Genomic DNA, 56,959 nt, shown 5'->3' on the forward strand with positions numbered 1-56,959 from the left:
ACAGGGCGAGCCGGTCCTGCTCGACGTGACCGCACTCGTCCAGGACACGGTTCAGCGCCAGGGCGAGGGCGGTGTCGTCGGTCCAGTTCCAGACGGGCTCGCCCGGGGTACGCCGGGCACGGATCTCGTCGAACGCCTGCTGGGGGTCACGGAAGAGCGGGAACCAGCGCTCGCCGAACGCGTCGCCGAGAGCCAGCCCTTCGAGGCTGCGGTGGGCGGCGGCGACCGCCGCCGTGGGGCCGGCTGCTGAGGGAGGCGTCATGCGGGCATCCTCCCGGCCCGCGGCCGGGCGCGTCCATCGATTACGGGGCCGTCAGTCCGCGCTCCCCTGCGTGATCGCGTCCGCGACCTCCGTCACCCGGGCCTGCTCCTCGGCCTCGAAGCGCTCGCGGTCCAGTTGCTCGGCGATCTCCTCGTCCTGGGCCATCAGCAGGTCCAGGCTGGAGTCGCCGAGCTCGAAGACGCCCATGTCGACGTACGCCTTCTGGAGGCGCTCGCCCCACAGGCCGATGTCCTTGACACACGGGACGATCCGGCTGAAGAGGAGCTTGCGGAAGAGCTGGAGGTACTCCGAGTGCTCGGAGAGCTCCTTGGCCTCCCGCGTGCCGATGCCGAAGTTCTCCAGCACCTCCACCCCGCTGAGCCGGTCGCGCATGAGGTAGCAGCCCTCGATGACGAACTCCTCGCGCTCACGCCGTTCCGCGTCGCTCAGCTGCTTGTAGTAGTCGCGCAGCGCCATCCGGCCGAAGGCCACGTGCCGGGCCTCGTCCTGCATGACGTACGCCAGGATCTGCTTGGGCAGCGGTTCGGTCGTGGTGTCGCGGATCATGCCGAAGGCCGCGAGGGCCAGACCCTCGATCAGGACCTGCATACCGAGGTAGGGCATGTCCCAGCGGGAGTCGCGCAGGGTGTCGCCCAGCAGCCCCTGGAGGTTGTCGTTGATCGGGTAGAGCATCCCGACCTTCTCGTGCAGGAACCTCGCGTAGATCTCCGCGTGCCGGGCCTCGTCCATCGTCTGGGTCGCGGAGTAGAACTTCGCGTCCAGGTCGGGCACCGACTCCACGATGCGCGCCGCACAGACCATCGCGCCCTGTTCACCGTGCAGGAACTGGCTGAACTGCCAGGAGGTGTAGTGCTTGCGCAGCTCGCCGCGGTCGCGCTCGGTCATCTTCGCCCAGTGCGGGGTGCCGTACAGCGTGAGGGCCTCGTCAGGGGTTCCGAGCGGGTCCGCGGGGTCGACCTCCAGGCTCCAGTCGATGCGCTTGTTGCCGTCCCACTGCTTGTCCTTGCCCTTCTGGTAGAGGGCGAGCAGACGCTCCCGGCCGTCGTCGTAGTCCCAGCTGAAGCGGGCCGCCCCGGAGGCCGGCACCTGCCAGACCGGCTCGTCGGGCCTGGTGGTGTAGAGATCGTGTGTCGACACGGACGGCTCCTTCGCCTTGTACGGGTCGCGTCGCCGACTTCCCAGCAACCGGCGCCAGTTGGCAGGTTCACACGGTGGTAGACACCGGGTCAACAAGTCGTGCGGAAGGGATTGACGGGCTTGCTGACAAGCAGTCTCATAAGAAGTGACCGCAGGTAACCCATGTGTGAGGTGCCCTCAGCCATGTCGACAGCGACCGAACGCGACGTCCAGCTGCTCCGTGACGCACTCGGGCCCTTGCGGGACCGCGAACAGACCGCCGCGCGTCTTCTCGAATCCTCGGCCAAGCACTCCTTCGACCCGGACACCGAGCTCGACTGGGTCTCCCCCGTCGAGGACGGCAAGTGGTTCTGGCCGCCCGAGCTGATCTCCCTCTACGACACCCCGCTCTGGCGGAAGATGTCGGAGGAACAGCGGATGGAGCTGGCCAGGCACGAGGCGGCGTCCCTCGCCTCGCTCGGCATCTGGTTCGAGATCATCCTGATCCAGCTGCTCGTCCGGCACATCTACGACAAGCCGGTGACCAGCAACCACGTCCGTTACGCGCTCACCGAGATCGCGGACGAGTGCCGGCACTCGCTGATGTTCGGCCGCATGATCACCTGGGGCGGCGCACCCAACTACCCCGTACCGCGCATCTATCACAACCTGGCACGGGTCCTGAAGACCGTCTCCACCACGCCCGGATCGTTCGCCGCGACACTGCTCGGCGAGGAGATCCTGGACTGGATGCAGCGGCTGACCTTCCCGGACGAGCGCGTACAGACCCTCGTACGCGGCGTGACCCGCATCCACGTGGTGGAGGAGGCACGGCACGTCCGGTACGCCCGCGAGGAGCTGCGCCGCCAGATGGTCACCGCACCCCGCTGGGAGCGGGAACTCACGCGGCTCAGCTGCGGGGAGGCGGCCCGCGTCTTCTCCGTCTGCTTCGTCAACCCGCAGGTGTACGACCACGTCGGCCTCGACCGCCGGGAGGCCGTCGCCCAGGTCAGGGCGAGCGGCCACCGTGCCGAGGTCATGCAGTCGGGCGCCAGGCGCCTGACGGACTTCCTCGACGACATCGGCGTGCTGAACGGGGTGGGACGCAGGCTGTGGAAGAGCTCGGGCCTGCTTGCCTGAGCGGGGTCCCGGCGGGCGGCATCGGCCCGCCGGGAGCGGCAGCCCATAGTCTTCCTCGCATGACCTCCGCCGCTGAAACCCCGACGACCCCCGCCTACCGACGGCTCGGCGTCGAGGTGCGGCGCGCCCAGATCATCGGCGCGGCCCTCGGTCTCTTCGCGCACCGGGCACCCGACGAGGTCTCGCTCGACGAGGTGGCGGCGGTCGCCGGTGTCTCGCGACCGCTGGTCTACCGGTACTTTCCCGGTGGCCGTCAGCAGCTGTACGAGGCGGCGCTGGGTTCGGCCGCCGCCGAACTCACGCTGTGCTTCACGGAACCCGCCGTCGGACCCCCCACGGAGCGGCTCTCGCGGGTCCTGGACCGGTATCTCGCCTTCGTGGACGAGCACGACGCCGGCTTCAGTGCCCTGCTCCAGGGCGGCAGCGTCGCCGAGACCTCACGTACGAGCGCGATCGTGGACGGGGTCAGGCGGGCGGCGGCCGAACAGATCCTGCTGCACCTCGGCAGGGGCAGCGGCCCCGGGCGGCGGCCGGCGGGACCGAGGCTGCGGATGATGGTGCGCACCTGGATCGCGGCCGTCGAGGCGGCGTCCCTGATCTGGCTGGACGAGGAGAAGCAGCCCCCGGCTGACGGACTGCGCGGCTGGCTCGTGGACCATCTCATCGCGCTGCTCGCGGCGACGGCGGCGACGGACCCCGAGACCGCCGCCGCCGTGGCGGACCTGCTGCCGCTGGAAACAGCCACAGGACCCGCCGGGCGACTGGCGGATCTGGTGCTCCCGGTGATGGCCGGTGCGGCCCACCTGCTGCCCGCTGCGTCAGACTGACCCCGTGAGAAGCGAGAAGACCCTCTTCAGAGGCGGTCCCCTGGACGGCCGGGTGCTGCCCGTCCTCGTCGGGGCGACCGGCCATCCCCCCAAGTGGTACGAGGTCCCGGTACCGGACGCCGACGGCGGCCCTCCCACCGTGTACGCGTACCAGCGGGTCTCGGCCGGACACACCAGGCGGCTGGGGCTGCCGCGCGGCTGGGTGTACGAGTACGCACCCGGGGGGCGCGAGCGGCGGACCGTCAAGTGGCCCTGGACGAAGCCCGGCAGCGGGCACTGACTCCTCGCGCCCGTCGGCGCGGAGCGGGGTGTCCGGGCCGGGCAACGGGGGCCGGACCCTCTAAGATCGACGCTCTGGTGCCGAGGCACGGTAACAAGGGGGGTGCGCCATGGAGGCGCTGCGTCAGGACGATCCACGTCACTTCGGCCCGTACACCGTGCTGGCGCGCTTCCGCGAGACGGCGAGCGCCGTGCAGTACGTGGCCAGGGACGGCGGCACCGCCGAACTCGCCGTCGTCAGCGCGGCGCGGCCCGCGCTCGCCGCGGTCCCGGCGTTCCGGCGCCGCTTCCAGGCTGAGGCCCGCACGGCGGAGCGGCTGGCCGGCGGATGGGTACAGGCTCCGCTGGCCGCTCCCGGTGCCGGTGAGCTGTGGACGGCGTGGCCGTTCGTGCCCGCCCTGACGCTCGCTCAGGCCATCGACCTGACCGGGCCGCTCCCCGAGCGCGCCGTGCGGATACTGGGCGCCGGCATCGCGGAGACCCTGTCCCGGGTGCACGCCACCGGTGCCGTCCTCCAGGGGCTGGCCCCTGGCACGGTCCTGCTGGCCGCGGACGGCCCCCGGCTCACCGCGTTCGGCCCGCTGGGCGCGGCGGCGGCAGCGGAGGCGCGGCCCGGCGGGCAGCTCTCCGTACGGCTGGGCTATCTGACCCCTGAGCAGGTCGGGGGCGAGGAGGCCGGACCGGCGTCCGACCTGTTCGTCCTGGGACTGCTGCTCGCCTACGCGGCGACGGGCACGACCCCGCTCGCGGACGGTCCCGCCGACGAGGCGGCCGAACGGATCGCGCACAGCAGCGCCGAACTGGACTCCGTACCGGACGCGTTGCGCGAACTGATCGCCCGCTGCCTGGCGAAGGACCCGTCCGAGCGGCCTTCGGCGGGCTCGGTGGCCGCCGATCTGGCACTGGAGGGCGCGGCGGCGCTGGCCAAGGACGGCTGGCTGCCTGAGCCGCTGGCGGCGGCGGTGGCCGCGCAGGAGAGCTGGGCCCGTGGGCTGGAGCCGCCGGCCGACGAGGCGCCTGCGGACGAGCCCGCTGTGGACGAATCCCTGGACGAGCCGCAGGACGCCGTGGTGCGGGACGCGGTGGTGCGTGAGGCCCCCGTGCAGGACGCGGTGGTGCGGGACGCGGTGGTGCGGGACGCCCCCGTGCAGGACGCGGTGGTGCGGGACGCCGCCGTGGCGCCGGTCGCCGCTCCCGTGGTCACGGAGCAGCCCCGTGAGAGCGGCCAGGGCACCGTCGAGGACAGCAGGACCACCCGGTTCAAGGCCATCGGAAGCCGGCCGCACACCGACCTGCCGACCACGCAACTGGCCCTTCCCCGCGAACAGACGGCGCTCCCGCCCGCCCCGGCTCCGTACCCCTACGGACAGGCCGCCGCACCGCAGGCCCCGGCGCCGCAGGCCGCCGGGCCCGCACCCTTCGCCCCGGCCCCGCAGGCGCCTCTCCCGCTGCCCTCCCAGGCACCCGCGCCGGCCCCTGCCGCCTCCCCCGGCCCCTCCCGTCCGTCAGGCCCCTCCGGCCTCGCGCGCGACCGCCGGGCCCTGCTCACCGTCCTCGCCGCCGGGGCCGCCGGACTCTTCGTGGGCGCGGGCGCCGTGTTCGCCCTCGGTTCCGATGACTCCGCGCCCCCGGCCGACGACAAGCCGGAGCCGAAGCCTCGCCGCGCGGTGCCGGGACTGCCTCCCGAGCCGCGCTGGATGTACACGCATCCGGCGTCCGAGCCCGCGCCCCTCACGTCCGCGATCTGGCAGGACGAGCTGCTGGTGCTGAACGGCGAGAACGGGGCGACCGGCGTCAGTCTGCGCACCGGGCGCAAGGTCTGGCAGCAGCCGGACGCCACCGGCGGCCAGGAGGTGCTGGCCGCCGGCAAGGGCCTCTGCTTCCTCGCGGGCCCGGCCGAATTCCTCTGGCTCTCCGCCGAGGACGGCAGGATCGTCCACCGGGTGGCGTACGCGACCGCGTTCACCGACGCACCGGGCCTCAAGGCCGGTCCGCTCACCGGCCACTTCGGCCCCGTCGTCTGGTTCACCGGCTCCCACACGGTCACCGTGAAGGCCAAGAAACCGAAGAAGGGCAAGAAGCCGGGCAAGGACACCCAGGTCGTCCGCGCCCACCTCTTCGCGTACGACATCGTGCGGCGCAAGGAACTGTGGCGGGCGGCCGTGCCCGCCGGGCGCTCCCCCGGCACACCGGACTACCGGCTGACCGCCGTCAGGGCCGCCGACATCGTCGTACGCCAGACCGCCGCGACGCTCACCCCCGGCGAGGTCAAGGCCGCGAAGGGCAAGGGCTCCTTCCGCTGCTTCGACCGGAACACCGGAAAGCTGCTGTGGACCCGGCAGTTCGGCACGGTGACGCCGGACGGGGCCGTGTCGGGTGACGAGGAGGGGCAGCTGTACGGCGCCGTCGGCGACGATCTCCAGGCCTTCGACACGGCCACGGGCAAGCCGCTGTGGCGGGTGAACGGCACCGAGGCATCCGTCTTCGGCACAGCCGTCCCGGCCGGGGAACTCCTCCACATCACGAACCGGAACCAGGAGGTCGGCGTCGTCGAGCGGGAGACCGGACGGCTGCGCTGGCGCCGCTCGACCGAGGTGCCCCTCGGCGGCAACGCCCCTTCCCTCGCGCTCAGCAGGAGCGGAAAGACGCTGCTCGCGGCGGATGTCACCCAGGTCACCGCGTTCTCCGCCACCGACGGGCGGCGGCTGTGGAAGTTCCAGGACATCGGGGTGCAGGACCCGGAGAAGGACCCGAAGGGCGCGACGGCCCTTGCTCCGTACCGGGTCAGGACGTCCGGCGGGACCGCGGTCGTGCAGCGGGGCAGGGCGTTCTACGCCTTCCCGGTGACCTGACCGGCGCCACGCCGCACGGTGCTTGCGTCACCTGACGCCACCTGACCGGATGGAGAGGATCCGCCCATTTGTGGGGTTATCCCACAAATGGGCCCCCGCTCCGTCGTCGGAGGTGATGTCGTGCCCGGGAGAGTCCTGCGTGCGCTCTGCACAGCGGTGATCGCGGCGGTCGTCTCGGCCGCACCCGCCACCGCCGAACCCGTCGGCCCGAGCCCTGGCCCCTCGGTGGGCGGGGAGGACGCCACGGCCGGCGATGACGAAGCGGCGGTCGGCGCGGAGGGGACGGCGGTCGGCCCGGAGGAACCGGTCGACGCGGAGGGGACGACCGTCGACGCGGACGAGGCGTTCGCCCCGCAGGCCGGCAGCGGGGCCGAGAGCGTCGCCGGGCTGCTGAAGCGGCTCCAGACGCTCTACCGGCAGGCCGAGGCGGCCGGCGAGGCGTACAACGGCACGGCCGTGGAGCTGAGGAAGCGGACCGCCGAGGCGAAGAAGCTGGCAGCCGATCTTGCCCGGGCCCGGGTCGCGCTCGACCGGGGCCGGGGGGACGCGGGCCGGCTGGCCCGCGAGCAGTACCAGGGCCGGTCCGACTTCTCCGCGTACATGCGGCTGCTGCTGGCCCGCGACCCCGCGAGCGCCCTGGACCAGAGCCACATCCTCCAGCGGATGGCGGCGGGCCGGGCGGCGACGGTGGACCGGCTCGCGGGTGCCGAGAAGCGCGCGGATCTGCTGGCGACCGCTTCCCGCAAGGCACTCGACAAGCAGCAGGCCCTCGCCGCGCGGCAGAAGAAGCAGCGCGACGTCGTGCAGTCCCGTCTGAAGGACATCGAGGCCATGCTGGCCTCGCTCACCCCCCAACAGCTCGACGCCGTCTCCCTGCTGGAGAAGGAGGGCACGAACGCGGCCCAGCGCGAGCTGGTGGCCTCCGGAGCCCTCAGCTCCACGAGGCCGCCGTCCCGGCAGGGCGGTGACGCCGTGCGGTACGCGGTCGCGCAGCTCGGCAAACCGTATGTGTGGGGCGCCGAGGGTCCCTCGTCGTTCGACTGCTCCGGACTCACCTCGCAGGCGTGGGCGGCGGCCGGACGGCCCGTTCCCCGGACCTCGCAGGAACAGTGGCGGCAACTGCCGAAGGTGCCGGTCAGGTCCCTGCGCCCCGGCGACCTGGTGGTCTACTTCCCGGAGGCGACCCATGTGGCGCTCTACATCGGCAACGGCCTGGTCGTGCAGGCACCGCGCCCAGGGGCCGAGGTGAAGGTCTCACCCCTCGCGTCGAATCCGCTGCTGGGCGCGGTGCGCCCGGACCCGGACGCCGAGCCGCTGAGCACGTACACGCCTCCGGAGCTCCCGGAGAACGCCACGGACGGCGACGACACGGGGTACAGCGCGGCCACCGCCCCGGTCGAGTAGCGCACATGCCGACGGGGCTGTCACGTCGGCCCGAACGACGTGACAGCCCCGTCGGCGTCGGCCGTCAGCCGGCTACGGCACCCGTGACCTCGGCGAGGTAGGCGTTCGTACGGTCCGGCTCGAAGAAGAAGTTGTCGAAGTCCGCCGGGTCGTCGAAGCCGTTGGCGAAGCGGTCCGCGACCGGCTGGAGCTGGCCGGCGGCACCGATCAGGTTCAGCACGTGCTCCGGCGGGACGCCGAGCATCGCGTTGGTCCACTTCACGACGTGCTGCGCGGTGTCCCAGTAGCGGTCGAACGTGGACTGCATCCAGTCCGCGTCGAACTCCCGGTCGCCGTGCTCGATGATCGACTGCAGGTAGGCGTTCGCGCACTTGGAAGCCGAGTTGGAGCCCTGGCCGGTGATCGGGTCGTTGGCCACGACCACGTCCGCGACACCGAGGACCAGACCGCCGCCGGGCAGCCGGCCGACCGGCTTGCGGACCGTCGGCGCGTAACGGCCCGCCAGGGTGCCGTTGGCGTCCGTCAGTTCGACCTTCGTGGCACGGGCGTACTCCCACGGAGTGAACTTCTCCATCAGCTCCAGCGTCTTGGCCAGGTGCTCGGAGGGGTCCTTGATGCCCTGGAAGGCGTCGAGCGGTCCGCCCGGGATGCCTTCCCAGAACAGGATGTCCGCGCGGCCGGACGTGGTCAGGGTCGGCATGACGAACAGCTCGCCGACGCCCGGGACCAGGTTGCAGCGGACCGCGTCGAAGTCGGGGTGCTCGGGACGCGGGCCCATGCCGTGCACGTAGGCCACGGCCAGGGCGCGCTGCGGGGCGTCGAACGGCGAACGCGAGGCGTCCCGGCCGAACATGGAGACCAGCTCGCCCTTGCCCGCGGAGACCATCACGAGGTCGTAGGTGCGGGAGAAGTAGTCCAGGTCGGAGACGGCCGCGCCGTGTATGACGAGCTGACCGCCGCGCTGGGCGAAGGTCTCCATCCAGCCGGCCATCTTCACGCGCTGGTCGACGGACTGCGCGAAGCCGTCCAGCTTGCCGACCCAGTCGATGGCACGCGAGGAGTCAGGCGCGGCGACGGACACACCGAGACCCTCGATGCGAGGGGCCTGCGACTCCCAGAAGTTGAGCTGGAGGTCGCGCTCGTGCTGCAGCGCGGTGTGGAACATGCACTGCGTCGACATGACCCGGCCGGTCCGGATCTCGTCGGCCGTGCGGTTGGACATGAGGGTGACTTCGTAACCGCTCGACTGCAGTCCGAGGGCGAGCTGGAGCCCGGACTGACCGGCTCCGACTATGAGTATCTTCCGCATCGCGGTTCTCCGTTACGTGTTCGTACGCGTGTGTCGGCTGTTCAGGGCCGGACGGACCCTAGGCCGGGGTGGCATCAAGAGCGTGACCCACCAGGGCCAGCAGCGACTCGACGACAGTGATCCTGTTACGCGCGTCCATGATCACAACAGGCACGTGCGGGGGTACGGTCAGGGCCTCCCTGACATCCACGGCCTCGTAACCGGGCGTCCCCTCGAAGTGGTTGACCGCCACGATGTAGGGAAGACCGCAGCTCTCGAAGTAGTCGAGGGCCGGGAAGCAGTCGGCGAGGCGCCGGGTGTCGGCGAGCACGACCGCACCGATCGCGCCGCGCACCAGGTCGTCCCACATGAACCAGAAACGCTGCTGACCGGGCGTGCCGAACACGTACAGGACGAGATCGTCGTCGAGCGTGAGACGGCCGAAGTCCATCGCCACGGTCGTGGTGATCTTGTCCGGCGTGGCGGTGAGGTCGTCGGTCTCCTCGCTGGCCCGGGTCATCAGCGCTTCGGTCTTCAGCGGGGTGATCTCGGAGACCGAGCCCACGAACGTCGTCTTGCCGACGCCGAAGCCTCCCGCGACCACGATCTTGGTCGCGATGGGGGCCCGGGTGTGGTCCAGCTGCCACGGCTGGAGCGTTTCCTCGGCCTGGTCCGCCGGCCCCGGCTGACGCGGGGCGAAAAGCGTCGCCTCAGAGACGGCGGAGTCCATTGAGCACCCTTTCGAGCAGTGCGCGGTCGGGCTGACCGGTTCCGTGACCGGTTCCGTACACGCGGATCTTTCCCTGGTCGGCCAAGTCGCTGAGCAGCACGCGGACCACGCCGAGCGGCATCTTCAGCAGGGCCGAGATCTCCGCGACCGTACGCATACGGCGGCAGAGTTCGACGATGGCCCTGAGCTCCGGCATGACGCGTGAGGCGAGGTTGCCGTTGGTGAGCTCGCGGCGCTCGTCGGGGGCTTCGAGGGCGGCGACGAACGTCTCGACGAGGAGGACGTGGCCGAAGCGGGTGCGTCCGCCCGTGAGGGAGTACGGACGGACCCGGGCGGGCCGCTTGTCGGCGCCGCGCACGGGGAGCCTGCGGGCGGGTTCGGCAGCTGAGGTCACTGGGCGCTCTCCATCGATTTGCGCAGCTCACTGCGGAGTTCGGGGGTGAGTACGTGTCCGGCACGGCCGACGAAGAGCGCCATGTGGTAGGCGACGACGCTCATGTCGCAGTCGGGGGTGGCGTGCACGCCGAGCAGCGAGCCGTCGCTGATGGACATGACGAAGACACTGCCCTCGTCCATCGCGACCATCGTCTGCTTGACGCCGCCGCCGTCCATCAGCTTGGCGGCTCCCGTGGTGAGGGAGCCGATGCCGGAGACGATGGTGGCCAGGTCGGCGCTTGAACCGCGGGGGCCGGACCTCTTCTCGGCCGCGGGGGCGTTCACCAGGTGGCCCGGGTCCGAGGAGAGCAGCATGAGTCCGTCGGACGAGACGACGGTGACCGAGTGGACCCCTGGCACCTCCTCCACGAGATTGCTCAGCAACCAGTGAAGATTCCGGGCCTCGGTGCTCAGCCCGAATGTGCTGGGCGCAGTCAACTGCGTGCCTCCTCGACTGTGTCCCCCATCTCATCGGATCGACCGTCGGTACGGTCGGCCAGCTCAGTGTGGTCGGTGTGCGCGGCGGCGACCGCGACGCCGCCGACCGGCGTGTCCTCGGCGATCTCCGCCTCGACGTCGCGTCGGCCGTCCTTCGCGCCCTGGTGGAAGCCGCCGAGCCTGCGGCGCAGGGCGTCCTTGTCCAGGCTGCCCTTGCGCTCGGCGGCGGGGGCGCCCGCGGGCTTCACGATCCTGGGGGTGCGCTTGGGCAGCCCCTTGTCCGTGACGACGCCCTCGTCCTCGCCGCGGACCTCGCCCTGCGGCTGCCGGGGGCCGGGAACCGTCTCGGCGGCGGGGGCCGGTGCCGTGAGCGGCTCCGGGGCGGTGGCCTGTCCGGGCCTCGCGTGGGGTTCCGGGGCCTGCGCGGAATCGTCGTCCGCGGCGCGCTCGTGCCGGTCGGGTCCGATGGCGTACGGGTCGACGGCCACCGGGCCGGCCGTCTCCGGCGGCACCGGAAGCCTGACCTGCATCGTGGTCTCCGCCTCGGTCTCGACGGCGACCGGGCGGGGGCCGGGCATCGCGGGCTCGGCGGGGATGACGCCGGCTTCGCGGATCGTCTGCTCGGCTGCCGCGATCAGCGGATCGACGGTCGCCTCGGCAGGCTCGACCGCCTCAGGCGACTCTCTCGTCTCCGCCTTCTCCGCCGTCTCGGCCGTCTCCGCCGACTCGGAAGCCTGCGTTGCCTCTGCTGCCTCGGGCTCCGGAACGTGCGCGACCCCGGCCGCCTCCGGCGCCCCGGTCTTCGCGGTGCCCGGCAGTTCGCCCGTCCGGCCCGGCAGGGCGTTGGAGTTGGCCTCGGCGACCGAGCCCGGCAGATTCAGCGTGGGCGCGTCACCCGCCTTGTGCACGGGCGGGGGCGAGGCGGCGGGAGGCGCCTTCGGCAGCAGGGCCTGGGGCAGGACGACGACCGCCGTCACCCCGTTGCCCTTCTGCTCGCGCAACTGCACCCGTACGCCGTGGCGCGCGGCCAGCAGCGAGGTCACCTGGAGGCCGAGCCCGGCGCCGTCGGCGCTCTGCTCGCCCGCCTCGAACGAGGCCGGGTCTGCCAGCCTGGCGTTGAGCTCGCCCATCCGGACGGCCGACATGCCGATGCCCTCGTCCTGCACGGAGAGCATCACCTCGCCGGTCTCCAGGAGCCAGCCGGACAGCTCGACATGGGAGTCGGGCGGCGAGAAGGAGGTCGCGTTCTCCAGGAGTTCGGCGACCAGGTGGCTGAGGTCGTCGGCGGCGAAACCGGCGATCTGTGCGTGCGGCGGCAGGGACTGGATCGTCACCCGCTCGTACCGCTCGATCTCGCTGACCGCGGCGCGCAGGACGTCGACCAGGGGAATGGGCCCGGCGTGGCCGTGGCCGTGCTCGGCGCCCGCGAGTACCAGCATGTTCTCGCTGTGGCGGCGCATGACGGTGGCCATGTGGTCGAGCTTGAAGAGCGTGCCGAGACGCTCCGGGTCCTGCTCGCGCTCCTCCAGGCTCTCGATGACGCCGAGCTGGCGCTCGACGAGGCCGAGGGTGCGCAGCGAGAGGTTGACGAAGGTGTGGTGGACCGTGTTCTTCAGCCGCTCCAGCTGGGCGGTGAGATCGGCCGCGTGGACCTGGAGTTCGGCGCGCTGGACGGTGAGCGCCTCGCGGCCCGCGACCAGTCCCCCGCGCTCGCCGCGGAGGGTCTCCAGCTCCTTGCCGAACGTGTCGTGCAGCCCGTACAGCTTGCCGTGCAGCGCGTTGATGGACCGGACGACCTGGGCGAACTCGTCGTTGCGGCCCGTGTAGCGGATCGCCTCGGCGGTCTCCGGCTCGCCCGCGAGCCTCGCGGCGCCGATCCGCAGGACGGCGAGCGGCTGGGTCAGGGTGCGGGCGACCGCGGTGGAGACGCCCACGACGATCAGGAAGCAGCCGCCGAGCAGCGCGAGCCGCAGTTCGAGTGCGGTGACGTCGTCGTCGCGGAGCTGTTCGAGGCGCTGGACCTGGGCGGTGCCGAGTGCCGACTCGACGCCGCGCATCCGGTCGATGCGGGCGGAGAGGGCGGCAGCGACCTTCTTGCGGTCGGCCTTCTGGTCCGCGTCCGACAGTTCGGGCCGGTCGGTGAGCCTGGAGAGGTACTTCTCCGCGCTGTTGACCTCGGGGCCCGTGACGGTCGAGGAGAGCTTGTCCCGGGCGACCGGGTTCGCGGCCTGGTCGAAGTCGGCGAGCGAGGCGAGCTCGCGGACCCGCGCCTGCTGCGCGGCGGCGCTCAGCTCGTCGCGGTTGCGGCTGTCCTCGGCGGAACTCTCGCCCTGGATCCGGACCGGAAGCCCGGTGAACGGATCGGTCTGCGTGACGGTCTCGCCGCGCGGTACGGCGAGAGCGGCCAGGAGCAGGCCCCGGGTCGCCGATGCCTGCTCGACGGCCCCGCCGAGAGCGAGCGGTGCGCGGGTGGAGTCGGAGGCGCGCGGCGGGGTCTTGGCCGCGAGCTCCTCGGCGAGGCCGTGGAGCTTGGAGATGACCTCGGAGTACGCCCGGTGGGCCTCCATGGCCGAGCCCTTGCCTGAGAGCGCCTCGCGGCGCAGCGAGGGGATCGTGGAGATGTCCCTGCGCAGACCTGCTGGGGCCTCGGCGCGGATCTCGTCCACCTGCTGGTCCACGCGGGCGGCGGAGCCACCCTCCGCGCCTTCCGGCGACTCATCGCGGCCGGCCGCGATGAACGCGGTGACCTCGTCGCGCTCATCGGCGAGCGAGTGCGCGAGGGTGATGGCCTGCTGGTTCAGCTCGGAGAGGGTGACCAGCTGCTGGGACTCGTTGAGGTCGGACGAGGCGCTCAGCGCGGCGGGGGCGCCCGCGGCGATGACGGTGATGCCGACGACCGCGACACCCGCGACCAGTCGGCTGCGCACCCGCACGGTCCGTTTGGCGGCGCCCGGCACCGGAGGGGTCGCCCCGGAACCGTCGCGCGTGCTGCCCTTGCTCCGAGGCCTCTTCTTCTGCACCGGTGCTCGCAATCTTGACTCGTCCACCCATGAAGCAGAGGTGACGTACGGTCACGTGAAAAGGCGCCCCACCCCTGGTACGGCTTCTGACCATTCCAGTGCTTTTGAGAGGGGCGCACGCATCAACCGCTCCGCCACTCGAAGGAGTGAACATCACTCCGGAGTTGGCGAACAAGTCTCCCCACGGGCGCCATCGGCCATGCACGGGCCACCGGGTGGAAGTTCCGCCCAGGCTTTGGCAGGATGCCCGCCCGCACCCGCCACGGAGCGATTCCCTCCGCCCGCACCGGCCTGGCTGACCTGCTGGTACGGGCCAACCGCCGGTTCGTGCAGGGCTCGTGAAGGCGTCGTGCAGACTGACCTCATGCGCATGGAACTCGCGACCGAATCCGGCATCCGGGAACGCCCCAACGAGGACTGGGCGTCCGCCGCACTCCCCGCGTCCGGCCAGGGTGGGGCGCTGGTCCTGCTCGACGGCGTGACGCCACCGGAGGGTGACGACGGTTGTGTGCACTCGGTCCCCTGGTTCACGGCACGCCTGGGCGGGGCGCTGGCCGAACTGTCCTGTTCGCGCCGAGATCTGACGCTGACGGAGATCCTCGCCGAGTCCATCCGGCGCACCGCCGACACGCACCGTTCCTCATGTGACCTTTCTCACGTGAGGACTCCGCAGGCGACGGTGGTGCTCGCACGCTGGGACGAACAGGCGGTCGAGTACCTGGTCCTCTCCGACTCCGTGCTCCTCCTGGAGTCGCCCGAAGGGGAGGTGCGCGCGGTCCTCGACGACCGGCTCGACCGGCTGCCGCCCGGTTCGCTCGCCTCCGTGGCCATCGCCGACGCCCGCGCCCGGAACAAGGAGGGCGGCTTCTTCACCGCCGCCGCCGACCCCCAGGTGGCGTCCCGGGCGGTGACCGGCCGGGTGCCGCGACCGGAGGTCCGGTCCCTGGCCGCGCTGACGGACGGGGCGAGCCGCTGGACGGAGATGTTCCGGGAAGGCGACTGGGCGGCCACCCTGGAGCTCCTGCGCAAGACCGGGCCCCAGGGGCTCATCGACCGGGTGCGGGAGCTGGAGCGGGCGGACACGGAGCGCCGGTACCTGCGCCGGAGCAAGACCCATGACGACGCGACGGCCGTCTTCGTCGAGTTCTAGGCCGCACTGTCCGGAACCGGAGCGAACCGGCCGGCGGCCCCGCCGCACGGAGCGGCCGGGGACCGTACGGGTTCAGTCCTCTGCGCGGGCGTTCAACTGGTGCAGCAGCCGGGCCAGTTCCGCGACCTCCGCCCGGTCCCAGTCGGCGAGCTTGCGTACGTAGCGGTCGCGGCGGGCGTCGCGCACGCTCCGGAAGCGGGCGAGCCCCTCGCCGGTGAGGCGGACGAGCCAGGCGCGGCCGTCGGCCGGATCCGGTTCGCGGGCCACCAGACCGAGCGCCTCCAGGGCGCGCAGCTGACGGCTCATGGTCGCCTTGCCCACGCCGATGTAGCCGGCGAGGTCCGTGGCCCGCTGGGGACCCGCCGACTCCAGCCGTACGAGCAGGCCGTACGCGGCGGACTCCAGGTCCGGGTGCACCTCGCGGGCCATCTCCCCGGAGCTGGCCCGCGCCCGGCGCAGAAACACGGCCAACTCCCGCTCCAGGGAGAGGAACTCCTGGTCCACGCCGCTCCCGCCGACTGCGCCGGGTTCACTCCCGCGGTCACTCCCGTGCACGTCAGCACCCCTCGTACGCTTTCCCGCCGATGAAAGTTTCCCTCGCTGCCGGTCATCGCCGCAGCTGGGCCAGTATTTCGCAGGAGTAGACCAACGGCAGCTCCCAGGCCCTCTTATTCCGCGCGGGTCCACGTGCGTAGCTTCGTGACTGCTACGACCGGCATGGCCACACCATGACAGGCGGTACAGGCCAACTACTCCGTGGACAACGGGGGCGGCTGGTCGAGGGACGGCAGGACGCTGCCGGGCGTGCTGGACATCGAGTGGAATCCGTACGGGGCTCAGTGCTTCGGCAAGACCCAGGCCGGGACGGTCGCCTGGATCCGCGACTTCGTGAACACCTGCAAGGCGCGCACCGGACGCGACGCGGTGATCTACACCGCGACCAGCGGGTGGCAGACCCGCACGGGGAACAACGCCGGTTTCGGCGCCACCAACCCGCTCCGGGTGGCCCGCTACAACACCACCGTCGGTGAACTCCCGGCCGGCTGGGGCTACTACACGATGTGGCAGTACACCTCGTCCGGCCCGACGGTCGGCGACCACAACCGCTTCAACGGCGCCCTCGACCGCGTACAGGCGCTCGCGTACGGCTGATCCGGCCACCGCCTCCACCCTGCGGCCCCGGCGACGAGCACCCCGTCGCCGGGGCCTTCGTCGCGCCACAGACCTCTATACACCGTGTGTATACGCACTATGTATAGTCCTCGGCGTGCCGCACGGCCCGTGTGCGGTCGGCCCTGAGGAGTGACCTGCTGTGCCCAGAAAGATGACGTCGGCCGGCGCCGGGTTGGCTGCCGCACTGGTGACCGCGCTCACATTCGCGCTCAGCGGCTGCTCGATGGAGACCACGGCGCCCGGTTCCGCGCGCCGGGACGCCGCGTCCGACGCCAAGGGATCGTTCGGACAGGTGGACTGCCGCAAGGCGAAGTGCATAGCGCTGACCTTCGACGCGGGTCCTGGCGAGGACACCCCGCGGCTCCTGGACACCCTCAAGGAGAAGAAGGTGCCCGCCACCTTCTTCCTGCTGGGCAGTAAGCACGTGACCAGGTACCCGGACACCGTGCGGCGGATCGAGGCCGAGGGGCACGAGGTGGCCAACCACACCTGGTCCCACGAGATCCTGACCGACCGCGGGCCGGCCGAGATACGGGCCGAGCTGGAGAAGACGCAGGACGCCATCGCGGCGATCACCGGAAGGAAGCCGCGGCTGATGCGCCCGCCGCAGGGCCGCACCGACGACACGGTCTCCGGCATCTGCGAGGAGCTGGGACTCTCGCAGGTCCTGTGGAGCGCGACCGCGAAGGACTACTCCACGAACGACTCCGCGCTGATCAGGAAGCGGATCCTCGACCAGGCGGGCAAGGACGGCGTCATCCTGCTGCACGACATATACAAGGGCACCGTGCCCGCGGTGCCGGGCATCATCGACACGCTGAAGCGGCGCGGCTACACCTTCGTGACGGTCCCCCAGCTGATGGCCCCGGCGGAACCGGTGCCGGGCACCGTCTACCGCCCGTAGCTCCGGGCCTTCCCGTCCGGTCGTCCCGGACGGACCCGTACGAGCGGAACGGCCCGCCCTCCCTCACGGGGAGAACGGGCCGTCCGTACCGGCCGTGCACGTCATGCCGCGCCCGTCACTGCGTGACACTCACGCCGCGGCCGGGACCCTCTGCTCGCGGAGCCCGGCCGAGGCCGGGGCGAGGGCGATCTCCAGCACCTGGCGGACGTCCGTCACCGGGTGGACCTCCAGACCGTCGAGGACCTCGGCGGGTACGTCGTCCAGGTCGGCCTCGTTCCGCTTGGGGATCACCACGGTGGTGATCCCGGCGCGGTGCGCGGCCAGCAGCTTCTGCTTCAGGCCGCCGATCGGCAGCACCCGTCCGGTCAGCGACACCTCTCCGGTCATCGCCACATCCGTGCGGACCAGCCGGCCCGACAGCAGTGAGGCCAGCGCCGTCGTCATGGTGATGCCGGCACTCGGACCGTCCTTCGGCACGGCGCCCGCCGGGAAGTGGATGTGCACCCCCCGGTCCTTGAGGTCCGCGACCGGCAGTTCCAGTTCGGCGCCGTGCGACCGCAGGAAGCTCAGCGCGATCTGCGCGGACTCCTTCATGACGTCGCCGAGCTGGCCGGTCAGGGTCAGTCCGGACGCCCCGGTCTCCGGGTCGGCCAGCGAGGCCTCGACGAACAGCACGTCACCGCCCGCGCCGGTCACGGCGAGCCCGGTGGCCACGCCCGGCACCGCGGTGCGGCGCTCGGCCGGGTCCTGTGCGGACTCGGGCACGTGGTGCGGGCGCCCGATCAGGCCCCGCAGATCCTCGTCGGTGACGGTGAACGGCAGCTCGCGGTCGCCCAGTTCGTGCTGGGCCGCGATCTTGCGGAGCAGCCTGGCGACGGCCCGCTCCAGGTTACGGACGCCTGCCTCGCGGGTGTACTCGCCGGCCAGCCTGCGCAGCGCGGACTCGTCGAGCGTGACCTCTTCCTTCTCCAGGCCGGCCCGCTCCAGCTGGCGCGGCAGCAGGTGGTCGCGGGCGATGACGACCTTCTCGTCCTCGGTGTAGCCGTCCAGCCTGACCAGCTCCATGCGGTCGAGCAGGGCCTCCGGGATGGCGTCGAGCACGTTGGCGGTCGCCAGGAAGACGACGTCGCTCAGGTCGAGTTCGACCTCCAGGTAGTGGTCACGGAACGTGTGGTTCTGCGCCGGGTCGAGGACTTCCAGGAGCGCGGCGGCCGGGTCGCCCCGGAAGTCCGAGCCCACCTTGTCGATCTCGTCGAGCAGGACGACCGGGTTCATCGAACCGGCCTCCTTGACGGCACGGACGATGCGTCCGGGCAGGGCGCCCACGTACGTACGCCGGTGGCCCCTGATCTCCGCCTCGTCCCGGACACCGCCGAGCGCGACCCGGACGAACTTGCGGCCCATGGCGTGCGCGACGGATTCGCCGAGCGAGGTCTTCCCGACCCCGGGCGGGCCCACCAGCGCCAGTACCGCGCCGCCGCGCCGGCCGCCCACGACGCCGAGCCCCCGGTCGGCACGGCGCTTGCGCACCGCCAGGTACTCGGTGATCCGCTCCTTCACGTCCTGCAGGCCCGCGTGCTCGGCGTCGAGGACGCGCTGGGCACCGGGGATGTCGTACGCGTCCTCGGTGCGTTCGTTCCACGGCAGTTCCAGGACGGTGTCGAGCCAGGTCCTGATCCAGGAGCCCTCGGGGCTCTGGTCGGAGGACCGCTCCAGCTTGTCGACCTCCTTGAGCGCGGCCTCACGCACGTGCTGGGGAAGGTCGGCGGCCTCGACGCGGGCCCGGTAGTCGTCGGACTCGTCCTCCGGGTCCCCGTTGAGCTCCGAGAGCTCCTTGCGCACGGCGTCGAGCTGGCGCCGCAGCAGGAACTCGCGCTGCTGCTTGTCGACGCCTTCCTGGACGTCCTTGGCGATGGACTCCGCGACGTCCTGCTCGGCGAGGTGTTCGCCCAGCCACTGGATGGCGAGCTTCAGCCGGGCGACCGCGTCGGCGGTCTCCAGGAGCTGCACCTTCTGGGCGGTGGTCAGGAAGGGCGAGTATCCGGAGTTGTCGGCGAGAGCGGAGATGTCGTCGATCTGCTGCACCCGGTCCACGACCTGCCAGGCGCCGCGCTTCTTGAGCCAGCTGGTGGCGAGCGCCTTGTACTCCGTGACCAGTTCCAGGGCGGAGCCGGGCAGGGGGTCGGGGACGAGCACGTCGACCTTGGTCCCCTCCACCCAGAGCGCTCCGCCGGGCCCACTGGTCCCGGCGCCGATCCGCACCCGGTCACGGGCCCGGATGAGCGCACCCGGGTCCCCGTCCGAGAGGCGGCCGACCTGCTCGACGGTGCCGAGGACGCCGGTCCCCGTGTAGGTCCCGTCGATACGCGGGACGAGCAGCACCTCGGGCTTGCCGCCACCGGCACGCGCGGCGGCCTGCGCGGCCTCCACGGCGGCCCGTACCTCCGTGTCCGACAGATCCAGCGGCACCACCATCCCGGGCAGCACCACCTCGTCGTCGAGCGGCAGCACGGGCAGATCGATCGGTGTGAACGCCTTGGACTCCGTAGCCATGATCTCCCCTTCGGCAGTCAAGTTGAGCTATGTGGACTCAATGGTCCTGAGCCGCCGAATGTTCCCCGGAGGCTGTTCGCTCTCAGCGATCACTCGTCCGGGGCCGTATCGCGATGATGGCGCCATGACACTCAACGGCTTTCCCCCGCAGGCCCTTCTCGTGGTGGACGTGCAGTCCGCCTCCGTCACCGGGGCGGGCGCGGTGCCCGGAGCGGCCCTGCTCCTGGACCGGACGGCGGACCTGCTCGCACGGGCCCGTACGAGCGGAGCGCTCGTCGTCCACATACAGAACGACGGGCCCGCCGGAGCGGGCGACGAGCCCCACACCCCCGGCTGGGAGCTCCACTTCCCGGCCGGGACCGGCGCGGACGAGCCGGTGGTCCGCAAGACGCGGGACGACGGCTTCGAAGGGACCTCCCTGGGGGACCTGCTGGCCGGCCACGGAGTGCGGGGACTGGTCGTCTGCGGGCTGATGTCCGAGATGTGCGTCCAGGCCACGGCCCGTGGGGCCCTGGCGCGCGGTTATCGAGTTGTCCTCCCGTACGACGCCCACGCGACCCACAACATTCCGGCCGCCCCGGGAATCAGCGAGGAGATCCCGGCGGCCACGGCGTCACGGGTCGCCGCCTGGGCCATCAGCAACGAGGCCGAGGTCACCTCGCGCGCCGCCGACGTCACTTTCGCGGCCTGCCTCCGCGGTCCCGCCGAATCCCTCACCCGGTGAACCGGACGCGGCCCGGCCGTCGATAGAGGGAGTGTGAGGCTGCTGCGCCCTTCGGGGGCCGATGGGGCCGGAACCGCAGCCCGCCGCGTGGGCCGTGGCTCTGGCGGTGTACGTGGCGGGGGCGGCGCTCCTCGTGGTGCGCGGCGCGCGGCCGGAGTCCGGCTGAGCGTGTCCGCGCTCCCGTGCCCCTGCCCGCGGCTCTCCTCAAATCGCTGGCACCGGACCGCCGGGCGCGCCAGGATGGTTCGTCGAACCGACCGTCACCACCCCGTCACCGCCGGAGACCGGAGAGCCACCTCATGTCCGCCAGCACCGCCCCCGTCACGCTCGACCGCCGCGAAGGGCCGTTCGGCGAGGTCGTCCTGCGCGAGCGCGGGGACGACTTCGAGATCATCGCCAACGGGTGCTTCCTCATGGACACCTCCGACGGGCGGTCCGAACGGCTGCTGATCGACGCGGCGCTCGCGGCACTGCCGGCGGAGCGCCGCGCCCCCGCCGTACTCATCGGCGGTCTCGGTGTCGGCTTCTCGCTCGTCCGGGCCGCGGAAGAGGAGCGCTGGGGGCGGATCGTCGTCGTCGAGCGGGAGCAGGCGATCGTGGACTGGCACCGGCAGGGGCCGCTGGACCGGATCTCAGGACCCGCGCTGGCCGACGCGCGGACGGAGATCGTGCACACGGACCTCGTCGCCCACCTCCGGACGACCACGGAGCGTTACGACGCGCTGTGTCTGGACATCGACAACGGCCCGGACTGGACCGTCACCGAAGACAACGGAAGCCTCTATTCCGCCGCCGGTCTCGCGGCCTGCAAGGAGCGCCTCACACCGGGCGGAGTCCTCGCCGTCTGGTCCGCCCAGCCCTCCGCCGCGTTCGAGCGAGCGATGCGGAATGCCGGATTCAACGCGGTACGCACTGAAGAAGTAGCCGTTGCCCGAGGTGTGCCGGACGTCGTCCATCTCGCACTGCGGGCCGGCTGAGCCCCCACCCGGTACGCACATCGCCCGTAAGCCACGGGCAAGCCGCACAAGGCCGACGATCCACCCCCGCAGGGTCGCAAACTCCTCACGAAGTCCTCACGCGGTGCAACACCCTGCGTAGCCGTGGAGCGTCAGCTGCCTTTACGCTTCTGACCGGCACATGGGATCTCCCAAGACATTCACAAGCGAAGACCGTGCCTCCGGGGGAATGGCTCCCGCGAGAACGGGCAGGGGCGGGGCGATGGAACAGACACACACCACCCACAGCGGCGTCGCGGCCACCCCGGGTGCTCAGCGCCGGGTCCTGGTGGTCGAGGACGACTCCACGATCGTGGACGCCATTGCCGCGAGACTCCGGGCCGAGGGCTTCCTGGTGCAGACCGCGCTCGACGGCCCTGCGGCCGTCGACGCGGCCGAGGCCTGGCAGCCCGACCTCATGGTGCTCGACATCATGCTCCCCGGCTTCGACGGCCTGGAGGTCTGCCGCCGTGTGCAGGCCCAGCGCCCGGTGCCGGTGCTGATGCTGACGGCACGCGACGACGAGACCGACATGCTGGTCGGGCTCGGCGTCGGCGCCGACGACTACATGACCAAGCCCTTCTCCATGCGCGAGCTGGCGGCCCGGGTGCACGTGCTGCTGCGCAGGGTGGAGCGTGCGGCCCTCGCCGCCGTGACGCCGCGCAGCGGCATCCTGCGCCTCGGTGAGCTGGAGATCGACCACGCGCAGCGCCGGGTCCGGGTGCGGGCGGACGACGTCCACCTCACGCCGACCGAGTTCGACCTGCTGGTGTGCCTGGCGAACACCCCCCGCGCGGTGCTCTCCCGTGAGCAGTTGCTCGCCGAGGTCTGGGACTGGGCGGACGCCTCCGGCACCCGCACCGTCGACAGCCACATCAAGGCCCTGCGCCGGAAGATCGGCGCCGAGCGCATCCGTACCGTCCACGGCGTCGGCTACGCGCTGGAGACCCCCGCGCCATGAACGGGCCCGGCCGCCGGCTGAGACCTTTCTCCATCAAGGCCAAACTGGGCACGCTCGTCGTGATCTCGGTGTTCATCACCACCGGCCTGCTGATCGTGGCACTGCGGACCAGGACCGAGTTCCGGTTCATCACGGTGTTCTCGGTCATCGCGACCCTGCTGATCACCCAGTTCGTGGCGCACGGTCTCACCGCGCCGCTGGACGAGATGAGAGCCGTGGCCCGGTCCATCTCGCACGGCGACTACACGACGCGGGTGAGCGGGGCCGGCCGCCGTGACGAACTGGGCGACCTGGCGCAGACGATCAACCGCATGGCGGACGACCTGGAGGCCGAGGACCGGCACCGCAAGGAGCTGGTGGCCAACGTCTCGCACGAACTGCGCACACCCATCGCGGCGCTGAGAGCCGTGCTGGAGAACGTCGTCGACGGGGTGTCGGCCGCCGATCCGGAGACGATGCGCACGGCCCTCCAGCAGACCGAGCGGCTGGGCAGGCTGGTGGAGACCCTGCTGGACCTCTCCCGCCTCGACAACGGGGTGGTGGCGCTCAAGGCCCGCCGCTTCGAGGTCTGGCCGTATCTCTCGGGCATCCTGAAGGAGGCCAACCTCGCGGCCTCACGGCGCGGGCTCTCCTCCGGCTCCGGCAACCACTCCCGCCTCGACGTCCATCTGCATCTCGACGTGTCGCCGCCCGAACTGACGGCGCACGCCGACGCCGAGCGGCTGCACCAGGTGGTGGCCAATCTCATCGACAACGCGGTCAAGCACAGCCCGCCGCACGGCCGGGTCACCGTACTGGCACGGCGCGGGGAGCACCCGGAGTCGCTGGAGCTGGAAGTCGTCGACGAGGGCCCCGGTATCCCGGAGGCCGAACGCCACCGGGTCTTCGAGCGGTTCAACCGCGGTCAGGTCCCGTCCCCGCACGGCCCCGGCAGCGACGGGGGTACGGGACTGGGCCTGGCGATCGCGCGCTGGGCGGTGGAAATGCACGGTGGCCGCATCCGCGTGGCCGAATCCGTACGCGGCTGCCGCATCCAGGTCACTCTTCCGGGAGCGATCCGGCCGCGAGGTTGACATAGAGTTCGAACCGGAAGGGCACGTTCTGCGTGCAGTTCCCTGTGTGGTTGCGGTCGAGTGGCCGTCACCGCGCTGTCGCGTACCCGAAGTGCGGCGGAACCCCGCTTGTTTCCCGCCATTTCCTGCGCCGAAACCCGGCTTCCGATGTGATGTACGCGACGAAGACAGGCCCGGTCTGCACGTAACGGCCGGGGAGGCGTAGCCTTGATTTCCGCTGTCCATCACCTTGTGAAGCGGAAGAGGGCGGTTGCCGCCGTGTCGTCTCAGTCCCCCAGTAACTCGAGCATCTCGACCGACCAATCGGAGCAGGGGAAGAACCCTGCCGCCGCATTCGGCCCCAATGAGTGGCTCGTCGACGAGATCTACCAGCAGTACCTCCAGGACCCCAATTCGGTCGATCGCGCCTGGTGGGACTTCTTCGCCGACTACAAGCCGGGCACGTCCGGCACGGCGGAAAAGCCCGACGCCGCAGCCGCGGGGGCTGCGGTGACGCCGGCCCCGGCCGGGCCCGCGCCGACCCAGACCACCACCGCTGCTCCGGCCGCGCCCGCGCAGGCCCCGGCTCCGGCCGCTGCGCCCGTCGCCCCGGCACAGCCCGCGGCAGCCGCACCCGCGGCCGCCGCACCTGCCGCGCCCGCGCCTGCCGCGCCCGCTGCTCCGGCAGCACCGGCGAAGGCGGCTGCCGCCCCGGCGAAGGCCGCTCCGGCGGCCGAGGCCACGGCGGGACCGGAGTACGTGACGCTGCGCGGCCCCTCGGCCGCCGTCGCGAAGAACATGAACGCCTCGCTGGAGCTGCCGACGGCCACGTCCGTCCGCGCCGTCCCGGTGAAGCTGCTCTTCGACAACCGCATCGTCATCAACAACCATCTGAAGCGCGCCCGGGGCGGGAAGATCTCCTTCACCCACCTCATCGGGTACGCGATGGTGCAGGCCCTCAAGGCCATGCCGTCGATGAACTACTCCTTCGCGGTCAAGGACGGCAAGCCGACCCTGGTCAAGCCGGAGCACGTGAACCTCGGTCTGGCCATCGACCTGGTCAAGCCGAACGGTGACCGCCAGCTCGTCGTCGCGGCCATCAAGAAGGCCGAGACGCTCAACTTCTTCGAGTTCTGGCAGGCGTACGAGGACATCGTCCGCCGTGCCCGCGTCGGCAAGCTCGGCATGGACGACTTCTCCGGAGTCACCGCCTCGCTGACCAACCCCGGCGGCATCGGCACCGTTCACTCGGTGCCGCGCCTGATGCCCGGACAGGGCCTCATCATGGGCGTCGGCGCGATGGACTACCCGGCCGAGTTCCAGGGCACGTCGCAGGACACCCTGAACAAGCTGGGCATCTCGAAGGTCATGACGCTGACCTCGACGTACGACCACCGGGTCATCCAGGGCGCCGCCTCGGGCGAGTTCCTGCGCGTCCTGAGCCAGCTCCTGCTCGGCGAGAACGACTTCTACGACGAGATCTTCAAGGCGCTGCGCATCCCCTACGAGCCGGTCCGCTGGCTCCGGGACATCGACGCCTCGCACGACGACGACGTCACCAAGGCCGCACGGGTCTTCGAGCTGATCCACTCCTACCGGGTCCGCGGCCACGTCATGGCCGACACCGACCCGCTGGAGTACCGCCAGCGCAAGCACCCCGACCTCGACATCACCGAGCACGGCCTCACCCTGTGGGACCTGGAGCGGGACTTCGCGGTCGGCGGTTTCGCCGGCAAGACGATGATGAAGCTCCGTGACATCCTCGGTGTCCTGCGCGAGTCGTACTGCCGCACCACCGGCATCGAGTTCATGCACATCCAGGAGCCCAAGGAGCGCAAGTGGCTCCAGGACCGGGTGGAGCGTCCGCGCCCCGCACCGGAGCGCGAGGAGCAGCTGCGCATCCTGCGCCGCCTCAACGCCGCCGAGGCGTTCGAGACGTTCCTGCAGACCAAGTACGTCGGCCAGAAGCGGTTCTCGCTCGAGGGCGGCGAGTCCGTCATCCCGCTGCTCGACGCGGTCATCGACTCCGCCGCCGAGGCCCGCCTCGACGAGGTCGTCATCGGCATGGCCCACCGCGGCCGGCTGAACGTCCTGGCGAACATCGTCGGCAAGTCGTACGCGCAGATCTTCCGGGAGTTCGAGGGCAACCTCGACCCGCGGTCGATGCACGGCTCCGGCGACGTCAAGTACCACCTGGGCGCCGAGGGCACCTTCACGGGTCTGGACGGTGAGCAGATCAAGGTCTCGCTGGCCGCCAACCCCTCGCACCTGGAGGCCGTCGACCCGGTCCTCGAAGGCATCGCACGCGCCAAGCAGGACATCATCAACAAGGGCGGCACGGACTTCACGGTCCTGCCCGTCGCCCTCCACGGCGACGCGGCCTTCGCGGGCCAGGGCGTCGTCGCCGAGACGCTCAACATGTCGCAGCTGCGCGGCTACCGCACCGGCGGCACCGTGCACGTGGTGATCAACAACCAGGTCGGCTTCACCGCCGCCCCGGAGTCCTCGCGCTCCTCGATGTACGCCACCGACGTGGCGCGCATGATCGAGGCGCCGATCATCCACGTCAACGGCGACGACCCGGAGGCCGTGGTCCGCGTCGCGCGGCTCGCCTTCGAGTACCGGCAGACGTTCAACAAGGACGTCGTCATCGACCTCATCTGCTACCGCCGCCGCGGTCACAACGAGGGCGACAACCCGGAGTTCACCAACCCGCAGATGTACACCCTGATCGACAAGAAGCGCTCGGTGCGCAAGCTCTACACCGAGTCCCTCATCGGTCGCGGCGACATCACGCTGGAGGAGGCCGAGCAGGCGCTCCAGGACTTCCAGGGCCAGCTGGAGAAGGTCTTCGCGGAGGTCCGCGAGGCCACCTCGGCGCCGTCCCAGCCGCACGTCCCGGACGTCCAGGCCGAGTTCCCGGTGGCCGTGAACACGGCGGTCTCCACGGAGGTCGTCAAGGCGATCGCCGAGTCGCAGGTGAACATCCCCGACGAGATCACCGTCCACCCGCGCCTGATGCCGCAGATGCAGCGTCGTGCCGCGTCCGTGGACAACGGCACGATCGACTGGGGCATGGGCGAGACCCTGGCCATCGGCTCGCTGCTGATGGAGGGCACCCCGGTCCGGCTCGCCGGCCAGGACACCCGCCGCGGCACGTTCGGCCAGCGCCACGCGGTACTCGTTGACCAGAAGACCGGCGAGGACTACACCCCGCTGCTCTACCTCACCGAGGACCAGGCCCGTTACAACGTCTACGACTCGCTGCTCAGCGAGTACGCGGCGATGGGCTTCGAGTACGGCTACTCGCTGGCCCGCCCGGAGTCGCTGGTCATCTGGGAAGCCCAGTTCGGTGACTTCGTCAACGGCGCGCAGACCGTCGTGGACGAGTTCATCTCCTCGGCCGAGCAGAAGTGGGGCCAGACCTCCGGCGTCACGCTGCTGCTGCCGCACGGCTACGAGGGCCAGGGCCCGGACCACTCGTCCGCCCGCCCGGAGCGCTTCCTCCAGATGTGCGCCCAGGACAACATGACGGTGGCCATGCCCACGCTGCCGTCGAACTACTTCCACCTCCTGCGGTGGCAGGTGCACAACCCGCACCACAAGCCGCTGATCGTCTTCACCCCGAAGTCGATGCTCCGCCTCAAGGCGGCGGCGTCGAAGGTGGAGGAGTTCACCACGGGCGGCTTCCGCCCGGTGATCGGCGACGAGACGGTCACCCCGGAGAACGTCCGCAAGGTCGTCTTCTGCACCGGCAAGGTCTACTACGACCTGGACGCCGAGCGCGAGAAGCGTGGTGTCACGGACACGGCGATCATCCGTCTGGAGCGTCTGTACCCGCTGCCGGGTGCGGAGATCCAGGCAGAGATCGCCAAGTACCCGAACGCCGAGAAGTACCTCTGGGCCCAGGAGGAGCCGGCCAACCAGGGTGCGTGGCCGTTCATCGCGCTCAACCTGATCGACCACCTGGACCTGGCCGTCGGCGCCGACGTCCCGCACGGTGAGCGTCTGCGCCGCATCTCGCGGCCGCGCGGCTCCTCGCCCGCGGTCGGCTCGGCCAAGCGCCACCAGGCCGAGCAGGCTCAGCTGCTCGCCGAGGTGTTCGAGGCCTGATCAGCCGCAGTACGAACCGGAGGCCCGGTTCCGTGAGTCGCCTCACGGAACCGGGCCTCCGGTCTGTCCGGGTGCACGCGACGGTCAGATCATCTGGGGCTCGAAGTCCCAGAACGGCCGGTTCCGCGAGCGGGCCGACACGGTGTGCACGTGCTGGGCTCCCAGGGTCGAACCCAGGTCTCCCAGTGCCTCGTTCTCGACCTTCTCCGCCCGCTGGCGGTCCCGCAGCCCGCGCAGGTCGGCCGCGTGCGCGACCCTGGCGGACAGGGTCAGCGGGTGGGTCCTGCCGAGCACCTCGGTCGCCCGGGTGACCGTCAGCTCGGTGAGGGCAGCGGCCGATTCCGGGTCGCCCACCAGATTGCGCAGCGCCGAGGCGTTGATCGCGCAGCCCAGCGTCCAGGGGTGGTTCTCTCCGACGGACCTCGTCATGTCGGTGAGGGCCTGCTCCATGAGCTGGTGGGCCTGGTCCCGCTCGCCGACGTTGCGCAGGATCAGGGCGTGGTTGGAGCGGGTTCCCGCGACGTACGGATGGTTCTCGCCGAGCATCATCAGATACCCGTTCACCACGTAATCGCTTATGGTCCTGGCCTGGTCGATGTCGGCGTGCTCGCGGGCGAAGCAGCTCTGGCCTGCCGCGAACATCAGGGTCAGCGGGCCCTGTTCGCCCAGGACCCGCTCGCCCCGTTCGAGGACCCGGGTGAACGCCGTGGCCGCCTTGCCGCGTTCGCCGGAGCGGTAGCGGCAGAGCGCCAGGTTGAACTCGGCGAGCAGGGTCTGCGGGTTGTCCTCGCCCAGGGCGATCCGGTGCACCCGGGCGCTCTGTGCCTGGAGCGACTCCGCCTCGTTGTAGCGGCCGAGGAGCCGCAGGTCGGTGGCGTAGTTGATCTCGGAGAAGAGCGTCCAGCCGTGCCGCGCCTTGAGCAGCTGGCGGCGGGACTCCAGCGTGCGCCGGTTGAGCTCCAGGGACTCCTCGTACCGGCCGAGCAGGCGCAGCGACACGGCCAGGTTGTTCTGGGCGTTGATGGTGCGGGCGTCCTGGTCGCCGAGCAGGTCGCGGTAGGAGCCGAGGAGCCACCTGGAGAGCTCCAGCGCCTCGTCGTAGCGGCCGAGCCCCCGCAGGTCCGCTGCGAGACCGTTGGCGGCGCGCAGGTGCTCCAGGTCCTCCGCGCCGCGTTCGGTGCGCAGATGGTCGACGACGGCCCGTTCCATGGCCTCCGTCTCCGCGTAGTCGCCGACGGCCCTCAGAAGGTTGGCGTAGTTGTAGCTGAGGTCCCACACCCGTGGGTGCGTCTCGCCGAGCAGTTCCCGCCAGGCGGTCATGGCGCGTTCGCCGAGCTTGATGCCCGCCCGGTACTCGCCTGAGAAGTACATGTAGCGCAGGCAGTTGAGGACCAGGCTCTGCACGGCGGGATCCCTGCTCAGCAGGACCTCGGCCCACTTGAGGTGCGGGGCGATCTCCGCGTACGCCGGCCAGTACAGGGCGTCGATGGGGCGGCCGGGGTCGGCGGCGGCGAGGGCCTTGCGGACGACGTCGATGAACTCCTCGCGGTCCCGGGCCGGCATGTCGGTCCCGACGATCTTGTGGACCATGCGGTGCAGGTAGATCGACTCGCCGGAGGAGGCGGCCTCCTCCACGGACGACTCGTGGGACTCCAGCCGGACGACGGAGTACTGCCGGAGCTGCCCGATCGCGCGGTTCCACAGGAGCGGATCGTTCATCAGGCCGGAGAGCTGCTCGGGCAGGTCGCCCGGCGGCATCTCCTTCAGGAGCCGCACGGGGATGGACCCGGGGGCGAAGAAGCTGCACAGCCGCAGCAGGTCCACGGACTCGGGAACCGTCTCCCTGAGCTTGTTCAGCAGTATCGACCAGGCGGTCTGGAAGGCCAGCGGGAAGTCCGCCGACACCTTGACCACGTCCTGGTCGATTCCGCCTTCGAGGAGTTCGATGTACTCCGCGACCGACATGTCGGAGTCGTTGAGCCAGCCGGCCGTCTGGTCCAGGAGCAGCGGGAGGTCCTCCAGCGCGTTCGCCAGCTGGTCGGCCTCGGTGTGCGTCAGCCGGGGGGCACGGCGGCGGATGAAGGAGACCGACTCGTCGCGGGCGTAGACCGGCACCTCCACCAGGTGGCTGTTGTGCTCGCGCCATTCCGGGTTGCGGGAGGTGATCAGCACATGTCCGGGGCCGGTCGGTACGAGGTCCCAGATCTGGTCGGGTTCGTCGGCGCCGTCCAGGACGAGGAGCCAGTGGGAGTGCGGCTGGCCGCGCCGCAGCGAGTCGCGGACGGCGCGCAGCCGCTCCCCGTACTCGGCGCCGGTGACCAGGCCCAGTTCCGGAGCGAGTTCGGCGAGGCGCTGGCGGTAGAGGGCGCGGCGGTCGGCGGGCACCCACCAGACCACGTCGTAGTCGGAGCCGAAGCGGTAGACGTACTCCGCGGCCAGCTGTGTCTTGCCCACGCCCGACATGCCGTGCAGCGTGACGACGCCCGCCCCGGGACCCGCGCCCTGGAGCGCGTGGTACGCCTCGCTGAGCAGGGCCTCACGGCCGGTGAACCGGGTGTTGCGACGGGGCACACCGCCCCACACCTCGGGGGTGTCGGCCGGGAAGCGCGCCCCGGGCCGCCCGCTGTCCGTGTGGGGCAGCGGATCGGTGGGCAGGCCGAGGTGGGCGAGCATGCGCCGCTCCGCCTCCACCTCGCCGACGTTGGTCAGTTCGGCGGCTCCGAAGACCGAAGTGGCGCCGGGCAGCGCGGAGGTGGTGACGGAGACGGCGGCGAAGCGCTCGGAGTCCGGGGCGACCACCGTGCGCAGCGCGCGGTTCCACTCGTCGTGGCTGCGTGGCCCGAGCTGGAAGTACCAGTCGCTGAGGATGATCAGGATGCGGCCGGGGGCGAGCATCACATTGCGGAGTTCGTCCTCCAGCGTGGCCCCCGCCTGGGGGTCCCAGCGCTGATGGACGACCCGTACACCACGCCGTTCGAGACGGTCGCCGATCCAGACCGCCCAGGCCCGGTTGAAGCCGGCGAAACTAATGGTGACGGATTGCGTCCCCGTTGCTCCAACTTGCTTACGCGCTACGGGCATTCAACCGTCTCCCTGCATCGTTATAAGCCTAATCAACATACACCGACGACCGGACAGGTCAGCATGTTCCCGCAGTACGGAAGCGCTGTTCACCGACGATTCGAGTCGTTCCTCTGCTGCCATATCACCCGGGCCGTCCGGACGTACGCCCGCGCCCGCGCCTGATGCCCCGTTGGGGCCCGAGATTCCGCCAGACGGTGGTAGAGCGTGATCAACTCGTTGACGATCACCCGTCCCTCGGGTGTCAGGGCCCCGGAACCGGCCAGGACGGGCAGTACGGCGCCCACCTGTTCGCGCCTGCGGGCGTGCTCCGACCATGCCTGGTCCCGCTGCTCGGCTCGCTCCGCGCCGAGCGCGCACCGCTGCCAGAAGTCGGCGAGTGCCGCGTGGGAGACGGCACCCTGGAGGAGCCCGTCGAAGGGACGCGGGTCCGGTCGCCAGGGCGCGAAGTACCGTGCGTCGGGGCCCTCGTGGTGCAGCGGCGTCATCGCGCCGAGTGCGGCGATCTTCGTGTGCTGCAGCTCGTGCACGAGAGTGGAGGCGAAGAGCGCGACCGTGCCAGGCCGGCTGCTGAGAACGGCGCCGAACGCCTCACGACGGGTCCCGCTGCAGTGCGCCGCGCCGGCGCCCGCCGGTCCGGAGCCGGGTGGCGGGGCGAGGGGCACCAGGCAGCGCAGCAGGACGGCGGCCTCGGTCAGACGCTGGTCGCCGCCGGCCCGCAGCCCGGCCGCCACGTCCGCCCAGGACTCCACCCAGCTCGCGCCCTCCGGCGCTCCGACGCGGACGGCGGCGCTCAGCCCGTGGGGTTCGGGGCTGTCGGCGGCCGTCCGGTACGGGTCGAGGTCGTCCATGAGGACGGGGGCGGCGCCGGGCAGCAACGGCGCCAGCGAGCGGGTGGCCCGCCAGCGCGGGTCCAGGGACCGTGCGGTCCCGGCTCCGAACAGCACCACCACTTCCTCCGCGCCGGACTGACGCACCGTCACCTCGCCCTTCCGCACGCTGACGCGCACCTCTCCCGGCCGGACGTCCAGCGCCCCGACGGTGGGGAGCGTGAGCACCGTGCCCCCCACGGTGAGCCGCGTGCTGAAGGCCAGCCCAGCCCGTATCGCGGCGGCCACCGCGATCGCACCGAAGTGGGCCAGGTCGGCGAGGAGTTCAGGGCCCGGCGCGGCTCCGGTGAGACCGTGCAGACAGCGCTGCGCCCACGGGCCGACGAGCGGATAGAGCAGTACGGAGCGGGCGGCGGCGCGGTCGGCACGGTCGGCCGCTTCCAGGAGGGCCCAGTCGGCGGCGGCCCGGTGACGCAGCTCCGGCGGGCAGACCGCGTCCGGTGCCTGGGCCACCGCGTCGAGCAGGGCGCGCAGGAGGACGAAGCGGCGGGTGTCCTGGTCGCGCACCAGCAGCCCGAGGGTGACCGCGTCGCCTTCCGTGCGGCCGATGGCGCGCAGGGCGCCCTCCGGCAGCCCGCCATTCATGGCGGGTCCCCCGCGGTCGCGTCGGCCAGCCGTCCGGCGATGTGGCGGATCAGCCGGTCGAGGTCTGCGCAGTAGACGGAAGGATGGGTGAAGCCGTGGCCCGCGCGGTAGCGGTGGGCGTAGTGACCGCCGCCGCAGACCGTGAGCAGCGGGCAGCCGCGGCAGACGGGCCCGAGCGCGGCGGCGCCCGCCTGGCGGGCCGCGACGCCGGGATGGCGCAGCGCCTCGTCGAAGGTGTGCCGGAAGACGTCGAGCCCGGTCGCGGCGGCCGTGTCGTAGGCGGACTTGAGGGAGTCGACCTGCTCGATGGCTCCGTCCGTCTCCACCACGACGGCGTTGAGCGGGTCGAGCCCGAGGGACTCGGTGGCGGCGGGCAGCCCCAGCAGCAGGGCGAGGCACTCCTCGAAGAGGCGGATCCTGGTCTCGCGGTGCCCGGCGGGCCACCAGCGGTCGAAGACGGCGCACAGCCAGTCGCCGTACGGGGTGGGCCGGCCGGAACCGGCGGGCGAGGCCAGGGGTTCGGCGCCTGCGGGCAGGCCGGGCGGCGGTGCGGTCCAGTTTCCGTGCGGCAGGAGCAGGTCCAGGGCCGGAGGCCGCAGCGCGAGGAGCGACTCGTACATCCCGACCGGGTCGGTGCGCGGGTCGACCACGGTGAGGATGCCCGCGTACGCCTGCGGATACCGCTCGGCGAGGAGCCGGGCCCCGCGTGAGGCGGCGGGCCAGGAGGGGCGGCCCGCGTGGTCGACACGCTGGGTGTTGTGCGCGGCCAGACCGCCGTCGAGGCTGATGCCGACGCGTATGCCGTGCCGTGCGAGGGTCGCGACACGGGCGTCGGTGAGCAGGGTGGCGTTGGTCTGCACGGTGACACGGACGGTGCAGGTGCCGGGGACCCGTGCGCGTACCAGCCCGGCGAATCCGGCGAGCCGGTCCGCGCCCGCGAGCAGGGGCTCGCCGCCGTGCAGCACGAGGGCGGCCTCCCGGAGGCCGTGGGTGGCCGCGTGCTCGCCGATGCGGGCGGCGGTCCGCTCCAGGACGGCGGGTGAGGCGGCGGCGGGCCGGTCGCGCCAGGTGTGGTCGGGCCCCTCGTAGAGGTAGCAGTACCGGCAGGCCAGGTTGCAGCGCCCGTGCACCTTGACGATGAACTGTCCGAAGGGGACCGGACTCACGGAGCCGGTGCGCGGCGTCGTACGAGAGGTCGCCTTCCGGGACACTCCGGCACCCCCATGCTGTCCGGGTCCGCGTACGGCCCTTCGTACGGCCCCCGCCACCGGCCCGAAGCGAGTATCCCTGGCCTGATATGAGCGCAAACCCGGGTGCGCGAGCACGGCCTGTTCCCTGGGACTCTCCGGCCGAAACCGACCGGGTCGTGCCCCGGAACGGCTGCTCGCTCCCCGTTCAGAAGGCGCTGTTGAAGCCCCACAGCGTCTCCCGCGGCTGCTCGGACCGGCCCCGCAGATCCGCGAGGACAGCGGAGAGCACGGGGTGTTCGAGTGTCCGCAGGGTCGCCAGGTCGAGCCCGAGCAGGTCCGGCAGCGCGTCCGGAGCGCCGTCCGTCTCCGCGTGCGACGTCACGTCCGGCGCGGCGTTCTCACGTATCAACTGGTCCATGGTGTCTCCCCGTCGGTGTCATGCCGGCTGTTCTCGTACCCGGTCGCTCTCGTCCTCGGTCGCTCTCGTCCTCGGCCGTCGGCGCGCCCGGCTGCTGGCGCACGTGTTCGCTCGCACTCCGCTGCCGGCGCACTCGGCCCGGAAGCTTCATTGCCCCAGTGCGAGCAGCCGCCCCTCGGTCGACCCGCCCGCCGCGCCACCGCCGTCCGGCAGTTTGCGCCACTCCTGTCGGGCGGCCCTGTACGCGTCACGCGCGGCTCTGGGACGTCCCGCCTCCTCATAGGTCATACCCCGCCAGTGGTTGGCTGTAGCACCCAGTTCCACCGCCTGTGCGCGCTCTTGCGGACCGTCCAGCTCCGCTTCCGCGGTCCTGGCGGACTCGGCCGCGTCACGGAACGCCTCAGCCGCCTCGTCGAGCCGCGCCGGACGCTGCAGTACGCGCGAGGCGTCGAGATGGGACCGGCCCAGCTCCAGCCAGCACCGCGCCGCCATCAGCGGTTCACGGGCCTCCTGCGCCGCCAGCCCGAAGAGGTGCTCCGCCTCCCGGAGGTCCACCCGGTCCTCCGTGGCTCGGTGGCGCAGCATCACGGCCCGCCCGAGGGCCAGCAGCCGGCCCGCCTGGCGCGGGCTGCCCGCCGCCGTCTCCGTGCGGCAGTCGCGCAGCACCCGCACGGCCGAGCCGATGTACGGGCGTCCGTCGGGGAGTTCGGCCCGGCGCAGCAGGGCGTTCCCCCATTCGGCGAGCAGGTCGGCGTGGTCCTGGGAGTCACGGGGAACACCGCGTGCCGCCCGGGTGAACCAGTCGGCGGCCGTGACCAGTTCCGCCGGGTCACCGCTCCGCTCGTACCGTGCGACGTGGACGCGGCCCGCGCGGGTCTGGAGCTGGGCGCGCATCCGCTGCTCGCGCACGGTCTCCAGCGCCTGTTCGACCAGGGTGGCCGCCTCGTCGGGTGCGTCCCCGCAGCTCAGCAGGGCGTCCACGAGGTCGAGCAGGACCCGCAGCTGGGTACCGGTCGTGTGCTGGGCGCCGCTGGGGGCGAAGGCCTTGCGCAGGGAGCGGGCGGCCTGGCGGGCGTACACCCTGGACTGCTCGATGTCGTTCGTCGCGCCGGTCAGCCGCAGCAGGACGCGCCCGTGGCTCAGCACCAGACCGGTCGGGCGGTTCTCCTGGTCGGGCCAGACATCGGCGAACGCCTCCAGCATCCCCACGGCCGCCTGGAGCAGGGCGGTGTCGCCGCCGAGCCGCCACTGCGCCTCCAGCGCCCGCACCCGTTCCAGTGTGAGCCGCAGGGCCTCCGCCGGGTCCAGTCCGGGTGCCGCGCAGGCCACCGTGTACTCGCGGTCGGCGCGGCGCAGCAGGTCGAGGGCGCCGCGCCGGTCGCCGCGCCGCCGCCGTTCGTCGGCGGCGGCGTGCAGCACCTTGGCCAGGACGGCCCGCTCGCGTACGGCCCCGGGCTGGGCGGCGGCGCGCTCGGCGGCTTCCTCGGACTCCCGCAGCAGGTCGTCGCCGCCCTGCACCTCCCAGAGCCGCAGCAGGGCCCGCGCGTACTCCGCCCACAGCTCGGGGTCGGAGACCGCCACCTGGTCGCGGCGGGTGGCGCCGCGCAGCAGCTGCACGGCGTCGATCAGGTACTGCACCATGCTGTCCGACTCGAACTGCCGCAGCAGTGCGCGGGCCCGGACCACCGCCGTGGCGGTGGCCGGGTCGGGGTCGTGGCGCCCGCGCCGCTCGCCGTAGTACGCGAACTGCTCGGGCAGCGGCATGAAGCGCTCCAGGACGCGGGCGGCGACCTCCGCGAAGGGGTGCGGGGCCCTGGAACCGCCGCTGTCGCCGTCTCCGTCCAGGTCCGTGTCACCGGCGACACCGCCGCCGATGGACTGCTCGCCGTCGGCCGGACGTCCCATGCTGGAGGCGGAGGCTGGCCGCGCCTCGTCCAGCTGGGCGAGGGCCAGCGCCGGGAAGTTCGGTCCGGCCTTGCCGAACCGCTGCTCGATGTACTCCGAGCAGTGTTTGAGTACGAGCAGGGCCTCGTCCCGGCCGAGCGGTCCGAGCAGCGCCTCCTGGACGCCGGGCGTGAACTCGTACCACTGCCCGCCCTGCGCGCCGTCGTTCCCGCCGCGCGTCAGGAGTCCGCTGAGGAGCACCTCGGCCAGCTCGGAGGGGCCGGAGTCGGGCAGCATGGTCCGCTGCACCAGTTGCATCACCGGCAGGTAGAGCGGCGCGGCGGCGAGGTAGACGGCCAGCTGTCCGGCGGCCGGGGACGCCGCGGAGCGGAAGCGGCTGACCAGCCGGAGCGAGGAGGGGCGGCTCCCGGTGCGCGCCGGTGGTGCCGCGGGCTGGTCCGCGCGGACCCATCCGACGGCTCCGGAGATGCGTCCCCCTCCGGTTCCGGCGAGCAGTCCCGCCCAGGCGGCGAGGGCGCCGGCCACCGGCGGCAGCACCGGGACGGCCAGGGCGCCGTCGTGCGCCGAGGGGTGTGCTCCGGCGTCCCCTGCGACCTTGATCAGCCCGCCGGCGCTGCCCTCGCCCCGGGACAGGGTGCCGTAGGTGACGGGGAGTCCGGTGCGGTTCCACATGCGCTGCGGCAGCGGTTGCAGGACGGCGGTGGGGGCCTGCCGGACCAGCTGGTGCAGCAGCCGGTGGGCCTGCCCGCTGTGCCAGACCGGACCGGCGCAGTCGCTGACCAGGACGGTGACGCGGCGGCCCGTGGGGTCGCTGAGCCGCTCGGCGGAGTGCAGGGGCGCGGCGCCCGGGTCGGGGCTGCGGCTCACGGCGGGTGCCCCGTCGGGGCCCTGGTGCAGATAGCGCACCTGGACGTCCCTGAAGGCGCCCAACTGGCTGAAGATCTGCTGGAACTCGGTGAACATCCGCTCCCAGACCCGCATGGAGGACGAGGCGTCCATGACGAACTGGAGGAGGGCGTCCGCTCGTGCCACTCCACGGAACACCGGAATGATCAGCCCCCCGGCGCGAGCGCTGAGCTCCGCGGTCGCCACCTCGTCGAGCGTCGTGCGCAGGGGCGGTGCGGCCGGCCGGTAGCGCTGCAACGGTCGCAGGGCGCGCTGGAGTTCGAGCAGGCCGGGCAGCGCGGGAGCCGCCGGGACGCCGAGCGGGAGGGCGGACGCGCCGCCCCCGCCAACCGTCCGGGCGGCGCCGCCGGGGCGGTTCCGGCCGCCGGCGGGCGGCCCGTCGGGCACGGGGTAGAGCCCGATGCGACGGTCGGGCCCGGTGGGTTCCGGCCGCCCCGGCGCCTCGCCCTGCGGCGGTACGGTCTGCGCACCGGCGAGGCCCGCGGTGGGCACGGCGGGTCCTTCGGCCGCCGCCTCGCCCGGCGGCGGGACGGGCGGAACCGGATCTCCCTCGGCGCCGTCCGGTAACGCCCCGGGGACCCGGGTCCAGCGGGCCAGCCAGAGGGCGTCGCAGAGCTGCTCGGCGTCCGGGTCGAGCCCGCCTTCGCGGAGGCGGGCGACGAGCGCGGTCAGCAGGTGCCCGTCGGAACGCTCCGGACCCCCGTCCGGTCCGTGCCGTGCCGTGACGTCGGGCATCAGCGCATCACCTCGGCCGGTCGAGTCGCTGGATGAGCAGGTCGGCGAGGCGGTCACGGCCGGCCGGGGCGGCGGCGTCCGTGAGGTAGATCGCGTTCAGCAGCTGGTCGGTGGCGAGGAGTTCGCCGCGTGAGCGCTCCAGGAAGTGCGTGATGAGGTCGTCCCCGGAGCGGGCCGCCTCGTCGCCGAGGTGCGCGCGAACGAACGTGGCCAGCCGCTGGTGGTCGGGGCGGCCGAGCTCCAGGTGGATGCAGCGCCGCATGAGCGGGGCGGGGAAGTCTCGTTCGCCGTTGCTCGTGAGGACGATGAAGGGGAAGGCCGAGCACTGCACCCGGCCGCCCTTTACCGCGACCTTGTTGCCGTCGTTGTCGAGGACCACCGCCTCGCCGTCGGGCAGCCGGTCGGCGATCCGCTCCAGCTCCGGAATGGCGAACTCGCCCTCCTCCAGCACGTTGAGGAGGTCGTTCGGCAGGTCGATGTCGCTCTTGTCCAGCTCGTCGATGAGCAGTACGCGCGGCCGGTCGGAGGGCAGCAGGGCCGTGCCGAGCGGGCCGAGCCTGATGTAGCTGCCGATGCTGTCCGCCGGACCGGCCCCGGGCGCCACGGCCCCGCCGTGGGCGGCGATCTGGACGTCCTGGAGCCGGGCGATGGCGTCGTAGTGGTACAGCCCGTCGAGCAGGGTGGAGCGGCTGACGACGGGCCATCGCAGGACCCGGCCCAGGCCCAGTTCGTGGGCGACGGAGTGGGCCAGGGTGCTCTTGCCCGCGCCGGGGCTCCCGGTGACCAGCAGCGGCCTGCGCAGATAGAGCGCCGCGTTGATCATTTCGAGTTCCTCGGCGCCCGGCCTGTGCAGCTCGGCCATGTGCCGGTGGCTGCCCAGCCGCCGGTCGGCGGAGCCGTCCGCCTCGCCGCCCTCGGCAGCTCCGCGCCCGCCGAAGTCCCGCCACGGCGGCGGCGCGGGGAGCCGCTCCATGCCCTCGTGCGGTTCGCCGGCCCCTCGGTAGATGAGCCACTCACTGGGTTCACTCATAGCGTTCCTCGTCGTCGCTCGTCCACCGGAGGGGCCGTTGCCAGGCGTGCTTCACGGTAGCGAGCCGGTGCACGCTCCGTAAGGGGCGGGCCGGAGCCTGCGGTCATGGCGCCTCCAGGAGCTCTTCGGTTCCGGGCAGGGGCTGGTGCGGATCGTCGTAATAGAGCGTCAAGCCGTCCGACCAGAACGTCTCGATCCGCCCCGCATGGACACCCTTCCTCAATTCGTGGACCTTGTACGGCAGTTGCTCGGTCGTACGGGTTGCCTCCACCGTGTCGGCGGCCCGCCGGTGGAACTCCGTGCAGACGGCCGCGCCTTCTCCCCCGCGCCGCCGCCACAGCGCCACGCCGATGCCGCTGTTCAGCAGCCGGTCGAAACCGGCCGCGTCGTCGGGCCGGGTGTCCGTGGCGTAGTGGCACAGCAGCGGAACCGTGCCGTACGCCAGGGTGCGCAGGGCCTCCGCCTCCGGAACGCGCACCTTGATCCCGTCGTCGCAGTCGAGCGCGTGGGCACGCATCACCGCCGCCCCCGTCCGGTTCCAGCGCGCCTTGCGCTCCTTCAGCCACTCCTCGCTCCTCGGCGGCTGGTCGGAGCGGCGGACGACGACGGGGCGTACGGCCCCCAGGGGCGGATCGCCGGGCGCCAGGCGCCAGTCGGCCACGTCGAGTCCGAGCAGCGGCAGGCCGGCCGCGACCTGGAGCACGGCGGGCCCCTCCGGCTCGTCGCACCGGCGGAACGCCTCGGTCAGCGGCGCGGCGAGCCGCCCCGGCAGATCGGCGAGGGCGGTGCCGCGGACGTCCTCCGCCACGGGCAGGAAGTCCCCGAGTGTGTCGCCGACGCTGATCCGCCAGTCGTAGTGGTTCTGCTCCCAGCCGCGTAGCTCCAGCGCCAGCAGCACGAAGAGCCGTTCCCTGTGCCGGGCCGGGGCGGCAGGGATCAGGACGGGCCTGCGGTGCTCGTCCGTGCGGTGGCGGGCCGCCCCCCACAGCACGGCCAGCTCCTTGCGGAAGGTCCTGGAGAGGTGGTCGTCGGCCATCCTGCGGACCCACTCCCACAGGGCCTGCGCGGCGCCGGCGGCGGGCGGGTGGCCGTGGGGCCGGTCGGCCGCGATGACGGCCATGCAGTAGCGCAGGATCAGCTCCAGCGCGCCGTTGCCGTCGCGCACCTCGTACAGCGCGCCGAGACCGTCCCGCCAGCCGCGCGGGGCGGGACGGTGGTCGCGCGCGTGGACGTCCGGGAGGCCGTCCAGGAGGTCGAGCAGGGCCCGGGTGCTGACCGGCGGCGGGAATTCGGCGAGCCGGCCGAGCAGGTCGATGCGCTGCCTGGGGCTGAGGGTGCGCCCCGGCCTGGCGGGGAGCTCGCTCTGCGTGTCGGCCCAGGTCCGCTCGGTGCTTGCGGGGCTGTTGTGACGGTCCGAGTGGTAGCGGTCATGGGCGTGGAAGACCGCCTGGTACGTATCGGTGTGCGGGTCATGGGGCGCGGCGCCCGGGACCGGCATGGTCCGCAGCCGTTCGATCCCGACGGCGGTGCCGCCCTGCTCGCCGTCGAGCCGCGACTTAAGGACGCCGACCACCTCGCCCCGGGCGAGGTCGACGACAGGCCCGCCGGACATGCCGGGCTCCAGCCAGTCCCCGCCCAGCCTGATCTGCTGCTCGGCGTCGGCCGGCCCGCCGAACATGCCCTTGACCGTGCAGTCGCCGGTCACCGCCGCCAGATACCCGTCGCGCGGACCGGTCCAGCCCACGTAGTGGACGGTGCCGCCCGGGAGCATGGCCGCCGGGCGCTCGGTGACGTACACACAGGCGTGGTCGACCGGCCTTCGCAGCCGGATGAGAGCCAGGTCGGGCGCGGCCCAGCCGACGGGCGGGCGCGGCCCCTGCCCACCGGGGCCGGGCTCGGGCAGTGTCGCGACGACCGTCCCAGGGACGGACGTCTCGGTGGCGCTGTCGCGGTCGGCCCTGAACACCACGTCCACTTCGCGCCCCTCCCCCTGCATCGCGACGTGCGCGCATGTGAGGACCCAGCTCGGGGCGACGAAGAAGCCGCTGCCCAGAAAGCCCCTGCCGGTTCCGTCAGGGGCATACCCGGGCTCCGGCCGATGGATGCGTACGGTCGCCGCCATCACGAGGTTCATCAGAGCAAGGGTGGTCCTGTCCCAGCCGCCCTCTGCGCCCCCTCCGGCCGCCCCTGTCATGAGCCGCTGCCGCCGGGCCCGGGGGCGTCGGCCGGATGCGCCGCTGCGCCGGTGGGCGCACCGGCGGACGGCTCACCGGCGGGTGCGCCCACCGGCTGCGTGGGCGCGGGTGCGACGGAAGGCGGGGACGGGGACGGCGGTGCGGAGGGGACCGGTGGCGCGGACGGGGCCACGGTGGGCGGCGGAGGCGCCTGCGAGGGCACCGGTGGGGCGGCCGGCGGACCGACGGGCGGTCCGCCGCCGTTCCAGGTGAGCGTGACCTTGATGCCGCCCTTGGCCTCGCCGTCCGCCAGCAGGCCGACGACCCTGCCCGCCTTCGCCGTGAGCTCGATGCCGAACTCCACACTGACCTCGTCGGGCCGCACGGCGCGCAGGGGCTCGGCGAGGGACCGCGCGACGCTGGTCACCACCCCGGTCAGACTCTCGACCCTGGCCTGTACCTGGTCGGCGATGTCCGCGTAGCCGATGTCCGTGTAGGCCAGACCGCCTGCCGGACGCTCCAGTTCCTCGGCCCCGGAGATCCGCGCCCAGACCGGTGTTCCGTCCGGCATCTCAATGCGCGTAATACGGGCCCCACTGTCACCCATGACACCCCCCCGTTCCCCAACTCCCCGCAGATTAGCGGCAGTCCGTGACCGGTGCGAGGGATGTGAGGCAGGACGCCGGGGTGCCGGGGGGCGGTTCCCGGCCATGTCCCGTCCGGGCACGCCATACCCTGGTGGGGACCATGACCGTCCTCAACCGGAGCGAGCGCAGCACATGTATTTCACCGATCGTGGCATCGAGGAGCTGGAGAAGCGGCGCGGCGAGGAGGAGGTCACCTTCGAGTGGCTGGCCGAGCAGCTGCGGACGTTCGTCGACCTGAACCCCGACTTCGAGGTGCCGGTCGAGCGCCTCGCCACCTGGCTGGCCCGGCTGGACGACGAGGACGACGAGGACGAGTGAGGGTTCAGCGGGTGCCGAAAGCCTCCGCTTCGCCTCTGATCCGGTTGTAGGCGAGCCCGAGCGCGCCCTGCGCCAGCAGCACGCCCCCGGCCACGAGCCAGCCGCCGCTGCGCCGCCTGAGGCCCGCCAGCAGGAGCGGGACACCCACGACGAGCTGCGCGGCGGCGATCGCGCGGGCCCTCGGGCCCCGCACCCACGGGCCGAGACTGCCGCTCTCCACCGCGTCGAGTTCGACGCGTACCGCGTCGCGCCAGCCGGCCCACTCGATCCGTTCCGCTTCATGCTGGGCACCGGCGCTCTCGCGCAGCCGGTCGGCGGGCTCACCTGGACCCAGCCCGGCCGGGAGCACCACCCCGGTCCGGGCGAGGACGGCAAGCAGCCCGCGCAGCCGGGCGTCGGCGTCCGCGTCGGGGTCCTGCCGGGTCAGTGCCTCCAGCGCCTGGACGTCCAGGACGGGATCGAGGCCGAGGCGGACCGCGAAGGTACGCATGGCCTCGTCCTCGCCGACGGGGGTGCCGTCGGCGAGCCAGATGTATCCGACGGGGCGGCGGAATCCGGACGCGAGGGTGTAACCGGCCCGGTCGCCGTCCCACCAGAGGGCGAGAACCGGCCAGGTGGAACCGACCGCGAGCGCGGTCGCCCAGCCGCCCGTCACCCGGTCGACGGGCTCCCCCTCACCGCCGCCCGGCCCCTCCCGCCAGGGCTTGCCCTCCGGCACGAGCACGCTCCAGCCGGCCCCGGCGGGTGTGAGCACCATCGGCTCTCGGAGGAGATGCGCCGGCGGCCGTACGGCCTCGGGGGCGGCCCGGCACAGCAGCAGCGCTCCTACGGGTGTCGCGTTCATGCCTCACACGCTAGGGCAGTTTGCCCATGTCTGGCGCACTTTGACGGCCATATCGCCCTGCTTGAACAGTCTTGACTTCCCCGGACCGCGATATATCGTGTTCTCCAGGAGACGCGATATGTTGCGTCACTTCGCACCCGACGGAAGGTCAGATCCATGCCGGTGTCGACGTGGTCCATCGCCGAGCCCCGGAAGCTCACCTTCGACGACCCGGTGACGGCGCTGCACGTACGTGTCGTCAACGGCGCCGTCAACGTGGTCGGTACGGAGGAGGAGCACGCCCGTCTGGAGATCTCGGACGTCGAGGGCCCCCCGCTCGTCGTGACCCAGGAGGACGGCGTCCTCACGGTCGCCTACGAGGACCTGCCCTGGACAGGGTTCCTCAAGTGGCTCGACCCGAAGAACCGCGGGCGCCGCGCCGTCGTCTCGCTCGCCGTCCCGGCCGGCTCGTCCGTCGAGGTCGGCGTCGTCGGGGCCGGAGCGGTCGTCTCCGGCATCCGGGGGCGCACGGAGGTGCGCGGCGTCACCGGCGACACCACCCTCGTCGGCCTCTCCGGGGCGGTGCGCGGAGAGACGGTCTCCGGCAGCCTGGAGGCCCAGGCCGTCACCGGGGACCTCCGCTTCCACTCCGTGTCCGGCGATCTGACGGTCGTCGAGGGCGCCGGAAGTTCCGTACGCGCCGAATCGGTCAGCGGCGACATGGTGCTGGATCTCGACCCGTCGGGAAAACCCACGGACATCCGGCTGGCCACGGTCTCCGGCGAGATCGCCATCCGACTGCCGCACCCCGCCGACGCGAAGGTCGAGGCGAACACCGCGAGCGGAGCCGTCTCCAACGCCTTCGAGGACCTGCGGGTCAGTGGCATGTGGGGAGCGAAGAAGATCACCGGGACACTGGGCGCGGGCACGGGCACGCTGCGCGCGACGACCGTCTCCGGCGCGATCGCCCTGCTGCGCCGCCCACCGGCCGAGGACGGCCCCTACGACTCCGAGCCGACCGGAAAGGTGCTCTGACATGGCCCCCGTATTCGCCCATGGCCGCCTGCGTCTCTACCTGCTCAAGCTGCTGGACGAGGCGCCGCGCCACGGCTACGAGGTGATCCGGCTGCTGGAGGAGCGCTTCCAGGGCCTGTACGCCCCCTCAGCGGGCACCGTCTATCCGCGCCTCGCCAAGCTGGAGGCCGAGGGCCTGGTCACCCATGCCACGGAGGGCGGCCGCAAGGTCTACTCGATCACCGACGCCGGGCGTGCCGAGCTGGCGGGCCGCAGCGGCGAGCTGGCCGATCTGGAGCTGGAGATCCGCGAGTCGGTCGCCGAACTGGCGGCGGAGATCCGCGACGACGTGCGGGGGGCGGCGGGCAGGCTGCGCAGCGACATGCGGGCTGCGGCCTCCGAGTCGCGCCACACGGCCTCGGGCAGGAGCGGCTGGGAGACCGGACCGGCGGACCTCGGCGACCTCGGCAACAGCGAGGCGTGGCGACTGGCGAAGGAAGAGCTGCGCAAGGCCAAGCAGGAGTGGAAGGAGCAGGCCCGCCGCGCGAAGGACGAGTCGCGGCGCGCCCGCGAGGACGCCCAGCAGGCCCGCCGCCAGGCCAAGGAGGCCCACGAGAGGGCGAACGAGCAGATGCAGAACGCCGCCCGCCAGGTCCAGGAGCACTTCGCACGGGGCGACTGGCCCACGGGCGTACGGGAGGGCCTCGCGGAGATCACCGGCCAGCTGGGCAACTTCGCCCGTACCGGCACCTGGCCCTCCGCCGCCCCCGCCACCGACAGCACGGAGGCCACCGCCTCCACCGACACCACCACCGCCCGGCCGGACACCGCGGCCCCCGAGGCCGACCCGGACTGGGGCAAGGACACCGCGGGCTCGGGCGATCCGGCCCGCGACCTGGACCGCCTCCTGGACCGCTTCCGCGACGAGATCCGCGACGCGGCCCGGGACCGGGGCGTCACCGAGGACCAGCTGACCGAGGCGCGGCGCCACCTGTCGACGGCGGCGACCCGGATCGACGCCCTGCTGCGGAAGCCCGCCGACGGGGGCCCGGGCAGCGGCTGACGAGGTGGCGGACGGGGTTCCTCCACCACCTCGGAGGCGTGGAGGAACCCTGAACACCGGGCAGCCGAGATCGACGTGGACTCAGCCCGCCTTCGCGTGCCCCTGCCCCTCGCCCCCGGCCCCGTACAGCGCCCGCTCCACGGTCGCGTACGTCGCCCCGTGCTCCGCGAGGACGTCCGCGACCACGCCGGGGCGGGCCGTGAGCGCCAGCAGAAGGTGCTCCTCACCGATGAAGCGGTCGCCGCGCCCCAGGGCCACCCTGAGGGAGTTCTCCAGGATGCTCTTCGCGCCGCGCGTGAAGGGCCGTTGCGCGGACCACCACCGCCGGCCCTTGCGGTCACCCGCCAGCGCGCCCGCGCCGTGCGCTCCCTCGACCCGGGCCACGATCTCGCCGACATCGATCCCGATGCCCGCGAGCGCGTCCGTATCAGCCCTGGTCAGACCGCCACGCCGACGGGCGTCGGCGAGTGCGGCCTCCACCGAGGCGCGTCGGTCCGTGAGTCCGAGCGCCGCCGCGGCGAAGGAGGCCCGGCTGCCCTCCTGGTCCAGCAGCGCGAGCAGCAGATGCTCCTCGGTGACCGAGCCGGCCCCGACCAGCTCCGCGTGGGTCACGGCACCGGTCACGGTGGCACGCGCGCCCTTGGTGAATCGCTCGAACATCAAAGCCTCCCGTGCTTCTTGTGGACGGCCTGCCGGCTCACACCCAGCTCGGCCGCGATCTCCTGCCACGACCAGCCCTGGACGCGGGCGCTTCTCACCTGGACGGCTTCGAGCTGTTCGAGCAGCCGCCGCAGCGCGGCGACCGCCCGCAGCCCGACACGCGGGTCATGGTCGCCGGCACGCGCGGCGAGATCCGTTGCTTCGGTCATGACGTCAACTTACGTTGACAACTTGGGAGTGTCAACCACTGTTGACAGAAGCGGGAGGGGGGGCGCGGGTCAGGCCGTCAGCACGATCTTCCCGAACTGGTCGCCGGAGGCGAGCCGCTCGAACCCTTCACGAGCCCTGTCGAGCGGCAGCACCTCGTCGATGACGGGCCGTACACCGGTGGCCGCGCAGAACGCCAGCAGGCTCTCCAGCTCCTCCTTCGAGCCCATCGTCGAGCCGACGACCTTCAGCTCCAGGAAGAAGATCCGGGTCAGCTCGGCGTGTGCGGGCCGGTCGCCGCTCGTGGCGCCGGAGATGACCAGGGTCCCGCCGGGCCGCAGGGACTTCACCGAGTGCGACCACGTCGCGGCACCCACCGTCTCGATGACCGCGTCGACGCGGTGGGGGAGCCGGGCACCGGACTCGAACGCCTCGACGGCCCCGAGCTCGACGGCCCGCTTGCGCTTGGCCTCGTCGCGGCTGGTGGCGTAGACGCGCAGCCCGGCCGCCTTTCCGAGGACGATCGCCGCGGTGGCGACACCACCGCCCGCGCCCTGGACGAGCACCGAGTCACCGGGACGCACTCCGGCGTTGGTGAAGAGCATCCGGTAGGCGGTGAGCCATGCGGTCGGCAGACAGGCGGCCTCCTCGAAGGAGAGCTCCTTGGGCTTCGCCAGGACGTTCCAGGACGGGACGGTGACCTGCTCGGCGAAGGTGCCCTGGTAGCGCTCGGTGAGGATGGAGCGCGGCTCGTTCGCCCCGACCCCGTGGCCGGTCTGGCCGATGACGGAGTGCAGGACGACCTCGTTGCCGTCCTGGTCGATTCCGGCGGCGTCGCAGCCGAGGATCATCGGCAGCTTGTCCTCGGCGAGGCCGACGCCCCGCAGGGACCAGAGGTCGTGGTGGTTGAGGGAGGCGGCCCTGACCTTGACGGTGGTCCAGCCGGGACGCGCCTCGGGGGCGGGGCGTTCACCCAGCTCAAGTCCGTTGAGGGGCTGGTCGCGGTCGATACGTGCTGCGTAGGCGGCGAACATGGCCCTGACGATAGGACGGAGCGATTCGCCGCGTAACCGCCTGGCGGTGTGACACACGCCAAACCCGGTCCCGTCCCCCTCACTTCCGGCCCTCGAAGCGCCGGAGGCGGGGCGGCGGGCCAGGACACGGGAAGGGGCGGGGGCAACCGGCCCGCCGCGGGCGATCCGCCCGCCGCAGCCCACTCGCACCCCGCCCGTCCCGGCGCACCCGCGCTACCTCAGCGCCGCGCCACACCCTCGGCCCGGGCGGCCGCGGCGACCGCCGCGGTCACCGCCGGCGCCACCCGCTCGTCGAACGGCGACGGGATCACGTAGTCCGCCGCGAGCTCGTCACCCACGACGTCCGCCAGCGCGTTCGCCGCGGCGATCTTCATGCCCTCGGTGATCCGGGAGGCCCGGACCTGGAGCGCGCCCGCGAAGATGCCGGGGAAGGCCAGCACGTTGTTGATCTGGTTGGGGTAGTCCGAACGCCCGGTCGCCACGACGGCCGCGTACTTGTGCGCGATGTCGGGGTGCACCTCGGGCGTCGGGTTGGCCATCGCGAAGACGTACGCGCCGGGGGCCATCGAGGCGACGGCCGGCTCGGGCACCGTACCGCCGGAGACGCCGATGAAGACGTCGGCGCCTGCCAGCGCCGTCTCCAGGGAGCCGGAGATCCCGGCCTTGTTGGTGATCTCGGCGAGTTCGCGCTTCACGTCCGTCAGGTCCTCGCGGTCCCGGCTGACGATGCCCTTGCGGTCGGCGACGGCGATGTCGCCGATGCCCGCCTCCAGCAGGAACTTGGCGATGGCCACTCCGGCCGCGCCGGCGCCGGAGATGACGCCGCGCAGATCGCCCAGGGTCCGGCCGGAGAGCTTCGCGGCGTTGCGCAGGGCCGCGAGCGTCACGACGGCGGTGCCGTGCTGGTCGTCGTGGAAGACCGGGATGTCCAGGCGCTCCTGGAGCTTGCGCTCGATCTCGAAGCAGCGGGGCGCCGAGATGTCCTCCAGGTTGACCCCGCCGAAGGACGGCGCGAGCCGGACCACGGTCTCCACGATCTCGTCCGCGTCCGTCGTGGCGAGCGCGATCGGGACCGCGTCGACGCCGCCGAACTGCTTGAACAGGATCGCCTTGCCCTCCATCACGGGGAGGGACGCCTCGGGACCGATGTCCCCGAGGCCGAGGACCGCGGTGCCGTCCGTCACGACCGCCACGACCTGCGACTTCCAGGTGTAGTCGTTGACGAGCTCGGGGTTCTCGGCGATGGCGCTGCACACCTTGGCCACGCCGGGCGTGTAGGCGAGGGACAGGTCGTCCTTGTCGCGCACGGGGACGGTGGCCTGGATGGCCATCTTGCCGCCGCGGTGCAGGGCGAAGGCCGGATCGAAGAACTCGTCCGGCGTGCCGGTCAGGCCGCCCGTACCGCTGGTGTCGTTGTCCGCACTGGCCGCACCGTGCGTCTTGCTGTCGCTGCGAGGATTGACGATCTCCGCTGCCATGGTATTGACCCCTTAAGTCTTCATCGTTTGAGGGTGGCCACTCCTGGTTGAGGAGGGGTGGGCGGGGACCGCGTACGCGCCTGGCACTGAACGGGTGGCCCGCTCCGCCAGGGGAGGTACATACGCGCGGGCGCGCCGCACACGCGCCCTGAGCCCCGGATGAGGGGTGTAAACGTCTTTCTTACCGGATGAAGCGCACCTCGGACGAGTCGGTATCGACGCGGTGACATGACTCATAGTCGAATATCGGGACAAGTCCACTCAGCGGCATAAAGGTCGTCCAGCAGTCGAGACACGCCGGAGATTCTCCGGCAGAAAGATGGAATCTCAACAGAAGGTCCGGCCTTGATGTACCGGCCCGTTGGGGTACGGGGGTGGCCCGTTATCCGATTTTGACATGCCAAGCACCCTGAATGGGCTAGTCCGAATGGCAAGATGCCTGAATCACACAGGGTCGCGACGCCCGACCGGACGTTCGCACCCCGCTTGGCAGCTCACCTCACCACGCCGGAGGACCCCATCATGACCGCAAGCACCACTCGTCGCACGACCGCTAAGTCCCGGATTGCAGCGGTCAGCGCCATCGCGGTCGCCGGCGCCCTGCTGCTGACCGCATGCGGCGACCAGACCGACAGCGGCACCGAGAGCTCGGAGACGGCCACGACGAAGGCCGCCCCGCTCGCCGATCTCCTGCCCAAGGACATCAAGGACAAGGGTGTCGTCAAGGTCGGTTCGGACATTGCGTACCCGCCGGTCGAGTTCAAGGACAGCTCCGGCAAGGTCGTCGGCATCGACCCCGATCTCGGAGCCGCTCTGGGCAAGCAGCTCGGTGTGAAGTTCCAGTTCGAGAACGGCACCTTCGACACGCTGATCACGGGTCTGCGCTCGAAGCGCTACGACCTCGCGATGTCGGCCATGACGGACACCAAGGACCGTCAGACCGGCGTCGACTCGGAGACCGGCAAGAAGGTCGGCGAGGGCGTCGACTTCGTCGACTACTTCACCGCCGGTGTCTCGATCTACACCAAGAAGGGCGACACCAAGGGCATCAGCACCTGGGCCGACCTCTGCGGCAAGAAGATCGCCGTCCAGCGCGGCACCGTCTCGCACGACCTCGCCAAGGCGGAGTCCGAGAAGTGCGCCGGCGGCAAGAAGATCGCCATCGAGGCCTTCGACACCGACCTGGAGGCCCAGACCCGGCTGCGCGGCGGCGGCGCCGACGCCGGCTCCTCCGACTTCCCGGTCGCCGCGTACGCGGTGAAGACCTCCGGCGGCGGCAAGGACTTCGAGATCGTCGGCGACCAGGTCGAGGCGGCCCCGTACGGCATCGCCGTCGCCAAGGGCAACGACGAGCTCACCAAGGCCGTGCAGGCGGCCCTGGACGCCATCATCAAGAACGGCGAGTACGAGAAGATCATCGCCAAGTGGGGCGTCGAGGCCGGCGCGGTCACCGAGGCCAAGATCAACGGCGGCTCCTGACCCGGACCGGCGCTGAAAGGCATCACCTGTGACTGACATCAAGAAGACAGGGCCGGCCGACGAGCCGCCCACTCCCCCGACTCCGGCGGGCGGACCGGAGGCCATCAAGGCCATCCCGGTCCGGCACTACGGCCGCTACCTCTCCGGGGCGATCGCGCTCATCGCGTTCGCGGCGATCGTCTACGCCTTCTCCCAGGGCCGGATCAACTGGGACGCGATCCCGGACTACTTCTTCGACGACCGCATCCTCAAGGGGGTCGGGCAGACACTGCTCCTGACCGCCCTGTCGATGGTGATCGGCGTGGTCGGCGGCATCCTGCTCGCCGTCATGCGCCTGTCGAAGAACCCGGTGACCTCGTCGATCGCCTGGTTCTACATCTGGTTCTTCCGCGGCACCCCGGTCCTGGTCCAGCTCTTCGTCTGGTTCAACCTGGGCCTGGTCTTCGAGTACATCAACCTCGGGCCCGTCTACAAGGACGAGTGGTCGTCCTTCATGACGCCGCTGCTGACCGCGCTCCTCGGCCTGGGTCTCAACGAGGCCGCGTACATGGCCGAGATCTGCCGCGCCGGTCTGCTCTCGGTCGACGAGGGCCAGACCGAGGCCTCGCAGGCGCTGGGCATGAGCCACAGCAAGACGCTGCGACGCATCGTGGTCCCGCAGGCGATGCGCGTGATCGTGCCGCCCACGGGCAACGAAGTCATCAACATGCTCAAGACGACCTCGCTGGTCGCCGCCGTGCAGTTCTCCGAGCTGTTCCGGTACGCCCAGGACATCGGGCAGACGTCCGGCGCACCGGTCGAGATGTACTTCCTGGCCGCGGCCTGGTACTTGATCATGACGTCGGTGCTGAGCGTCGGCCAGTACTACCTGGAGCGGTACTACGCGCGGGGTTCCAGCCGGAGCCTGCCGCCGACGCCGCTGCAGAAGATCCGGGCCAACGTCCTGTCCCTGGGCCGCCCCAAGGGAGGCAGTGCATGACCGCCATGGTGAAGGCCGAAGGCGTACACAAGTCCTTCGGCGCCGCTCACATCCTCAAGGGCATCGACCTGGAGGTGGCCAAGGGTGAGGTGTTCTGCCTCATCGGCCCCTCGGGCTCGGGCAAGTCGACCTTCCTCCGGTGCATCAACCACCTGGAGCAGGTCAGCGCCGGCCGGCTGTACGTCGACGGCGAGCTCGTCGGCTACCGCCAGAAGGGCGACAAGCTCTACGAGCTCAAGGACAGCGAAGTCGCTCTGAAGCGCCGTGACATCGGCATGGTCTTCCAGCGCTTCAACCTGTTCCCCCACATGACGGCGATGGAGAACGTCATGGAGGCGCCGGTCCAGGTCAAGGGCGAGTCGAGGGCCGTGGCCCGCGAGCGCGCCATCAGCCTGCTGGACCGTGTCGGCCTCTCGGACAAGGCGAAGAACTACCCGTCGCAGCTCTCCGGCGGTCAGCAGCAGCGGGTGGCCATCGCCCGTGCGCTGGCCATGGAGCCCAAGCTGATGCTCTTCGACGAGCCGACGTCCGCGCTCGACCCGGAGCTGGTCGGTGACGTCCTCGACGTCATGCGCGGTCTGGCCGAGGACGGCATGACGATGATCGTCGTCACGCACGAGATGGGCTTCGCCCGCGAGGTCGGCGACGCGCTGGTCTTCATGGACGACGGCGTGGTGGTCGAGTCCGGCCACCCGCGCGACGTCCTGACGAACCCGCAGCACGACCGGACGAAGTCGTTCCTGTCGAAGGTGCTGTAGGCACCCGGCATTACGCGAAGGGGCGGTACGGACCAGGTCCGTACCGCCCCTTCGCGCGTCCCCGCCTACTTGAGCGCGAGCACCATGGTGTCCGAGGGCGAGGCCCAGACCGTACGGGCCTCCGCGAAGCCGGCTTCGCGGAGGGTGCGGGCGTGCCACTGCGCGGACGGCATGTCGCCGTCGGCGTGCTCACCGTAGATCTCGAACCGCTCGGCGGTCGGCGCGGCGAGCACCGGGTCCTTGGCGGCGAGGGCCCACCAGTCGGCCCAGTCCAGGACGCCCGCCGCCCTGGCGCGGTCCATCCCGGCGTGCCGGTGGGCGCGCTCGGCCGCGTTGATGCGCGGGGTCCCGGCGTCGATCATCCGGTCCGCGTTCATGAACAGACCGCCGTCCCTGACCAGTTGGCCGAGCTGCCCGTACAGTGCGGCCAGCGGCTCACTGTGCAGCCAGTGCAGCGCGGTGGCGGTCAGCACGGCGTCGTACGAGTCGAAGGGCAGCCGCTCCGTCCAGGAGGGGTCCTTCAGGTCCGCGGTGACGAAGCTGACCCGTTCGTCGCCCTCGAAGGTGCCGCGGGCGATGGCGAGCAGCGCGGGGTCGAGGTCGACACCCGTACTCGTCGCCTCCGGGAACCGCTTGAGGAGCCGGTCCGTGATACTTCCCGTACCGCACGCCAGGTCGAGGACGCGCGGCTCGGGCCCCACCACGGCCTCGACCATGTCCAGCATCACCCGGAACCGCTCCTCGCGGTCCGGCATGTACCACTCCTGCTGCCGGTCCCAGCCGGCCTGCCATGCCGGCCAGTCGGCACCTGTCACCGTGTTCGCCACCCGAACCTCCAGGTCGTACCCGTAATACCCAATTGCGTCAACCGCCCATTACACTGGTCGATGCATCGACCTTAGACCGACGCCGTAAGGACTACAAGTGGAACTGGCCTATTACTCGGACTACGCCGTGCGCCTGGTCAACACCGAGGAGCCGGCCCGCAACAAGGACGCCCTGACCTCGGTCGACGCCGTCCGTGAGCTCTTCGGCGCCAATGCGCAGGCCGCGCGGCGGGCGACGGACGCGGACGTGACGCGGTTCCGGTCGGTACGGGCGAGGCTGCGCGCCGTCTTCGAGGCGGCCGACGGCGGCGACGAGACCCTCGCGGTCGACCTGCTCAACTCACTGCTGCTGGAGTTCCCGGTCAGCCCGCAGATCTCCGGCCACGACACCCGGGACGAGGACGGCAAGCCGGACTGGCACATGCACCTGGCCGACCACCCCTCGAACGCGACGGCCGGGTACGCCGCGATCGCGGTGATGGGCCTCGCCTTCCATCTCACCTCGCACGGCGTGGACCGGCTCGGCCTGTGCGAGGCGGCTCCGTGCCGCAACGCGTACCTGGACACCTCGACCAACCGCTCACGGCGCTACTGCTCGGACCGCTGCGCGACCCGGGCCAACGTGGCCGCCTACCGCGCCCGCAAGCGCCTGGAGACCGAACGGTCGGCGGAGACCGGCCTCAGCGCGGACGCCGCCCAGCCCAGCAGGCCGAGCACCGACCGCTGATCCTTCTTGAGCGGCCGGTAGCGGGCCCGGGCACGGGCCAGCACCAGCTCCTCGGGCACCGTCCCGTAATCCGTGCTGTCCCCGCCCGCGAACGTGTTGTCGCCGAGCACCCACCAGCCGGCCCCGCGGCGCTCGGCGGCACGCTTCACCACCAGCAGATCCTGCTGGAAGGGATGCCGCAGGATCACCACGTCCCCGGGGCGCACCGGCGCCCCGAACTGCACGAGCAGCCAGTCCCCGTGATAGAGCGTGGGCACCATGGAGGGCCCCGTCACCTCCACCACCTGAAACCGCGCCCGCGCCGTCCGTCCTCGCCCCGGCCCCTGTGTCAGCCCCGGCATCTCCCTGGCACCTCCCGGTCCGTCCTCCAGTACACGCCACCCGCGACGCTCCGTACATTCGGCCACTGGTCCCATCCTCACCCTGGACTTTTGGCCTAAGCCCATGGGGGCACCCGCAAAAAGCCGGGTCTCACGGAGTAATGTCCCACCTGAGAAGACGATCACGAGGAAGGACAGCTCCATGCTTTCCCGCCTGTTTGCCCCCAAGGTGAAGGTCAGCGCACACTGCGACCTGCCCTGCGGTGTGTACGACCCGGCCCAGGCCCGCATCGAGGCGGAGTCCGTCAAGGCCGTCCAGGAGAAGTACCAGGCCAACGAGGACGCGGACTTCCGCACGCGCGCCGTTCTGATCAAGGAACAGCGTGCCGAGCTCGCGAAGCACCACGTCTCGGTGCTCTGGAGCGACTACTTCAAGCCCCCGCACTTCGAGAAGTTCCCGGAGCTGCACCAGCTGGTCAACGACACCCTGAAGGCGCTCTCCGCGGCCAAGGGCTCGAACGACCCGGCGACGGGCCAGAAGGCTCTGGAACTGATCGAGCGGATCGACTTCATCTTCAAGGAGACGAAGAAGGCCTGATCCACGGTCAGGCGGTCCGCACCGCTTGACGCGGGACGAACCGCCTACCCGCCCGCACCCGGCCCGCAGGCCGCCGACATCGGCGACCACGGCGGACCGGGTGCGGGCTTTCGCATACCCGCGGGACGACGTCTACCCCGGGGGCGGGGCCCGTTCCGCGCCGGAGCACCGGTCCTCACGCAGCGCCGCAGCGCCCCGCTCAGCTCACCGGCCCCAGGAGGGCGGCGATTTCGCGGGTGGCTTCGCGGGCGGTGCGGCCGACGCCGATGAGAGTGGCTGAGGCCGGGCCCGTCCAGTCGCCGTAACCGAGGAGGTGGATCCGCGGGTCGGCGAGGGCGCGTGTGCCTTCCGTGGGGATGCGGCCCGCCTCCGCGCGCAGGCCAAGCGGGGCGAGGTGGGCGAGGGCGGGACGGAAACCGGTGCACCAGATGACCGAGTCGGCGGGCCACACCGTGCCGTCGGGCCAGCGGGCGCCGTCGGGCGTGAGGGCCTCGAACATGCGGTGGTCGGGGATGAGTCCGGCGTCGCGGGCTGCGCGGACGGGCGGAACGGTGACGATGTCGCCGAGGTCGGAGATGCGGGGACCGCCGTCCCGGACCCGCTGGGTGGCGAGTTCGAACAGGGCCCGGCCGTCGATCTCGTCCGGGAGGTAGCGGGCGGGGCGCCGGGTGACCCAGCGGACGGTGGCGTGCGGCGCGAGGTCGGCGGCGATCTGGGCACCGGAGTTGCCGCCGCCGACCACGATCACGCGCTGCCCGGCGAAGTCGCGCGGGCTGCGGTGGTCGACCGTGTGGAGCTGTCGGCCCCGGAAGTCCGACCGGCCCGGGACCGCGGGCAGGAAGGGGCGCCCCCATGTGCCGGTGGCGCTGATGACCGCCCGGGCGCTCCAGCTGCCGCGGTCCGTCTCGACCCTCAGGAGTTCTCCGGCGTCACGGACGGCCTCGACGTGCACGCCGCGCTGTACGGGGAGTTCGTAGCGCTTCTCGTAGTCGGCGATGTACTCCAGGACGTGGGAGACGTCGGGGAAGGGCTTGCCCTCCTGCCGCGGCATGAGACGGCCGGGCAGGGAGGAGTAGGCGGCCGGGGAGAACAGGTGGAGCGAGTCCCAGGCGTGCTGCCAGGCTCCTCCCGGCGTGGCCTGGGCGTCGAGGATGACGAAGTCGGCGCCGAGCCTTCGTAGGTACCAGCCGGCGGCGAGCCCTGCCTGGCCGCCGCCGATCACCACCACATCCGCCGTACGGGTCACCTGGCCGCGCCTCCGGCGGAGGTGGTGACGGTGCCGGGGTGCGAGCCTGGGCAGTCCATCACTGCTCCGCACCGCGCGTCGCCCGTGCGGAAGCGGCGAACTTCTTGCGCCAGGCGAGCGACACGTAGACCAGCGCGATGAGGACCGGGACCTCGATGAGGGGGCCGACGACGCCGGAGAGCGCCTGACCGGACGTCACACCGAAGGTGGCGATGGCCACCGCGATGGCCAGTTCGAAGTTGTTGCCCGCGGCGGTGAAGGCGAGTGTCGCGGTGCGGTCGTAGGCGAGCCCGATGGCCTTGCCGAGCAGGAACGTGCCGAAGAACATGATCGCGAAGTAGACGAGCAGCGGCAGTGCGATCCGTACGACGTCCAGCGGCTGGGAGGTGATCGTCTTCCCCTGCAGGGCGAAGAGGATGACGATCGTGAAGAGCAGGCCGTAGAGCGCCCAGGGGCCGATCCTCGGCAGGAACGCCGCCTCGTACGACTCGCGGCCCATCCTCTGCTCGCCGATGCGGCGGGTCAGGAACCCGGCCAGCAGGGGCACACCGAGGAAGATCACGACGTTGAGTGCGATCTTCCACATGGAGATGTCGAGCGTCTCGCCCTCCCCCAGGCCGAGCCAGCCGGGCAGCAGGTCCAGGTAGAACCAGCCCAGCAGACCGAACGCGAGGACCTGGAAGACCGAGTTCAGCGCCACCAGGACCGCAGCGGCCTCACGGTCGCCGCACGCCAGGTCGTTCCAGATGATCACCATGGCGATGCAGCGCGCCAGCCCGACGATGATCAGACCGGTGCGGTACTCCGGCAGGTCCGGCAGGAAGATCCACGCGAGCGCGAACATGAGGGCAGGCCCGACGATCCAGTTGACGACCAGCGACGAGACCATCAGCCCGCGGTCACCGGTGACCGCGTCGAGCCTGTCGTAGCGGACCTTCGCCAGCACCGGATACATCATGATCAGCAGGCCGGCCGCGATGGGCAGCGAGATCCCGCCCACCTCGACCTCGGCCAGCGCGTCGTCCAGGCCGGGGACGAGCCGCCCCAGGCCGAGACCGAGGGCCATGGCCAGGAGGATCCATACGGCGAGGAAGCGGTCGAGCGTCGACAGCTTCCCCACGACCGACGTACCGGTGGTCGCCGGTGCTTGCGTGGGGGTCACGGACAGGCCCTCTTGTTCTCGGAAGCCGTACGGGCGGAGTCGGCAAGCTCGGCGAACTGACCCGCCAGCCGGTCGATGACGTCCGGGCGGAGCTTGTAGTACGTGAAGCGGCCGCACGGCTCCGTCTCCACCACCCCGGCCTCCCGCAGCACCTTCAGATGGTTGGACAGGTTGGTCTGCCGGGCACCCGTCTCCTCCACGAGGTGAGTGGTGCACAGCGTCTCCCTGGCCAGGAGGGTCACGATCCGCAGCCTGAGCGGGTCGGCCAGAACCCGAAGCAGATCAGTATCGACTGACGTCATCATGGACTGATACTGTCACATCACTCGGGGCTGATACCAGTCCTGGGTGAATAACCGGCCCGAAGGAAGAGACGATGTCCTCCACCCCGCCCGCATCCGTGCTGTTCGTCTGCATCCACAACGCAGGCCGCTCGCAGATGGCCGCCGGCTTCCTGCGCCACCTGGCGGGCGACCGGATCGAGGTCCGCTCCGCCGGCTCCGTCCCCGGAGAGCGGATCAACCCCTCCGCGGTGGCCGCCATGGCCGAGCTGGGGATCGACATCTCCGACCAGAGGCCGAAGGTCCTCACCCCCGAGGCCGCCCAGGCCTCCGACTACATCATCACCATGGGCTGCGGCGACGCCTGCCCGTACTTCCCGGGCAAGACCTACCTCGACTGGCAGCTCGAGGACCCGGCCGGCCAGGGCGTGGACGCGGTCCGCCCCATCCGCGACGAGATCAAGGGCCTCATCGAGGGCCTCATCGCCGAAATCGACACCAAGAGCGCGAAGAACAGGGAGAACTGACCGCATCATGACGAATGACGACGTGCGCGAGGTCATCATCATCGGCTCCGGCCCTGCCGGATACACAGCCGCGCTGTACACAGCCCGCGCGCAGCTGAAGCCGCTGCTCTTCGGCAGCTCCATATTCGTCGGCGGCTCGCTCACCACGACGACCGAGGTGGAGAACTTCCCGGGCTTTCCCAGCGGCATCGACGGACCCGACCTGATGGACAACATGCGGGCCCAGGCCGAGAGGTTCGGCGCGGAGATGGTCGACGACGACGTCGTCTCCGTCGACCTCAGCGGTGACATCAAGCTGCTGACGGACTCCGAGGGCACGGTCCACCGCGCCAAGGCGGTGATCATCGCGACCGGCTCCGGCTACCGCAAGCTCGGCCTGCCCAACGAGGACGCGCTCTCCGGACGCGGGGTGTCCTGGTGCGCCACCTGCGACGGGTTCTTCTTCCGCGACCGTGACATC

Annotated in this window: 49 protein-coding genes and 1 pseudogene (2 of these 50 cut by a window edge); 23 read left to right on the plus strand and 27 right to left on the minus strand. The window is 71.6% G+C overall.

Annotation, left to right across the window (positions count from 1 at the left end):
* Together AB0C82_RS01880 and AB0C82_RS01885 are read right to left on the minus strand one after the other, a co-directional pair.
* Positions 1 to 262: the beginning of an ADP-ribosylglycohydrolase family protein gene (locus AB0C82_RS01880; RefSeq protein ID WP_362835279.1), read on the minus strand. Its footprint begins 659 nt before the window's first position; only the first 262 of its 921 coding nucleotides appear in the window; its start codon is at positions 260 to 262; its stop codon lies beyond the left edge, outside the window.
* A gap of 51 nt (positions 263 to 313) precedes the next feature.
* Positions 314 to 1,420 (minus strand): ferritin-like domain-containing protein, encoded by a 1,107-nt coding sequence (locus AB0C82_RS01885; protein WP_362835281.1) that lies wholly within the window; start codon positions 1,418 to 1,420, stop codon positions 314 to 316.
* A gap of 183 nt (positions 1,421 to 1,603) precedes the next feature.
* Between AB0C82_RS01885 and AB0C82_RS01890 the strand changes: the two genes are divergently transcribed.
* The 5 genes from AB0C82_RS01890 to AB0C82_RS01910 all read left to right on the plus strand — a co-directional run bounded on the left by AB0C82_RS01890 (position 1,604) and on the right by AB0C82_RS01910 (position 7,901).
* Positions 1,604 to 2,539: a diiron oxygenase gene (locus AB0C82_RS01890; protein WP_362835283.1), complete on the plus strand. Its 936-nt coding sequence runs from the start codon at positions 1,604 to 1,606 to the stop codon at positions 2,537 to 2,539.
* Positions 2,540 to 2,598: 59 nt separating this feature from the next.
* A complete protein-coding gene (locus AB0C82_RS01895; RefSeq protein ID WP_362835285.1) occupies positions 2,599 to 3,366 on the plus strand; it encodes a TetR/AcrR family transcriptional regulator in 768 nt (255 codons plus the stop codon).
* Between the two features lie 4 nt (positions 3,367 to 3,370).
* Positions 3,371 to 3,646 (plus strand): hypothetical protein, encoded by a 276-nt coding sequence (locus tag AB0C82_RS01900; protein WP_362835287.1) that lies wholly within the window; start codon positions 3,371 to 3,373, stop codon positions 3,644 to 3,646.
* Positions 3,647 to 3,755: 109 nt separating this feature from the next.
* Complete coding sequence (locus tag AB0C82_RS01905; protein WP_362835289.1) at positions 3,756 to 6,497, plus strand: PQQ-binding-like beta-propeller repeat protein; 2,742 nt, start codon at positions 3,756 to 3,758, stop codon at positions 6,495 to 6,497.
* A gap of 120 nt (positions 6,498 to 6,617) precedes the next feature.
* The gene (locus AB0C82_RS01910) at positions 6,618 to 7,901 is read left to right on the plus strand and encodes an NlpC/P60 family protein (protein WP_362835291.1); all 1,284 of its coding nucleotides are present in this window, start codon (positions 6,618 to 6,620) and stop codon (positions 7,899 to 7,901) included.
* A gap of 64 nt (positions 7,902 to 7,965) precedes the next feature.
* Here AB0C82_RS01910 and AB0C82_RS01915 read toward each other — a convergent pair whose 3' ends face one another.
* The 5 genes from AB0C82_RS01915 to AB0C82_RS01935 are packed head-to-tail and all read right to left on the minus strand — an operon-like array spanning position 7,966 to position 13,812.
* A complete protein-coding gene (locus AB0C82_RS01915; RefSeq protein WP_362835293.1) occupies positions 7,966 to 9,210 on the minus strand; it encodes a styrene monooxygenase/indole monooxygenase family protein in 1,245 nt (414 codons plus the stop codon).
* A gap of 58 nt (positions 9,211 to 9,268) precedes the next feature.
* Entirely contained in the window at positions 9,269 to 9,919 is a 651-nt protein-coding gene (locus tag AB0C82_RS01920) for an ATP/GTP-binding protein (RefSeq protein WP_362835295.1), read from the minus strand.
* Positions 9,900 to 10,313: a DUF742 domain-containing protein gene (locus AB0C82_RS01925; RefSeq protein ID WP_185298505.1), complete on the minus strand. Its 414-nt coding sequence runs from the start codon at positions 10,311 to 10,313 to the stop codon at positions 9,900 to 9,902. The genes AB0C82_RS01920 and AB0C82_RS01925 overlap by 20 nt, the downstream gene beginning before the upstream one ends.
* Positions 10,310 to 10,792, minus strand: coding sequence for a roadblock/LC7 domain-containing protein (locus AB0C82_RS01930; protein WP_362835297.1), 483 nt, complete (start codon positions 10,790 to 10,792; stop codon positions 10,310 to 10,312). Before AB0C82_RS01930 ends, AB0C82_RS01925 begins: the two co-directional genes overlap by 4 nt.
* Positions 10,789 to 13,812, minus strand: a complete 3,024-nt coding sequence (locus AB0C82_RS01935; RefSeq protein WP_362835299.1) for a nitrate- and nitrite sensing domain-containing protein — start codon at positions 13,810 to 13,812, stop codon at positions 10,789 to 10,791. Before AB0C82_RS01935 ends, AB0C82_RS01930 begins: the two co-directional genes overlap by 4 nt.
* A 364-nt stretch (positions 13,813 to 14,176) precedes the next feature.
* On the opposite strand from AB0C82_RS01935, the gene AB0C82_RS01940 reads away from it, so the two are divergent.
* Positions 14,177 to 14,962 carry a hypothetical protein gene (locus tag AB0C82_RS01940; RefSeq protein ID WP_362835301.1) on the plus strand — a complete coding sequence of 262 codons (786 nt, stop codon included), beginning with the start codon at positions 14,177 to 14,179 and terminating at the stop codon, positions 14,960 to 14,962.
* Positions 14,963 to 15,034: 72 nt separating this feature from the next.
* Here AB0C82_RS01940 and AB0C82_RS01945 read toward each other — a convergent pair whose 3' ends face one another.
* On the minus strand, positions 15,035 to 15,517 hold the full coding sequence (locus tag AB0C82_RS01945; RefSeq protein WP_362835303.1) for a MarR family transcriptional regulator: 483 nt from the start codon (positions 15,515 to 15,517) through the stop codon (positions 15,035 to 15,037).
* 180 nt (positions 15,518 to 15,697) lie between these two features.
* Here AB0C82_RS01945 and AB0C82_RS01950 point away from each other — a divergent pair.
* Positions 15,698 to 16,114, plus strand: a pseudogene (locus AB0C82_RS01950) (GH25 family lysozyme); the annotation flags it as partial.
* Positions 16,115 to 16,274: 160 nt separating this feature from the next.
* Positions 16,275 to 17,039: a polysaccharide deacetylase family protein gene (locus AB0C82_RS01955; protein ID WP_362835305.1), complete on the plus strand. Its 765-nt coding sequence runs from the start codon at positions 16,275 to 16,277 to the stop codon at positions 17,037 to 17,039.
* A 129-nt stretch (positions 17,040 to 17,168) separates the two neighbouring features.
* On the opposite strand, the gene lon is transcribed toward AB0C82_RS01955, so the two are convergent.
* Complete coding sequence (gene lon / locus AB0C82_RS01960) at positions 17,169 to 19,592, minus strand: endopeptidase La (RefSeq protein ID WP_362835307.1); 2,424 nt, start codon at positions 19,590 to 19,592, stop codon at positions 17,169 to 17,171.
* A gap of 124 nt (positions 19,593 to 19,716) precedes the next feature.
* Here lon and AB0C82_RS01965 point away from each other — a divergent pair, with 124 nt between their 5' ends.
* The 5 genes from AB0C82_RS01965 (at position 19,717) to AB0C82_RS01985 (ending at position 27,437) form a co-directional block, all read left to right on the plus strand.
* On the plus strand, positions 19,717 to 20,316 hold the full coding sequence (locus AB0C82_RS01965) for an isochorismatase family protein (protein WP_362835309.1): 600 nt from the start codon (positions 19,717 to 19,719) through the stop codon (positions 20,314 to 20,316).
* Positions 20,317 to 20,615: 299 nt separating this feature from the next.
* Complete coding sequence (locus tag AB0C82_RS01970) at positions 20,616 to 21,293, plus strand: spermidine synthase (protein ID WP_362835311.1); 678 nt, start codon at positions 20,616 to 20,618, stop codon at positions 21,291 to 21,293.
* 241 nt (positions 21,294 to 21,534) lie between these two features.
* Positions 21,535 to 22,272: a response regulator transcription factor gene (locus AB0C82_RS01975; RefSeq protein ID WP_362835313.1), complete on the plus strand. Its 738-nt coding sequence runs from the start codon at positions 21,535 to 21,537 to the stop codon at positions 22,270 to 22,272.
* Positions 22,269 to 23,345 (plus strand): ATP-binding protein, encoded by a 1,077-nt coding sequence (locus tag AB0C82_RS01980; RefSeq protein ID WP_362835315.1) that lies wholly within the window; start codon positions 22,269 to 22,271, stop codon positions 23,343 to 23,345. The genes AB0C82_RS01975 and AB0C82_RS01980 overlap by 4 nt, the downstream gene beginning before the upstream one ends.
* A 258-nt stretch (positions 23,346 to 23,603) precedes the next feature.
* Positions 23,604 to 27,437 carry a multifunctional oxoglutarate decarboxylase/oxoglutarate dehydrogenase thiamine pyrophosphate-binding subunit/dihydrolipoyllysine-residue succinyltransferase subunit gene (locus AB0C82_RS01985; RefSeq protein WP_362835317.1) on the plus strand — a complete coding sequence of 1,278 codons (3,834 nt, stop codon included), beginning with the start codon at positions 23,604 to 23,606 and terminating at the stop codon, positions 27,435 to 27,437.
* 84 nt (positions 27,438 to 27,521) lie between these two features.
* Here AB0C82_RS01985 and fxsT read toward each other — a convergent pair whose 3' ends face one another.
* The 8 genes from fxsT to AB0C82_RS02025 form a co-directional block, all read right to left on the minus strand.
* Positions 27,522 to 30,518, minus strand: a complete 2,997-nt coding sequence (fxsT, locus tag AB0C82_RS01990; RefSeq protein ID WP_362835319.1) for an FxSxx-COOH system tetratricopeptide repeat protein — start codon at positions 30,516 to 30,518, stop codon at positions 27,522 to 27,524.
* Positions 30,519 to 30,607: 89 nt separating this feature from the next.
* The gene (locus tag AB0C82_RS01995) at positions 30,608 to 31,993 is read right to left on the minus strand and encodes an HEXXH motif-containing putative peptide modification protein (RefSeq protein WP_362835321.1); all 1,386 of its coding nucleotides are present in this window, start codon (positions 31,991 to 31,993) and stop codon (positions 30,608 to 30,610) included.
* Positions 31,990 to 33,159, minus strand: coding sequence for an FxsB family cyclophane-forming radical SAM/SPASM peptide maturase (locus AB0C82_RS02000; protein WP_362836975.1), 1,170 nt, complete (start codon positions 33,157 to 33,159; stop codon positions 31,990 to 31,992). The genes AB0C82_RS01995 and AB0C82_RS02000 overlap by 4 nt, the downstream gene beginning before the upstream one ends.
* A 229-nt stretch (positions 33,160 to 33,388) precedes the next feature.
* Positions 33,389 to 33,601 carry an FxSxx-COOH cyclophane-containing RiPP peptide gene (gene fxsA / locus AB0C82_RS02005; RefSeq protein WP_362835323.1) on the minus strand — a complete coding sequence of 71 codons (213 nt, stop codon included), beginning with the start codon at positions 33,599 to 33,601 and terminating at the stop codon, positions 33,389 to 33,391.
* A gap of 147 nt (positions 33,602 to 33,748) precedes the next feature.
* On the minus strand, positions 33,749 to 37,147 hold the full coding sequence (locus AB0C82_RS02010; protein ID WP_362835325.1) for an SAV_2336 N-terminal domain-related protein: 3,399 nt from the start codon (positions 37,145 to 37,147) through the stop codon (positions 33,749 to 33,751).
* A 7-nt stretch (positions 37,148 to 37,154) separates the two neighbouring features.
* Positions 37,155 to 38,177 (minus strand): MoxR family ATPase, encoded by a 1,023-nt coding sequence (locus tag AB0C82_RS02015; protein WP_362835326.1) that lies wholly within the window; start codon positions 38,175 to 38,177, stop codon positions 37,155 to 37,157.
* Between the two features lie 103 nt (positions 38,178 to 38,280).
* Positions 38,281 to 40,311, minus strand: a complete 2,031-nt coding sequence (locus tag AB0C82_RS02020; RefSeq protein ID WP_362835327.1) for a trypsin-like peptidase domain-containing protein — start codon at positions 40,309 to 40,311, stop codon at positions 38,281 to 38,283.
* Between the two features lie 56 nt (positions 40,312 to 40,367).
* A complete protein-coding gene (locus tag AB0C82_RS02025) occupies positions 40,368 to 40,958 on the minus strand; it encodes a CU044_2847 family protein (RefSeq protein WP_362835328.1) in 591 nt (196 codons plus the stop codon).
* A gap of 172 nt (positions 40,959 to 41,130) precedes the next feature.
* Between AB0C82_RS02025 and AB0C82_RS02030 the strand changes: the two genes are divergently transcribed.
* Entirely contained in the window at positions 41,131 to 41,316 is a 186-nt protein-coding gene (locus AB0C82_RS02030) for a DUF6104 family protein (RefSeq protein WP_010061466.1), read from the plus strand.
* A gap of 4 nt (positions 41,317 to 41,320) precedes the next feature.
* On the opposite strand, the gene AB0C82_RS02035 is transcribed toward AB0C82_RS02030, so the two are convergent.
* Positions 41,321 to 42,160: a hypothetical protein gene (locus tag AB0C82_RS02035; RefSeq protein ID WP_362835329.1), complete on the minus strand. Its 840-nt coding sequence runs from the start codon at positions 42,158 to 42,160 to the stop codon at positions 41,321 to 41,323.
* A 156-nt stretch (positions 42,161 to 42,316) separates the two neighbouring features.
* Between AB0C82_RS02035 and AB0C82_RS02040 the strand changes: the two genes are divergently transcribed.
* Positions 42,317 to 43,174 (plus strand): DUF4097 family beta strand repeat-containing protein, encoded by an 858-nt coding sequence (locus tag AB0C82_RS02040; protein ID WP_362835330.1) that lies wholly within the window; start codon positions 42,317 to 42,319, stop codon positions 43,172 to 43,174.
* 1 nt (position 43,175) lies between these two features.
* Positions 43,176 to 44,216: a helix-turn-helix transcriptional regulator gene (locus tag AB0C82_RS02045; RefSeq protein WP_362835332.1), complete on the plus strand. Its 1,041-nt coding sequence runs from the start codon at positions 43,176 to 43,178 to the stop codon at positions 44,214 to 44,216.
* A gap of 81 nt (positions 44,217 to 44,297) precedes the next feature.
* Here AB0C82_RS02045 and AB0C82_RS02050 read toward each other — a convergent pair whose 3' ends face one another.
* The 4 genes from AB0C82_RS02050 to AB0C82_RS02065 form a co-directional block, all read right to left on the minus strand.
* Entirely contained in the window at positions 44,298 to 44,876 is a 579-nt protein-coding gene (locus AB0C82_RS02050) for a Clp protease N-terminal domain-containing protein (RefSeq protein WP_362835334.1), read from the minus strand.
* A complete protein-coding gene (locus tag AB0C82_RS02055) occupies positions 44,876 to 45,085 on the minus strand; it encodes a helix-turn-helix domain-containing protein (RefSeq protein ID WP_362835336.1) in 210 nt (69 codons plus the stop codon). The genes AB0C82_RS02050 and AB0C82_RS02055 overlap by 1 nt, the downstream gene beginning before the upstream one ends.
* A 69-nt stretch (positions 45,086 to 45,154) precedes the next feature.
* A complete protein-coding gene (locus AB0C82_RS02060; protein WP_362835338.1) occupies positions 45,155 to 46,117 on the minus strand; it encodes a zinc-binding dehydrogenase in 963 nt (320 codons plus the stop codon).
* A gap of 218 nt (positions 46,118 to 46,335) precedes the next feature.
* Entirely contained in the window at positions 46,336 to 47,595 is a 1,260-nt protein-coding gene (locus AB0C82_RS02065) for an NADP-dependent malic enzyme (RefSeq protein ID WP_362835340.1), read from the minus strand.
* Between the two features lie 522 nt (positions 47,596 to 48,117).
* Here AB0C82_RS02065 and AB0C82_RS02070 point away from each other — a divergent pair.
* From AB0C82_RS02070 to AB0C82_RS02080, 3 genes are read left to right on the plus strand one after another with little or no spacing between them, the layout of a single operon-like run.
* Positions 48,118 to 49,074, plus strand: coding sequence for an ABC transporter substrate-binding protein (locus AB0C82_RS02070; RefSeq protein WP_362835342.1), 957 nt, complete (start codon positions 48,118 to 48,120; stop codon positions 49,072 to 49,074).
* 28 nt (positions 49,075 to 49,102) lie between these two features.
* Entirely contained in the window at positions 49,103 to 50,053 is a 951-nt protein-coding gene (locus AB0C82_RS02075; RefSeq protein ID WP_362835344.1) for an amino acid ABC transporter permease, read from the plus strand.
* Positions 50,050 to 50,811 (plus strand): amino acid ABC transporter ATP-binding protein, encoded by a 762-nt coding sequence (locus AB0C82_RS02080; RefSeq protein WP_362835346.1) that lies wholly within the window; start codon positions 50,050 to 50,052, stop codon positions 50,809 to 50,811. The genes AB0C82_RS02075 and AB0C82_RS02080 overlap by 4 nt, the downstream gene beginning before the upstream one ends.
* Before the next feature lie 65 nt (positions 50,812 to 50,876).
* Here the strand turns inward: AB0C82_RS02080 and AB0C82_RS02085 are convergent, their stop codons facing one another.
* Complete coding sequence (locus tag AB0C82_RS02085; RefSeq protein WP_362836977.1) at positions 50,877 to 51,566, minus strand: class I SAM-dependent methyltransferase; 690 nt, start codon at positions 51,564 to 51,566, stop codon at positions 50,877 to 50,879.
* Between the two features lie 169 nt (positions 51,567 to 51,735).
* Here AB0C82_RS02085 and AB0C82_RS02090 point away from each other — a divergent pair, with 169 nt between their 5' ends.
* Positions 51,736 to 52,365, plus strand: a complete 630-nt coding sequence (locus AB0C82_RS02090; RefSeq protein WP_362835348.1) for a CGNR zinc finger domain-containing protein — start codon at positions 51,736 to 51,738, stop codon at positions 52,363 to 52,365.
* Here AB0C82_RS02090 and sodX read toward each other — a convergent pair.
* A complete protein-coding gene (gene sodX, locus AB0C82_RS02095) occupies positions 52,269 to 52,706 on the minus strand; it encodes a nickel-type superoxide dismutase maturation protease (RefSeq protein WP_362835350.1) in 438 nt (145 codons plus the stop codon). The genes AB0C82_RS02090 and sodX overlap by 97 nt on opposite strands.
* A 181-nt stretch (positions 52,707 to 52,887) precedes the next feature.
* On the opposite strand from sodX, the gene sodN reads away from it, so the two are divergent.
* Positions 52,888 to 53,283 carry a superoxide dismutase, Ni gene (sodN, locus tag AB0C82_RS02100; RefSeq protein ID WP_362835352.1) on the plus strand — a complete coding sequence of 132 codons (396 nt, stop codon included), beginning with the start codon at positions 52,888 to 52,890 and terminating at the stop codon, positions 53,281 to 53,283.
* Between the two features lie 199 nt (positions 53,284 to 53,482).
* Here sodN and AB0C82_RS02105 read toward each other — a convergent pair whose 3' ends face one another.
* The 3 genes from AB0C82_RS02105 to AB0C82_RS02115 are packed head-to-tail and all read right to left on the minus strand — an operon-like array spanning position 53,483 to position 55,996.
* Positions 53,483 to 54,529, minus strand: coding sequence for an ArsO family NAD(P)H-dependent flavin-containing monooxygenase (locus AB0C82_RS02105; RefSeq protein WP_362835354.1), 1,047 nt, complete (start codon positions 54,527 to 54,529; stop codon positions 53,483 to 53,485).
* 58 nt (positions 54,530 to 54,587) lie between these two features.
* On the minus strand, positions 54,588 to 55,691 hold the full coding sequence (arsB, locus tag AB0C82_RS02110) for an ACR3 family arsenite efflux transporter (protein ID WP_362835356.1): 1,104 nt from the start codon (positions 55,689 to 55,691) through the stop codon (positions 54,588 to 54,590).
* Positions 55,688 to 55,996: a metalloregulator ArsR/SmtB family transcription factor gene (locus AB0C82_RS02115; protein ID WP_362835358.1), complete on the minus strand. Its 309-nt coding sequence runs from the start codon at positions 55,994 to 55,996 to the stop codon at positions 55,688 to 55,690. The genes arsB and AB0C82_RS02115 overlap by 4 nt, the downstream gene beginning before the upstream one ends.
* A 71-nt stretch (positions 55,997 to 56,067) precedes the next feature.
* Between AB0C82_RS02115 and AB0C82_RS02120 the strand changes: the two genes are divergently transcribed.
* A complete protein-coding gene (locus AB0C82_RS02120; protein WP_362835360.1) occupies positions 56,068 to 56,499 on the plus strand; it encodes an arsenate reductase ArsC in 432 nt (143 codons plus the stop codon).
* A gap of 7 nt (positions 56,500 to 56,506) precedes the next feature.
* On the plus strand, positions 56,507 to 56,959 hold the start of the coding sequence (trxB, locus tag AB0C82_RS02125; RefSeq protein WP_362835362.1) for a thioredoxin-disulfide reductase. The gene runs 531 nt beyond the window's last position; only the first 453 of its 984 coding nucleotides appear in the window; it begins with the start codon at positions 56,507 to 56,509; the stop codon falls past the right edge of the window.

The sequence above is a fragment of the Streptomyces sp. NPDC048560 genome, from assembly GCF_040650955.1.
Taxonomy (GTDB): Bacteria; Actinomycetota; Actinomycetes; order Streptomycetales; family Streptomycetaceae; genus Streptomyces.

Coding starts and splice junctions, on each gene's coding strand:
- AB0C82_RS01890 (WP_362835283.1), top strand. CDS start 1,604: ATGTCGACAGCGACCGAACGCGACGTCCAGCTGCTCCGTGACGCACTC.
- AB0C82_RS01895 (WP_362835285.1), top strand. CDS start 2,599: ATGACCTCCGCCGCTGAAACCCCGACGACCCCCGCCTACCGACGGCTC.
- AB0C82_RS01905 (WP_362835289.1), top strand. CDS start 3,756: ATGGAGGCGCTGCGTCAGGACGATCCACGTCACTTCGGCCCGTACACC.
- AB0C82_RS01915 (WP_362835293.1), bottom strand. CDS start 9,210: ATGCGGAAGATACTCATAGTCGGAGCCGGTCAGTCCGGGCTCCAGCTC.
- AB0C82_RS01920 (WP_362835295.1), bottom strand. CDS start 9,919: ATGGACTCCGCCGTCTCTGAGGCGACGCTTTTCGCCCCGCGTCAGCCG.
- AB0C82_RS01940 (WP_362835301.1), top strand. CDS start 14,177: ATGCGCATGGAACTCGCGACCGAATCCGGCATCCGGGAACGCCCCAAC.
- lon (WP_362835307.1), bottom strand. CDS start 19,592: ATGGCTACGGAGTCCAAGGCGTTCACACCGATCGATCTGCCCGTGCTG.
- AB0C82_RS01965 (WP_362835309.1), top strand. CDS start 19,717: ATGACACTCAACGGCTTTCCCCCGCAGGCCCTTCTCGTGGTGGACGTG.
- AB0C82_RS01970 (WP_362835311.1), top strand. CDS start 20,616: ATGTCCGCCAGCACCGCCCCCGTCACGCTCGACCGCCGCGAAGGGCCG.
- AB0C82_RS01975 (WP_362835313.1), top strand. CDS start 21,535: ATGGAACAGACACACACCACCCACAGCGGCGTCGCGGCCACCCCGGGT.
- AB0C82_RS01980 (WP_362835315.1), top strand. CDS start 22,269: ATGAACGGGCCCGGCCGCCGGCTGAGACCTTTCTCCATCAAGGCCAAA.
- fxsT (WP_362835319.1), bottom strand. CDS start 30,518: ATGCCCGTAGCGCGTAAGCAAGTTGGAGCAACGGGGACGCAATCCGTC.
- AB0C82_RS01995 (WP_362835321.1), bottom strand. CDS start 31,993: ATGAATGGCGGGCTGCCGGAGGGCGCCCTGCGCGCCATCGGCCGCACG.
- fxsA (WP_362835323.1), bottom strand. CDS start 33,601: ATGGACCAGTTGATACGTGAGAACGCCGCGCCGGACGTGACGTCGCAC.
- AB0C82_RS02010 (WP_362835325.1), bottom strand. CDS start 37,147: ATGCCCGACGTCACGGCACGGCACGGACCGGACGGGGGTCCGGAGCGT.
- AB0C82_RS02015 (WP_362835326.1), bottom strand. CDS start 38,177: ATGAGTGAACCCAGTGAGTGGCTCATCTACCGAGGGGCCGGCGAACCG.
- AB0C82_RS02020 (WP_362835327.1), bottom strand. CDS start 40,311: ATGAACCTCGTGATGGCGGCGACCGTACGCATCCATCGGCCGGAGCCC.
- AB0C82_RS02025 (WP_362835328.1), bottom strand. CDS start 40,958: ATGGGTGACAGTGGGGCCCGTATTACGCGCATTGAGATGCCGGACGGA.
- AB0C82_RS02030 (WP_010061466.1), top strand. CDS start 41,131: ATGTATTTCACCGATCGTGGCATCGAGGAGCTGGAGAAGCGGCGCGGC.
- AB0C82_RS02035 (WP_362835329.1), bottom strand. CDS start 42,160: ATGAACGCGACACCCGTAGGAGCGCTGCTGCTGTGCCGGGCCGCCCCC.
- AB0C82_RS02040 (WP_362835330.1), top strand. CDS start 42,317: ATGCCGGTGTCGACGTGGTCCATCGCCGAGCCCCGGAAGCTCACCTTC.
- AB0C82_RS02045 (WP_362835332.1), top strand. CDS start 43,176: ATGGCCCCCGTATTCGCCCATGGCCGCCTGCGTCTCTACCTGCTCAAG.
- AB0C82_RS02050 (WP_362835334.1), bottom strand. CDS start 44,876: ATGTTCGAGCGATTCACCAAGGGCGCGCGTGCCACCGTGACCGGTGCC.
- AB0C82_RS02055 (WP_362835336.1), bottom strand. CDS start 45,085: ATGACCGAAGCAACGGATCTCGCCGCGCGTGCCGGCGACCATGACCCG.
- AB0C82_RS02060 (WP_362835338.1), bottom strand. CDS start 46,117: ATGTTCGCCGCCTACGCAGCACGTATCGACCGCGACCAGCCCCTCAAC.
- AB0C82_RS02065 (WP_362835340.1), bottom strand. CDS start 47,595: ATGGCAGCGGAGATCGTCAATCCTCGCAGCGACAGCAAGACGCACGGT.
- AB0C82_RS02070 (WP_362835342.1), top strand. CDS start 48,118: ATGACCGCAAGCACCACTCGTCGCACGACCGCTAAGTCCCGGATTGCA.
- AB0C82_RS02080 (WP_362835346.1), top strand. CDS start 50,050: ATGACCGCCATGGTGAAGGCCGAAGGCGTACACAAGTCCTTCGGCGCC.
- AB0C82_RS02085 (WP_362836977.1), bottom strand. CDS start 51,566: ATGCCGGACCGCGAGGAGCGGTTCCGGGTGATGCTGGACATGGTCGAG.
- sodX (WP_362835350.1), bottom strand. CDS start 52,706: ATGCCGGGGCTGACACAGGGGCCGGGGCGAGGACGGACGGCGCGGGCG.
- sodN (WP_362835352.1), top strand. CDS start 52,888: ATGCTTTCCCGCCTGTTTGCCCCCAAGGTGAAGGTCAGCGCACACTGC.
- AB0C82_RS02115 (WP_362835358.1), bottom strand. CDS start 55,996: ATGATGACGTCAGTCGATACTGATCTGCTTCGGGTTCTGGCCGACCCG.
- AB0C82_RS02120 (WP_362835360.1), top strand. CDS start 56,068: ATGTCCTCCACCCCGCCCGCATCCGTGCTGTTCGTCTGCATCCACAAC.